Below are 57,671 nucleotides of genomic sequence, written 5' to 3'. Positions count from 1 at the left end.
AATAAACATTTAGATAAAGGTATAACTTCGATTGTATACAATTATTTAAATCTACCATCTAATATTACTACAGGTGGTGGAAAATTAAATAGCCAGACAAATTATATTTATCGGGCTGATGGAATGAAGTTAAAAAAATATATAATAACCAATAATCCAATGAGTGGATCACTTGCAGAAACAGATTATCTAGATGGTTTTCAGTATTACTATTATGGAGGTCCATTTACTCCACTGAACCCTTCGGGGCTCCAGTTTGTACCCACTTCAGAAGGATATTTTGATTTTGTAAAAAATAAGTATATTTACAATTACAGCGATCATTTAGGAAATACAAGGTTAAGTTACATGCATAATGGGAGCAGCATAGAAGTTCTTGAGGAAAACAACTATTATCCTTTTGGTTTGAAGCATGAAGGATATAATGGTTTAGTAGGAAATCCTTCTTATCAGTACAAGTACAACGGCAAAGAACTTCAGGAAACGGGAATGTATGATTACGGCGCAAGATTCTATATGCCGGATATTGGAAGGTGGGGTGTTGTGGATCCGTTGGCGGAGAAGATGACTCGTCATAGCCCATATAATTATGCGTTTAATAATCCGATAAGATTTATCGACCCGGATGGAAGACAAACTGAGGATATTGTTATAAGAGGTAAGGATAAAAAAGAATGGAGAATTGAAACAGCCGGAGAAGAGAAAGTTATAAATGTTCCTTTAAATCTTAAAGAAAATAAAACCATAGATATTGGAGCGAAAAATATTGATGTTAATCGCTTTGCTGTAGGTTATACCGTACAAGCAGATGTAGGAGCTAGCTTTGGAGCTGGAGCAAATGCAGGTTTAGAAGCTTCTGTTGTTCAATTTACAGATAAAACTTACGGCGGTTATAATTATGTTTATGCTGGAGGACATTTGGGTTCCTCTGGAGGAGAACAAGGAGGTCTTTCAGGTACTGTTGGAGCTAGTCTTTTTGTAGCTTATAATAACTCTACAAGGGCAATAGATCCAGCATCTTTTGAAGGAACCACTATATCAGCTGGAGGTTCTGCTGATGTGAAAGTAATTGCGGGAGGTGGTGTTAGTGCTAGTCGTTTTTCGGGAACGGGAAATTGGACAGATAAAGGATGGTATGGATATTCCATAGGCGGAAATATAGGGGTCGGCGGAGCAGTTAATCTAGGATCTGGTAATCTTTCAGTTTCGAAAACATATTTAATTAACAAAATGAAACCGACCGCACAAAGAAGTATTTTAGATAGGATTTCAAATGCTGGGAGTCCTATTGTTTCAGCCCTAATGAATCCCAACCCAAGAAATATATATCATGCTCCTCAATTTAATTAATAAATTTATATGAAATATTTAAGATTTATAATAATGTTTATTGTTTTTGTAGGAATGATAATATTCTTAAAAAAAACAGGAACAGAAGAATATGCTGAAAAAAATAAAGTTTTAAAAAATGGGGTTGTATTTGAAGGAACTGTTACAGATATAAAAATATCTCGTAATCATAGTTTTGGTATATTAAACTTAAATATAGTTAATTCAAATGTTCAAGATTTTTCAAAAAAATTAGAAAAAGGAATATATCCTTACCAGATTAAAGGGAAACAAGCTGAAATTTACTTACCTATATTTGCCGAAAGACAAATTGGTGATAGTGTAAAGGTAATTTCTGATAAGGAAATTATTTATTATAATGGTAAAAAATCTAAAGATGAAGGAGATGTTTATATTATCACAAATTCTGCAGATATAGCTTTTGTAAAAGAGAATACTATATTTAAATAATAATAAGTAAAGTTCCCCGCTCGCCCCTTCGCTCCCGCACGATTATATCGTGTGGCAGATAAATAAAACCCACTGCAATTTTGCAGTGGGTTTTGTGTTATAATAATGTTCTGTTTTTGTATTATGAAACAGAACTAAAGCACAGCAATATTTTTTGATTTTCAAAACCTGAATAATACCATCTACTACAGCAGAAAGCAGGTGCTTTTTATTTTCGAGATCAAATTTTTCGATATCGTTAAAAAAACAGTTGAGCATTGTAGGATCTTTAAAGGTGTTTACCTTTTTGTCCTTCCTAAAAGATAACCAACTGTATATTTCTATATTGAAATTGATTTAACCTTCACTTCTTTTTAATTTTTAATGGAGGCTTCTTTTGCTTCAAGACAAAAGAAAATCAAAAAATTCATACAAGCAATGTGATAAATGATACAATTCTAAGACCTTAGTTCTTACTAATTTTGTATCATAGAAATTGAATATGGAAAGGTCTAATAATATTTCGCGAAAAGATTTTTTGAAAAGCTCTGCTTTAGCAATGGCTGGAATTACTTTAACGCCTACAGTGATGAGTGCAAAAATGCTTTCTGAAGATAAAGTTTTAGGAGTAAATGGCAAATTAATTGTTAAAAATGTCCGTCTTGAAACCGGTTTTGAATACGAAGAAGGCGAAGTGGTTTCTACAAAGACAGATTTGTTTTTGGTGGAAACAGAAAATGGGAAAATTACAAAAATAGCTCCGAATAATCCTAAAGCAACAGCAGTGGATGCAAAAGGATTTTTGATGCTTCCGGCTTTTAAAGATATGCACATTCACCTTGATAAAACTTTTTATGGCGACAAATGGCAGGCTGTAAGAAAAAGAAAAGGCGGAGTAAAAGGAATGATTGCTTTGGAAGAACAAATCATGCCGGAAATTCTGAAAAATTCTACCTATAAAGCAGAAAAAATGATTGAATTGATTCAGTCTAAAGGAACTGCTTTTGCAAGAAGTCATGTGAATATTGAGCCTACTTCCAAACTCGATTCTTTGAAAAATTTACAGAAAGCTTTAGATAATAAAAAGAAAAGTTTCGGGGCTGAAATTGTTGCCTTTCCGCAGCACGGAGTTTTTTACAAAAATTCTGTTCCTTATTTGAAAGAAGCAGCTCAGATGAATATCGATTTCATCGGTGGAGTAGATCCTTACACGATTGACGGAGCGATTGAAAAAACAATTGATTTTACGGTACAACTTGCTTTAGATCATCAAAAAGGAATTGATATTCACTTGCATGAAACCGGAGAATCAGGTTTGAAAACGGTTGAATACCTTATCGATAAAGTGAATGAAAATCCTTCTCTAAAAGGAAAAACATTTTTTAGTCATTGTTTTATTTTAGGTAAATTAGATAAAATAAAACAGGAAGAGATTGCCGAAAAATTAGGCAATGCTCAAGTGGGAATTGCTTCAACGATTCCTATCGGAAATTTGATCATGCCGCTCCCGACTTTACAAAAACATAATGTAACCGTTTATACCGGAAACGACAGTATCATCGATCATTGGAATACGTACGGAACCGGAAGTGTTTTAGAGAAAGCCAATCTGTATGCTCAGCTTTACGGTCAGTCGACTGAATTTTTGCTTTCAAGAAGTTTAAAATTAGCAACGGCAAATCTAACTCCTTTGGATGATAAAGGTGTTCAGCAATGGCCGAAAATAGGTGCTGATGCCGATTTTGTTTTGCTGAATGCAAGCTGTTCTGCAGAAGCGATATCAAGAATTTCAAACGTAGAATCTCTTATTTATAGAGGGAACGTGGTATTTTAATTAAATAAAAATCAGGCGATGAAAGTTTTGTTTTTTCTGTTGTGTTTTATCAGTGTAAATGCTTGCGAAAAAAGCTTTTCTCAACCTGTAAAAGAAATTATGATTAATGGTGAAAATGTGATTGAGCTTGTAAAGAGCAATAATGCAGAAGGATTAAGAACGGCTTTGGAAAACGGAGCCGATGTGAATACGAAAGATTCGAGAGGAAGATCCTTGCTGCTTCTTGCAGCCGTAGGAAAAAAGATAAAAATTGCGAAACTTCTTGTCAAATATAAAGCGGATGTTAATCTGCAGGATCAACAATTGGACAGTCCGTTTTTGTTTGCGGGTGCAAACGGACAGACCGAATTGGTAAAATTATTTCTGAAAAACGGAGCTCGTTTTGATGTTTTTAACAGATACAATGGAACGGCTTTAATTCCTGCCTGTGAAAGAGGTCATGTAGAAACGGTAAAAGTTTTGGCGAATACGGAAGGTTTTCCGATTAATCATGTGAACAGATTGGGATGGACTGCTTTAATGGAAGCGGTGATTTTAGGTGACGGTAGTTTAAAATATCAGCAAATTGTTCAGATTCTTAAAGATAAAGGCGCAAAAGATATCGCCGATAACGAAGGAATTACCGCTTTGGAGCACGCAAAATCTTTAGGTTATAAAGAGATTGTAAAAATTTTAGAATCATAAATTGTCTCAACTTATATTCTGAAAATGATTTCCTGCATAAATTTCACTAATTTTAGGCAAAAATCATTCGGAGTGAGCCGTCGTTCAGATCATTTTCCGGTTTTAGGTATTCAGGATTTCAAGGATGATCATTCTTTGGAAACGCGTCTCTTGTTTAATGAGCTTTATGGAGAACGTTCTATCGATGATCCGCACAAGCATGATTTTTTTATCATTAATATTTTTGAAAAAGCAAAAGGGAATCACACCATCGATTTTGTAGATTATGAAGTGAAAAATCGTCAGATTCATCTTGTTTTCCCCGATCAGGTGCATCAATGGGAAATTGAAGCTGGAACGGTAGGATATCAGTTGATGATCAGCAGAACTTGGTTTGAAAGTTTAATTCCTGCTTTGAGGTTTTCACAACTATTTTACCAAAATCATCCCGTAATAGATCTTTCAGATACGAGTTTTGAATTTCTGGCTTATGAATTTAAGACCATCAAAAAACTGTTGAATGATGAACCAGTTTTTTGGGAAATGATTCAGAAGCGAAGCGAAATGATTGGATTACTCATCAGTGAAGCGGTAGAATTTATTTTTAAAAATGATGAGCAATACCATTCGAATCCTGTTTTTTCAAAATTTTTAAACCTTATTGATGAATATTTTAAAGAAGAACGGTCGGTTTCTTTTTATGCTAAAAAGCTCAATATTTCGCCCAATTATTTAAATATTATCTGTAAAAAAAGCATTAATTCTTCAGCTTCATCGCTTATTCAGGACAGGATTTTACTTGAAGCAAAGCGTCTTCTGAAAGTTTCAAAAAAATCGGTGAAAGATATTGTTTTTGATTTGGGATTTTATGATCAGGCAAGTTTTTCAAAATTCTTTAAATCTCAAACGGGAATGACGCCTTCTCAATTCAAAGAATGATCATTGGAAAAGGTTGAACTCCTACGGAGTTCTAATTGTGGTTATTACTATCCTACAAAGGTATTGCTCCTCCGGAGCTGCCCAGATTGTGAGACAAATTGGTATAAGGAAAATTATAAATGATATAAGTTATTGTTTAAACAAAAATTCCTCAGAAAACATTTCTAAGGAATTTTAATATTGATTTTGAATTTAATTATTGTAATCCGGACCAACCAACTGCCCAAGTTGGTGTTAAAATTCCGTTTCCGGCTCCGGTTGCATCAGGTTTTTCGGTATAGGTGTTGTCTAAAATTGTTACAGATGTACCTGCTGTTGAAGTAGCTGAAATCTTAGTCGTAACATTGGTTGCATTAAATAGAATGTCTTTTATTTTACTTTGACCGTTAAAATAAGTAACGGTTGCGTCACCTTGTAAATTAATACCTGTTTTCCAACTTGAAATCACGGCATTTTCAATCGTTGCTTGCGCTCCCGATGATAACAGTATACCATTAGCTTCGCCTGTGTCATTTCCTCCGATTACTGTCACGTTTTTGATAGTTGCGCTTGATTGAGGAGAAGCAGTAGGATTTGTAGTATTATTAATACCTTTAATTCCATTATTTCCTGTGCCGTCTGCTTTTCTTTTGGTATAAATATTTGTAGCACTACCAATCCATCCGTCTTTATAACTGAATGCATGATTGGTATTTCCGATTGAAACAATGTTTGAAACATTTACCGTTCCTCCATAAATTTCGATACCGTCGTCTGCATTATTTAAAAGTGCTACGCTTTCTACTCTGGTCTCGTTACCAATCCCGAAAAGAGAAAGTCCGTTAAATTTTTTACCGGCTGAAAAGTCCGCACCTGCGTATTCAATTCTTACATAATTCAGTGATCCTGAATTATCGGTAGTATCGGTACCTCCGTAAGTTAAATTTCCGATTTCTGATGAACTTGTATTTCCTGTATTGATCGGAGCTTTGCCACAAATAACTATTCCACCCCAATTTCCTGCTTCGGCTGTTGTTGATGTAAATAAAACTGGTGAACCGGGAGTTCCGTTTGCATAAAATTTTCCACCCTGTTCTACAAGAACATAAGATGAAGCTCCTGCTGTCGCAGTAATTCTAGTTCCGGCAGGAATAACGAGAGTTCCGCCATTTTTTACCGTAACAATACCGGTGAGTTTATAAAGCTTCATCGGATCAAGTGTTACAACTTGTCCGTTAGTAATATCACCTTTAAAATTATTAGGATCCTGAGCTATTCCAATAACTGGAATTGCAGAAGTTATATCTTCATCTTTACCGCACGAATGAATGGTAAATGACGAGCCAATAATAAAGGCAGCGATGATTATTTTTAAGTGATTTTTCTTCATAATTCTCAGATTACTCTTCTTCAACGAGATTTTTATCAATCTATTTTGAATGAGAAGACCAAATTACCATTTTTCTGTTTATTATCCCAATTCAAACGGTAATGAATTGATTTTAGATTAAATATTATGATTATCTATTATTAATTATATTATTTGATTTTAACGCAAAGCTCGCCAAGTTTTTTTAACCACTAACTGTTTTTAAGTTCGCAAAGGCGTTTGACTTACGTCGAATCTTCGATTTCACTTAGCAAAGAAAACAAAGAATTTTTAATTGAGACGGATTGATGACAATTAAGAAATATTTTAAAAATAAATTCAAATTGGTACAAAAAATAACCACGCCCGGAAAATAAATTCCGGGCGTGGTTTTGCATTTCATATGAAGAAAAAAAAAGTTTATTTTATTAAAACCTGACGTGATTTCTCATTAGTTCTTAAGATATATTTTCCTGAACCTAATTGAGATTTAATATTCATAAAATCTGTATCGTCTGAAGTGGTTTTTAATTTTTTAAGCAAATTACCGTTCATGTCATAAACATTAACTTCAATTTTATCACCGATATTTGCCATTTTACTATGATAACCTGCTCCTAATAATTTTATATTATCATTTTCATTGGTTTCTGCGATTGTATTATCTTTATCTAAATGAAAAGCTACTCCCATAAAACTATTCGAACCAAAATCTGCTATCGTTGCTTCAGTTGTGACCTCTGCACTGTTTTGAGCTTGCCCAAAACTTAAATATTGAGTTTTTACGGTTTTAGGAGGAACGGTCGGATAATTTCCCTGTAGTATATCAAATTGACATAAATCAAATCTCAAATTATTTATAGCAGCATTACCTGTTTTAGTTACTATAACTTTAAATTGATAACTAGCATTTTTTTGCAATTGAGGTCCTCCGTTGCTACTTGTATTAGAATCAAAGATTTTAACTCCACTTAAGCTACTATAAACCTGAACAGATGTTATTGTTAAGTTTGGAGTTTCGATTGGGCGAACATATTCTAACGTTTTTGTTAATTCTGGAATTAATATACTACCGTCATTATTATAAACAGGCCAAGTTTTAATTACCAAAATATATTTCAGAGCATTTTTTACTTTAGAAAAATCATCCCATATTAAGTTCCAAGTATCAATAGTCGTTGATGTAGGATAGTAAATTGGATCATAATTAGAATCATCAAAAACAGAATTAGTGAAAATCCGCGTATCGTTTGATACTACATTATAGTACATTGCTAAATTATAACCTCTGTATTTCCCCTGTACATCATAGTTATAATGTATATATTGATCAGAACCTACGTAGCTTACTTTGAAATTAGAAAAATCGGCTTGTGTACTAAAATCTTGAGAAAATACAAATTGACTGATTAAAATAAAAGCAAATGCTATTTTGCTAAATAATAAATTTAGTTTCATGATATTAATTTTAAATGATTTGGTGATTTTAAAATAGACCGTTCAAATTTTTTCAATAAAATTTGAACGGTCTTCTGTATAATTAATTTAGATATCTTACAATCCAGCCCAACCTGTAGCCCAAGTTGGAGTGTTTATTCCATTTCCTGCACCAGTTGCAGAAGCATTTTCTGAATAAGTGTTTGCTAAGATTGTTACGGCTGCACCTGCTGTATTTTTAGCAGAAGCTTTAGTAGCAACATTTGTATCAAATTTAACGTTAGTAATCTTGTTACCACCGTTGAAATAAGCTACAGAAGCATCATGCTCTACATTGATACCAGTAGTCCAGTTAGATAATACCAAGTTATCAAAAGTACCATAAGTACCAACTCTTAATTTTAATGCATCAGCTTCACCTGTTGTACCTCCGATAAAAGTAGCATTTTTAATAGTAGGGTTAGATCTTGGATTTGCGTTGTTATCCAAAGAGTTGTTATCAGCTTCGATACCTCTATTACCAACACCGTTTGCTCTTCTTTTTGTATAAATGTTTGTTGCAGTTCCATTCCAACCTTCAGTCCAGTCGAAAGCATCATCTTCATTTGCAACAGATACGATATTTGATACGTTTACTGTTCCTCCAAAAAACTCGATACCATCATCAGATCCGTTGATTAATGAAATGTTATCAATTGTAGTTCCGTTACCAACTCCGAAAAGAGAAAGACCGTTAAATTCTTTATCACCTGTAAAAATTGCACCTGCATATTCAATTCTTACGAATTTTAAGATTCCTGAATTATCAGAAACATTAGTTCCTCCATATGTTGCATTACCTACTTCAGCAGTTGCAGTAGTTCCTTTATTAATAGGAGCTTTACCACAGATTACTAAACCTCCCCAGCTTCCTGGTGTAGGGTTTGGTGAAGTCATTACGATTGGAGAAGAAGCTGTACCGTTTGCGAAGATTTTACCATCTTGCTCAACTGTAATATAAGCAGAAGTACCACCTGAAGCTTCAATTCTTGTTCCTGCAGGAATTACTAATGTACCACCAGCTTTTACGGCAACAGCACCTGTAAGTTTATAAACTTTTGTTGGATCTAAAGTTACTGTTTCACCAGACTTTACTTCTCCTTTAAAGTTGTTAGGATCAGAAGCAATACCCGAAGCGATGATTTCTTCGTCATCATTATTACTACAAGATTGGAATACTACAGCTGTTGTCGACATAATGAATGCAGCAGCTAATAATTTTAAAGTGTTCTTTTTCATTTTACAATATTTTATATTTATTTTTTATTTAGAATTCGTAAGAAATGCTTGCTCCTACAGCTGTTCCTCTTTTATATTTTTTTGATGCAAGTTCATTTCCTGTTATTAGATTGTCTTGAACTCTTGTGAAATAAGGATTAATTAGGTTTCTTCCAGTGAAAGAGAAGCCCATTCCATTTGATAATTTAAATTTCAAAGTGGCATCTAAAGTACTGAATGCCTTATCTACCATATTTCCTCTGTTTTGTGTACCTAAAGAGTAAATGTTATCTGAAATATAAGAGTATGAAACAACCAAATCCATCGAGTTTTTGGTACCCCATTTCTGTTCTAAACCAATATTGGCATTAGCTAAGAAATCTGAAGCACCCTGCATTTTATCTTTTGTAACATTGAAGTTAGTAGAGTAATTTGATTGTCCAGGTCCTGAATTCTCTTTAGCAACTTTGTCGTTGTCAAGTTCTTGTTCAGTATTTAAATAAGTACCGTTCAAGAATGCATATAATCTTGTATTACCAGTACTGTAAATGTCTTTTCTGATTTCTGCTTCCACTCCATATACTCTTCCTGTGTCTCCTACGTTCATTACAGAAGTAGAGTTGGAAGATGAATTAATGGTTACTCTTGCAAGAGGATTTTGGATATATTTTCCAAATGCAGATAACGACACTAATTCATTTTTACTTGGAAACCATTCCCATTTTAAATCTACATTATAGTTGTCTGCAAGGTAGTTTGATTGATTACCCAATGTACTTTCTTCAATATCTTCATATTCGAAAGGTGCAATTTCAAGTAACAATGGTGAGGTGTAGGTTTTAGATCCCGCTAATCTTAAATTATGTTTATCATTTAAGCTATATTTTAAGTTGAAAGCAGGTAAGATTTTATTGTAATCTCTGTCCTGTTTTCCTTCTTGAATTGCAGTATTGTATTTAAGTTTTTGCATTAGATTTTCGTATCTTACTCCAACCTGCGCTGTAAACTTATCGCTGAATTTGTAATCTACATTTACATAACCTGCATTATTAGTCATTTCAGAAGTAAATGTTTGCGGAATTAATGCTTGTTCCGGAGAATATTTCACATCACCTCTAAAAGTTACAACATCAAAGAAAACTCCCGACTGATAATTAGCAAGATTAAAGAATGTGTCATAATTTTTAGGATCAACAAAGTAGCTTCCCTGTACCGGCAAAATTCTAAAGTTATATTGTGTTGCTTTGAAATCACTGTCTTTATATCTTCCGCTATATCCTAAAGTAATTTTTGCGCTTTCTCCCAATTTGTAATCTGCATGAATATCACCTACAAAATCATTCTCCAAAAGCTGATCGTAATATCTGTTGTTTGCTCCAGGATTACTACTTGCGAAGAAGCTATAGTTTTGTTGTTTGTCTAAAACAGTTACATTCTGTTGCCTGTCTGGTCTTCTGCTGTCTAATCTGTTATAACCAATATTCCAAGATATTTTCAATGGTTCAGATAATGTATGCTCACCTCTTAATTGGTTTACTAATAAATCGTTAATACGAGTTGTGGCTCTTCTCAGCTGAGTTGTGTATCTTGTCTGGTTAACATCATTATCATAATAATCTCTGTTATATCCTGAGAAATTTCCTAATTTCTGCTCAGAAGTATGGATATAATTTGATGATAGATTAATATTATGATTAGGATTAATTTTGTAATTAATATTTACTAAACCAGTTGTATTGGTAGTATATTTAAATTCTTCTGCTTGAGTATATATTCTAAGAGCATCGTCCTGTGCGCTATATGTACCTCCTGTGATTCCGTTAAAATATTCGTAGCTGTTATCAAAACCTCCGTATCCGAAAATACTTAGTTTTCCTTGGCTTCCAACTTTGAAATTAGTTCCGAAATCAAAGCTCAAGTTAGAGTTGAAAGGATTGTTTACTTCCTGATCTTTCCAAGACGTATTAAAAACATATCCTCTATTTGCAACTGCATTTTTAGAAGGCTGTTCCAGTTTAGCAAAGCCAAAATAGCTTGGTCCGTCCTGAAGGAAATAATTGTTTTTTTGTACTGCATTAAAGTTTACAGAAGACCCTAAATTAATTTTAAAATAAGGCTTTCCGGTGTAAACTTTTGTTACAATGTCAACATTGGCTCCAGACATATCACCCCAAAGCCTTGGGTTGTACACTTTTTCCAGACCAATAAAATCGATCATATCAGTTTTGATGATACTTAAATCGATGTTTTTGTATAAAGGATCGTTTGAAGGAACCTGAAGTCCGTTAATCGTTGTAGAGTTGTTACGGTCACCAAGACCACGGATAAAAATTTGTCCGCTACCTTCTTGTTTCTGCGATCCTGTTGCTTTCGTTACGGCTACAGAAACGTCACCTACACCTTGTTTTTCCAGCTGTACAGAACCTACACGTTCAATTACTTCAACAGATTTTCTCTGTACAGTGATGATGTTAGATTCGCTGCCCTTCTTTGTTGTTCCCTGAATAATAACACCCTCAATCTTTTTTTCGTTCTTTACGGTGTCATTTTTTTCTTGAGCGTACATTAAAGTACCAGATGTGGTAAGGAATAATGCAGCGATACTCAGTTTTCTAAAATTCATTTCTTTTTTACTAATTACTTTCGGTGCAAAGGAAGAAAAGATTGTTCGTGTAAATGGTTTAGTAAAATTTAAATTTTTCTTAACTAAACATTACGAAAAGGAAATTATTGTTAACTTTATGTGAACGATAACCATTGTGTTAATCCATCATTCAAAATTGATTAACTTTGAAACGTAAAAATTGAAAATGAACCAAAAGAAAATTCTTCTAATAGACGATGAACTCGATATTCTAGAGATTCTGTCTTACAATCTGGAAAAAGAAGGCTACGACATTTATACCGCTACAAATGGTAACGAAGGTATAGATAAAGCTAAAGAAATTATTCCTGATTTAATATTATTAGATGTAATGATGCCCGAAAAAGACGGTATCGAGACTTGCCAGGAACTTAGAAAAGTAAAAGAGCTGCAAAAAACGCTTATAGTTTTTCTTTCTGCAAGAAGTGAAGAGTTTTCTCAGTTGGCTGGCTTTCAGGCAGGAGCAAACGATTATGTTGTAAAACTAATTAAACCGAAAATTCTTATTTCTAAAGTAAATGCATTGCTTCAGCTGACTTCTCAGGTTTCTGATAATGCCAAACTGATCGAAATAGGTGATTTAATCATTGATAAAGACAACTTCAGAGTTTCAAAAAGCGGGCAGCAGTTTTTATTGCCTAAAAAAGAATTCGATTTGCTTTATCTTTTAGCTTCAAACACAGAAAAAGTGTTTAAAAGAGAAGAAATTCTTGAAAAAGTTTGGGGGAATGACGTGATTGTTGGTGAAAGAACAATTGATGTACATATCCGTAGACTGAGAGAAAAATTAGGAATCAACACGATTCAGACTTTAAAAGGTATTGGGTATAAATTAATTGTTTAGCTCAAAAAATCCTAACTTTACATTTAACCTATAAAATTTTGTAAAATTGAAATTTTACAGACTTACCCTAGTTTCATCATGTCTGCTTACATTGGTGATGTTTGTTTTGGTGATTATTTTCGATTCACTGAAAGATATCTATTACCATACTTCTCAGTTTAAGATTGGTCTTTTTGTGTGCATCGTTTTGATGTTTATTATTAATTATGTGGTGTTAGAACTGCTTTTTAATTATTACGCAAAAAAACAGGTCAGAAAAATTTCGAAAATTCTTCCGGAAGAAATTGTTTACAGTGATCAGAATAATATTACGCTGAAAGAGCTGGGCGAAAGATTTTCAGATTTCAATCAACAACAGCTCACTGAGATGGATATGATGAAGGAAATGGAAAGCTACCGTAAAGAGTACATCGGAAATGTTTCGCATGAGCTGAAAACTCCACTTTTTTCGATTCAAGGTTATGTAGAAACTTTGGTTGACGGTGGAGTTGATAACTTAACGATTCGTGATAAATATTTAGAAAGAATTGGGATTTCTGTAGAAAGATTAATCGCTATCGTCAACGATCTCGATATGATCAATAGATTGGAAGCCGGAGAAATAAATCTTACTGTTTCAAAATTTGATGTTAATATTCTGATAAAAGAAATTTTTGATTTGCTTGATTTAGAAGCTGAAAAAAACAATACCGTTTTACAGCTTCAGACTTTACACAGCCAGATTTTTGTAGAAGCAGACAAACAAAAGATTTCTCAGGTTTTTATTAATTTAATTTCAAATGCTATTCATTACGCCAACAGACAGGAGGCTAGAGTAGTGGTGAAAACAAGTGTTCTTAAAAACAAAGTACTCATCGAAGTGATTGATAATGGGATGGGAATAAAAGCCGAACTTTTACCAAGAATTTTTGAAAGATTTTATAGAGTAGAGACCAGTCGAAGCCGAAGACAGGGCGGTTCCGGATTAGGACTTGCCATTGTAAAGCACATTCTGGAGGCTCATAACGAAAATATTACGGTAGAAAGCGTTTACCTTGAAGGCACAAAATTCAGTTTTATGCTCGAGAAAAGTAAATGATTTTGGCGAAATGTAAGAAAAAAAAAGTTTCTAAAAAATTATTAAATATTTTTTGTAAAATCTCATTTATTATATATTTGCATCAAGAATTTATCATAATAAATAAAGGCAAAAAGTAATTGAAATACTGATATGGTTTACAAAATCCGTGTAATATTAGATACGAAAGAAGACATTTTCCGAGATGTAGAAATCAAAGGAAAACAAACACTCTGGAACTTACATTTGGGAATTAAAAGTGCATTCAACCTTAGTGGAGATGAGCTGTCTACTTTTAATCTTCTCGAAGAAGATGGTACTGTTGTAAAAAGCGTTCCACTTGAAGATATGAGTGATGATGGTGATGGCGAGATTATGTCAGATGTGTACATCGATGAAGCATTTGAGTCAGCAGGAGACAAAGCACAGTTCCAGTATGGTTTGCTTGATCTTTGGGAATTTTTCTGCGAACTTGTAGAAGTAGTAGAAGAAACAAAAGGTGTGAATTATCCGCTTACTGCATACAGATTCGGAAATGCTCCTTTAAAAGCTCCAAGCAAAAATAAAAGCGCTGCAGGATCAAAAAATAAAAAATCGGCAATGCCTTTAATGGATGACGATTTTAATTTTGATGATGATTTCGGAGGTGGAAGCAATAACTTTGCAGATGAAGATGACGATAGTTTCGATGATGATGAAGAAGATGACTATAATGATGATGTTTTCGATGATGAAGACGATGACAACGAAAGATAGAAATTAAAATATAGCCCTGAAGTAAAATTCAGGGTTTTTTGTTTCAAATAAATTTTAAAACTCAATTTCTTATTTTTGCAAAGAAATCAGTTAAAAACTGATTGTATGAAACAGCACCTGTTTCCTTTATTTTTTAAAATGAAAACGAATATGGATTTACCTCAGGAATGGAAACACACCACCAATATATATGAAGTTAACGTAAGACAATATACTAAAGAAGGCACTTTCAGAGCGTTTGAAAAAGAAATGCCGCGCCTGAAAAATATGGGCGTTAAAACTTTATGGTTCATGCCGATTACTCCGATTGCTCAAAAAAATAAGAAGGGAAGTCTTGGAAGTCCTTATGCCGCGTCAGATTATACTTCGATCAATCCAGAGTTTGGAACGATGGATGATTTCAAACATTTGGTGAATGAAGCGCACCGTTTAGGTTTTAAAGTAATTATCGACTGGGTGGCTAATCACACAGGTTGGGATCATATTTGGACGAAAACAAATCCTGAATTTTACCTGAAAGAAAATGGCGATTTCAAAATGGCTTCAGGAATGGATGATATTATTGAGCTTGATTATCAGAATAAGGATATGCGAAAAGCCATGATCGATGCAATGAAATTCTGGATTGAAGAAACCGATATTGATGGATTCAGATGCGATTTGGCTTCTTGGGTAACTGTTGATTTTTGGAAAGAAGCAAGACCGGAAGTAGAAAAAATAAAACCTCTTTTCTGGATTGGTGAGTTTGATGAATTGGAAAGTCCGGAATACGGAAAAGTTTTTGATGCAAGTTATTCTTGGAAATGGATGCACAAATCTGCCGAATTTTATAAAGACAATCAACCGATTCATGAACTTATAGATTTGCTTAGGAAATATTCTCAAATCGGAGATTCTTCAATGAGAGCATGGTTTACAAGTAATCACGATGAAAATTCCTGGAACGGAACAGAATACGAAAAGTACGGCGATATTACCAAACCAATGGCAATATTTTCAGCAACCTGGAACGGAATTCCTTTATTGTATTCAGGTCAGGAACTTCCTAATCTGAAACGATTAGAATTTTTTGAAAAAGACCCAATTGAGTGGACGAACCATTGCGAAATGGCTGATTTTTATAAAACTTTGTTGAATCTGAAATCTTCAAACCCAGCTTTAAGAGGTGGTGATTCAAATGTTGTGACCTATCTTTTAAATACTTCTGCGAATAATAAAATTTTTGCTTACATCAGAAAAAATAAGTGGAATGAAGTTTTAGTGGTGCTCAATTTTTCAAAAGAGAACGTAGAATTTACCATTGAGGATGAAAATGTAACCGGAGCTTTTAAAAATATTTTTGATGGAACGAAAAGAGATTTCAACAACGGTAAAAACTTTAGTTTTAAGGTTTCTGATTACGCAGTTTTTGAAAAATAAATTGGCATAAAGTTATAAGCTAAGTTTTTCTTTTAAGATTAAATCAAAATACATAACTTTAAAAATATATTATAAATAGAGCGGGCTTTAGCCCGTTTTTTTAATGAATTAAAGAAAAGGCTTTAGCCAAAATTTAATATGAACAAATCTTCACTTATCAATATTGTTAAATTAAAACTCTCTGAAAAAATAAACAACTTCGAGAAACTGATCTCTGAAACTCGTGCATCAAGCAACGATACGAAAAGTTCAATGGGAGATAAATATGAAACAGGAAGAGAAATGCTTCAGCAGGAAATCAATAATCTTCAGGTTCAATTAAATGAGGTTTTGAAGCAACAGGATTTTCTGAAAACAATACTTCCAAAACAGTCGGAAAAAGCAGAAAAAGGCGCGGTTGTAAAAACTGAAAAAGGTTTGTTTTTTATTTCGGTTTCTTTGGGTGAAATTACTTTTGAAAATCAAAAAATTATCTGTATTTCTCCGGAATCTCCCTTAGCAAAAGCAATGAATGGAAAACAGGAAAACGATTCTTTTTCGCTCAATACGATGAATCAGAAAATTATTGAGCTTCAGTAGTTTTAAGTTTGAAAATATCATTGATTCAAAAAGAATCATTTGTGAATTTATTAACTTTTAAAAACCTCTGTTTGCATAATTTTTGTTGATTTAATATCATAATTAAATATCATTTATTATGAAAATTTTAAATAATAAAGTAGCATTGGTTACTGGTGCGGGTTCAGGAATTGGACTTGCTATCGCAAAATTATACGCTCAAGAAGGAGCAAAAGTTATCGTTTCAGACATTAATGAAGAGCATGGGAAATCTGCAGTTGAACAGATAAAATCGGAAGGCGGTGAAGCAAGTTTTGTAAAAGCCGATACTTCAAATCCGGAACAGGTTGAAGCTTTGGTAAAAGCTACCGTTGATACTTACGGAAGATTAGATATTGCTTGTAACAATGCCGGAATTGGCGGTGAAGCAAACCAAACGGGAGATTACAGTCTTGATGGATGGAAAAAAGTAATTGATATTAATCTCGATGGCGTTTTCTACGGTTGTAAATACGAATTGACGCAAATGGAAAAAAATGGAGGTGGTGTTATCGTAAACATCGCATCAATTCACGGAACAGTTGCGGCTCCATTATCATCAGCTTATACTTCTACTAAACACGCTGTTGTGGGTTTAACAAAAAATATCGGAGCAGAATATGGCCAGAAAAATATTCGTTGTAATGCGGTTGGACCTGGTTATATTGATACCCCTCTTTTAAATCAATTGGATGAAGAACATAAAAAAACATTGATTGCAAAACATCCGATGGGAAGATTAGGAAAGTCTGAAGAAGTTGCAGAATTGGTTCTTTTCTTAAGTTCTGATAAATCATCTTTTATGACGGGAGGTTATTATTTGGTTGATGGAGGTTACACAGCAGTTTAATTTCGTTAAAAATAAATTTATAGAAGCATTCATTTTTTGTGGATGCTTTTTTTGATAGAAAATTGAAATCGTATTGATATGGATAACTTTAGTTTTGAAATGAAGATTTTAAACTTAGTTTTTTCTAAATTTGAGGGATAATTTTTCGCAATGCAAAACTACCTCGATTTACTTCAGCATATTTTAGATAACGGAACCGATAAAACCGACAGAACAGGAACAGGAACAAGAAGTGTTTTTGGATATCAGTTACGTTACGATTTATCAAAAGGATTTCCTTTGGTTACGACCAAAAAGGTTCATTTGAAATCTATTATCTATGAATTGCTTTGGTTTATAAAAGGAGATACCAATATCAAATATCTTACCGATAACGGAGTTTCTATTTGGAACGAGTGGGCTGATGAAAATGGAGATTTGGGTCCAGTTTACGGCGCACAATGGAGAAGTTGGAGCGGCGCCGACGGAAAAGTGGTTGACCAATTTTCTGAAGTAATCGAACAAATCAAAAAAAATCCTGATTCCAGAAGATTAATTGTTTCTGCATGGAACGCTGCCGAAATTCCGAATATGGCTTTGGCACCTTGCCATGCTTTATTTCAGTTTTATGTAGCAGATGGAAAATTGTCGCTTCAATTGTACCAAAGAAGTGCAGATGTTTTCTTGGGTGTTCCTTTCAATATTGCAAGTTATGCGCTTTTATTGATGATGGTTGCGCAGGTTACAGGTCTTGAAGTTGGTGATTATGTACATACTTTTGGGGATGTACATATTTACAATAATCATTTTGAACAGGTTAACAAACAACTTTCCAGAGAGACACGAGCTTTGCCAACAATGAAACTCAATCCCGAAATTAAAGATATTTTTGATTTTAATTTTGAAGATTTTACTTTAGAAAATTACGATCCGCATCCGGGAATTAAAGCTCCTGTTGCGATATAATTTTTTAGTAATAAAATCATTAACTTTGATTAAAATCCTGAAATTATGGAAATTAAAATCAGTTTAGACGAATATGCAGATATTCCTTTCATTAAAAAACTTTTGTCTCAGATAAAAGGAATTAATCATATTGAGATTTCTGAAAACGATAAAACTTATTCGTGGGAAGAGCTTGAGAATTCAGAAGCCTTTGCAAAAGTAATTGAGCAAAGCAGAAATCAAATTAAAAATGGCGAATATGAAGAGTTTTCGGAAGAATTAATTGATTCGATTTTTAATAAGAAATGAAAATTGTTTTTTCGAAAGATGCTATTAAAAGTCTTCAAGAAATCACTGATTTTTTGAATCACCGATGGAGTGAAAGAGAATTAAAATTGTTTAAGAAAGATTTGGAGAAATTCAAACAATCATTAAATGACAAAATAATTTCTTATCCTACAGTAAACTCAGATAACAAACTACGATTTGCTTTATTAGGAAAGAAACAAGTAAAAGTATATTTTGATATTAAAATTGATTCTGTCGAAGTTTTATTATTTCTGCCATCGAAAGGTAATCCTGATAATTTAAAAAATCTCCTTAATAAAGGATAGAGTGAAGTACAAAACTTCACTTTTTTTGTAACTTTCACGCCAAAATTTCTACTTATCACTTATGAAATCACTAAAAATCACCATTGAAGAAAATACGGATGTTGAAAAATTAAAAGAACTTTTGCTTCAGGTGAAAGGAATTAATGATATTGAAATTATCGACGATGAAAATCCGGAAAGTGAACTGAAAAAAGCGTTTGCAAAACTAAAGAGCAGTTGAAAAAAGGTGATTACGAAACATTGGTCAACGATATTTTTGATATTCTGATTAAAAAATAATTCAAAAAAAAATAATAATATAGAAAAGGATGAGAAAAGCCATTTTATCTATCGCAATACTGGGAGTTTTATTCTCCGCAAATGTATCTGCACAAACAGAAACTTCGGGAAGAGAAAAAGTCTACAGAGCAACGCATACAAAAGTTACAGAGCTTAAACACACTAAACTTAAAGTCAATTTTGATTATCAAAAAGAGCAGATGAATGGTGAAGAATGGTTAACAGCTTCTCCGTACTTTTATCCTTCTAATGAATTGACGCTTGATGCAAAAGGAATGTTGATTCATGAAGTGGCTTTAGATAATAACGGTAAAAAATCTCCTTTAAAATATGATTATAAAAATGATGTTTTAAAGATAAATTTAGATAAAGCGTATACAAGAAATCAGGATTATACGGTTTACATCAAATACACTTCCCGTCCGAATGAAGTGAAACAAGAGGGAAGTGCGGCAATCAACGATGCAAAAGGTCTTTATTTCATCAATGCTCAAGGTAAAGAAGCTGATAAACCAACGCAAATCTGGACTCAGGGTGAAACTGAATCTTCTTCAGCTTGGTTTCCAACAATCGATAAACCGAATCAGAAGACCACTCAGGAAATCTTCATGACGGTTCCTGATAAATATGTTACTCTTTCTAATGGGATTTTAAAAGAATCTAAAAAAGAATCCAACGATTTAAGAACCGACCATTGGGTGATGGATAAGAGGCATTCTACCTACCTTTTCTTTATGGGAGTTGGTGATTATGCTGTTGTAAAAGACAAATGGAAAAATATTCCTGTAGATTATTATATCGAAAAAGCATACGAACCATATGCAAAACAGATTTACGGAAACACACCGGAAATGATCGATTTTTTCTCTAAAAAATTAGGCTACGATTATCCTTGGGCAAAATATGCTCAAATTTCTGGTAGAGATTACGTTTCTGGAGCGATGGAAAATACCACTGCAACGCTTCACGGAAGTGATATTCTTCAAAAACCGGGACAATTAATTGATGAAAACAAATGGGAAGATACCATCGCTCATGAATTGTTCCACCACTGGTTTGGAGATTTAGTTACTGCAGAAAGCTGGAGTAATCTTACAGTGAATGAATCTTTCGCTAACTATTCAGAATACCTTTGGAACGAATACAAATACGGAAAAGACCAAGCAGATTATCATCAGATGGAAGATGTGAATCATTACATTCATAATCCTTCAGATTTCAAAAAAGATTTAGTAAGATTTGATTACGGTTCTCGTGAAGATGTTTTCGATTTGGTAACCTATCAAAAAGGAGGCGGAATTCTTCATATGTTGAGAAACTATCTTGGTGATGATGCATTCTTCGCAGGAGTTACAGATTATCTGAAAACCAATGAATACAAAAATGCCGAAGCACATCAGTTGAGATTATCTTTTGAAAAAGTTTCAGGTAAAGATTTAAACTGGTTCTTCAATCAGTGGTATTTCGGAAGCGGAAATCCTAAACTAAATTACACTTATACTTTTGAGCCTGTAAAAAAACAGGTTACGGTTACTTTGAATCAATCTCAGGATCTACCTTTTGAATTTCCTTTAGCTATTGATGTTTATGATAACGGTAAGCCAAAAAGATATAATGTTTGGGCGAATGCGACTGCAAAAAATACATTTACATTCGATTCGTCTAAAAATCCGGATTTAATTAACATCAATGCAGACGGAGTCTTGGTAGCTGATGTTACTGAATCTAAAACTCCGGAACAGAATTTCCTGCAGTTTACCAATTCTAAAGAATTTAAAAGCAGATACAATGCTTTAAATGCGATAAAGGATCAGGTAGGAAAAAATCCTGCGGCTACAAAATTATTGGCAGCAGCTATAAAAGATCCTTTCTTCAGAATCAGAATGAAGGCTTTGGAGTTGATGGATCTAAGTAATTCTGAGCAAATGAAAGCTTTGGGAAGCGATGTCGAAAAACTGGCTTCAAATGATCCTAAAACTTTGGTTCAGGGTGTTGCAATTGCGGCTTTGGCGAAAACGAAAGACAAGAAATATGTCCCGATTTTTGAAAAAGGTGTAAATGCGGTTTCCAATTCTGTAAAAGTAAACTCTCTGGCGGCAATTATTGCTGTTGACCCTTCAAAAGTAAATGGTTTAGCTGATAAAATTGAATTGGATGGTGCTTCTGAAGAAATGCTTACTCAGTTATTGCCTGTCGTGGTTAAAAATAAAGTGACTTCTCAGATGGCAAATATTGCTTCGATTGCAGCATTTTATCCTTTTGTGAAATTCCAGAATCCTGAATTGGGAAAAGTGGCTGAAGAAGGCTATAACTGGATTATGTCTTCGGATAATTTAAAAGCTACAGAAAGTATTACAAAAATTTTAGATCAGGCTAAAGGACAAATGGGAGATAATCCGCAAGTAAAAATGATGATTACTCAAATGCTGAAAGACGGTCTGAATAAGAAAATGGAACTTCTTAAGCAGAATCCGCAAAAAGCATCAAGCATCAATCCGCAAATTGACGCAATCAATAGAGCGATTGAAAATTTTAAATAGATAAATATCTATATCATAACTAAAGCATCTCTCATGAGGTGCTTTTTTATTGATGAAATTTTGTGTAATCGGTAAAAAAATAGACGATTCTCCAGTGTTTTTTATTACATCTTTCATAAATTAGTTTAAAATTTGACGATTATGAGTTTTGGAATTGAGGCAGCAACTTATTATGTGCCTTCTTTGTATTTGGAAATTAAAGATTTAGCAGAAAAAAGAGGAATTGAACCTGCAAAACTGGAAAAAGGATTAGGCTTACATAAAATGGGTTTCCCCGATCTACATGAAGATGCTGCTACATTCGCTGCAGAAGCTTTATTAAAATTAATAAAAGACTATAAAATCAATCCAAAAGAAATCTCCCGTATTTATTTAGGAACAGAGAGCGCAATCGATGCCGCTAAGCCAACAGCTTCTTATGCAATGCAGATGGTAGAAAAAGTTTTGGAAGCAGAGTTTGGAGAAAGATGTTTCAAAAACTGTGATGTGGTAGATATGACTTTCGCTTGCATTGGCGCGGTTGATGCACTTCACAATTCTTTAGATTTTGTAAGAGTAAATCCTGATAAAAAAGCAGTGGTTATTGCAAGTGATTATGCTAAATATGAGCTGGCTTCTTCCGGTGAATATACTCAAGGTGGAGGTGCAGTTGCTTTATTGGTTTCTGCAAAATCTAATTTAATTGAGATTGAAAATAATTGGGGGGTTGCTACAGAATCTGTTTTTGATTTTTTTAAACCTAGAAGACATTTCAAAAAAGAAGATTTGGCAAACGCTCCTGAATCTTTTCCTGACAAAATAGAAATTTTCACGGATGAACCTGTTTTTGACGGGCAATATTCCAACCAATGTTATCAGGATAGGATTAGGGAAGCTTATCAGCATTATGAGGAAGTTTCAGGCAAAACAAAACCTTCTGAGAATTGGAAATATCTTATTTTCCACCTTCCGTATGCATTTCATGGGAAAAGAGTTTTTACAGAAATTTACAGCTTAGAAAACGGACTTCCTTATTCAAATGCTGACGAACAAAAAGCAGTTGCAAAGTCTGAAAATTATATCGAATTCATCAACAGTAAAATTGAAAAAACACAACGTGCATCTTCGGAGATAGGAAATATGTACACTGCTTCGATTTTTATGGCTTTACTTTCAGGTTTACAGACTTCTTTTAATGAAAACGAAGAATTGGCTGATGAAGAAATAGGATTTGTTGGTTACGGAAGCGGTTCAAAATCAAAAGTTTTTGCTGGAAAAGTTTCTGAAAATTGGAAAAATGTGGTTGCAAAATGGGATTTATTTGAAAATCTTAAAAACCGTTTAGCCATTGATTTTGATACTTACGAAAAGCTTCACAGAAAACAATTGGAATATTCTGTAAATCCAGATTACAACGGATTTGGTTTAGAATCTGTAGAATTGGAAAATCCTGTGTTGAAAGGAGCGAGGTATTATGGTTATAAAGGATAAATAGAAAAGCATCTCTTTTGAGGTGCTTTGTTTTTTAATATTTATAATAATTATCTAAATACCAATAAATATATTTGTCTAATAAAGAATCTGCGGTCAAGTTTTTTCTTAAAAGTGATTTTTCTGGAAGTATTTTATTTAAAGCGGTGTTGACATCTAAATTAACAGATAATTTTTTTCCATCTATTGGTTGTCCCAAAGGATTTAAAAAATTAAGTATATATTTTTCGTTTTGATAACTAATTATGGCTGAATTCAATCCATGTGAATAAACTGTTATAATTGAGTCAGATGGCTTAATGAATTCAAGATATTTATCAAATAGTTTGAACTCTTTAATATCTTTTATTTTCTGTTTTCCAGATTTATTAATTTCCTTTGTTTGTTCATCTCCAATTTTGTAGAAAATATCATTTACTTTAATTAGTTTAATGATATCTTGTTTTGATATTGATGACTTTATTTGTTTTCTGATTAGCTCGTAATCGAAATTATTTTTATTTTGACCTAATTCGGAGATTAAATTATCAACGAGAGAACTTTTTAAATTCCTTTTTGTAGTATGAATTTCATTGATTGATAATCTGGTATCTTTTTTAGTGGAATCGTTGTAAATGTAGAATTTCTTTAGTTGTGTAAATTCTAACTTATAATTATTCTTTTCGGGATAAATTTTGATAATTTCTTGATTGTCATAAATTCCACTTCCATCACTTTGATAGCCTGAATTCCGATATTCAATTTTTATATTTTGAGCTAAAAAATTTTGTGTAAGTAAGAAAACTATAAAAAGAGCGAAAAACCTCATAAAAAGTCTAAATAATAATTTTATTCTGATAACTTTTTGGCGTTACTCCAACCAATTGTTTAAAAACCCGTGTGAAATAATTGGTATCAGAAAAACCGGTTTGAAAAGCGGTTTCCTTGATGCTGTTATTTAAAGCTAAAAGTTCTTTTGCCCTGTTAATGCGTTCCTGAAGAATAAAATCATTGGGCGAAGTTCCCAGTTCATCTTTAAACATTTTAAAGAAATTAGATTTGCTTACGTAAGCCAATTTCGCAATGCTGTCAATAGAAAGTTTTTGGTGAATATTTTTCTTGATATAATCTACCACAAACCCGATTCTTGATTTATTTTTAGCAATATTTTTTTCTACCATAGTTCTTGCCTGAGTTTGCATCAGCCTGATTAATAATTCTTTTAAAGCAAAATCTGCCATAATATCTTTCTGCGAATTATCATCCATCGCAATTCTCATAATATTGTTTGTGGCAGAAACTAAAGACTGATTATTAAACAGAAAATATTCATCCAGTTGCATATTCCATGTTGAGGTTTCGTCTACTTTTGGAAGATTGTAGTTGAGATGATTCAGAGAATTTTCAATAAATTCCGGGTTTAAGCTTAAAGAAATACATTGAGAAGGAGTTTCGTCTGCATCAGGAAAATCGATGACCATGGTTTCTCCGGGAGCGACCAAAACACTTTCTCCGGGATGATAATCAAAATAATTGGTCTTATTTTCCAGCTTCATATGCTTTTTACCGCGAAGCATTGCTGTGAATGCAATATTGTCAAAGTGCAGTTTTACGCCGTAAGCAGACTTGTGGGTTTCGTAAATACTGAATTCACAATTATTTAGATTGAATAATGTCTGGTTTTCAACCAAGTTCAGAAGCTGGCTTTCCTTCTTTAATTCAGGAGTATTTAATAAAAACTTGTTATCATTCATTTCTAAACATTTTTCAAGACCTGTATATTCAAATATAGAAATTAATTGAGGAATTCTTTGTTAATGAAATGATAAAATTAGAATGATGTAGGATTTTAGTATTCTTTTGTAGGATTCTGCTATTCAATTCTCTTATCTGTGTGTAATTTGGCTTTAGATAAAATTAAACTTACTAATATGAGCACAACAACAGAACAACAATCATCTACCACTTTACAGTGGCCGGAGTTTAAAGATCAATACAATAATTATATTGACGGAAAGTTTACAGCACCGGTTAACGGGCAGTATTTTGATGTAGTTTCGCCGGTTGACGGAAAAGTTTTCACTCAGGCAGCTCACTCATCAAAAGAAGATTTAGAATTAGCAGTAAATGCAGCAGAAAAAGCATTCCAAACCTGGAAAGACACGTCATCTACAGAAAGAAGCATCATTCTGAATAAAATTGCCGATAAGATTGAGCAGAATTTAGAATATATCGCAACCGTTGAGACAATTGATAACGGTAAAGCAGTAAGAGAAACTTTAGCGGCAGATATTCCTTTGGCTGTTGACCATTTCAGGTATTTTGCATCGGTCATCCGAGCAGAAGAAGGTTCTCATAACGAATTAGATAAAGACACAGTTTCATTAATCGTTCATGAACCATTGGGCGTCATTGCACAAATTATTCCTTGGAATTTCCCAATTCTTATGGCGGTTTGGAAATTAGCTCCGGCTTTGGCAGCAGGAAATTGCGTAGTTTTAAAGCCTGCAGAAAGTACACCTGTCTCTATTTTGGTTTTAATGGAACTCATTGGCGATTTACTTCCGGCGGGAGTTGTGAATATCGTTAATGGTTTCGGAGCAGAATTAGGAAGAGCTTTAGTAACCAATCCAAAAGTAAACAAAGCAGCGTTTACAGGTTCTACAGCAACAGGTCGTTTGGTAATGCAGTATGCAACAGAAAATATCATTCCGGTGACTTTAGAATTGGGAGGTAAATCTCCAAACGTATTCTTCAGTTCGGTAATGGATGCAGACGATGCATTTTTAGACAAAGCAATTGAAGGAGCAGTGCTTTTCGCTTTAAATCAGGGTGAGATTTGTACTTGTCCGTCAAGATTATTGGTACAGGAAGATATTGCAGACGCTTTCATTGCAAAAGTTATCGAAAGAGTAAAAGCCATTAAAGTAGGAAATCCTTTAGATAAAACGGTAATGATGGGAGCTCAGGCTTCAAAAATTCAGAAAGATAAGATTCTATCTTATATCAAATTGGGTAAAGAAGAAGGCGCTGAAGTTTTAGTGGGTGGCGATGTAAATCATGTTGGAGAAGGTTTAGATGAAGGATATTACATTCAGCCGACTATTTTCAAAGGAAACAACAGAATGAGAATCTTCCAGGAAGAAATTTTCGGACCTGTTCTGGCGTTCACAACCTTCAAAGACGAAGAAGAAGGAATCAAAATCGCCAACGATACCATTTACGGATTGGGAGCAGGAGTTTGGACGAGAGATGCACACCAGTTGTACAATGTGCCGCGTCAGATTCAGGCGGGTAGAGTTTGGGTCAATCAATATCACTCATATCCTGCAGGAGCTCCGTTTGGAGGGTACAAACAGTCGGGTATCGGTAGAGAAAACCACAAAATGATGTTAGACCATTACCGTCAAACCAAAAACATGTTGATTTCATACAACAAAAACAAATTAGGATTCTTTTAATTTTTAAATACTAGGGGCGTGCCCGTTTGCCTTGGCTTTGGTCAGGGCAAAACGGTCGGGCTATTCAGGGCTGCACTTCGTTTCGGTACTCCGCTTCGCTCCGCACTCTCGCTTTCAGCGAGACCCTTCCTATCCCTCACGCAAAAGCAGACTTATTTCTCACTTATCTTACCCAAATTAGATGAGCAGGAATTCTTATGAATTTTATTCTCATGAGCCTTGTCAAGGTTCTGAACCATGACAAGGCTTTTTAATAAAGATAATTGAATAACAAGAATAAAAGTCAGCCTAATAAAAAGTAGATAGAAAGAATCTCAAGCAAGCAAAAGCTTCATCAGAATCAATTCATTGATTTCATCCTTTGCTCCTTTAAAATATGCAGCTTCAAAATAAATCTTTGCGTTAAAAAAGAACAACGATTAACAAATTAAAATAAATCTAATAAAAAGTAAAAACTATGATTCCAAAAACAATGAAAGCCGCCGTAGTTCAAGGCTACGGACAGCCGTTAAAAATTATGGAAGTTCCGGTAAGAGAACCCGGAAGATATGAAGTATTGGTAAAAGTAATCGCCTGTGGTGTTTGTCATACCGATTTGCATGCAGTAGACGGAGATTGGCCTGCAAAACCAAAAATGCCATTAATTCCCGGTCATGAAGGAGTAGGAATTGTAGTGGCTTGCGGACCGGAAGCTCACGTAAAAGAAGGAGATGCAGTAGGAGTTCCTTGGTTGTATTCAGCTTGTGGATGTTGTGATTACTGCATTACAGGATGGGAGACATTGTGTGAAGCTCAGAAAAATGGTGGGTATAGTGTAGATGGAGGTTTTGCAGAATATGTGATTGCCGATTCAAGATATGTAGGACATTTAAAATCAAATGTCAACTTCTTGGAAATTGCACCGATTCTTTGCGCTGGAGTGACTGTTTATAAAGGCTTAAAAGAAACAGAAACAAAACCCGGAGAATGGGTTGCAATCTCAGGAATAGGCGGATTAGGACATGTTGCAGTTCAGTATGCAAAAGCAATGGGAATGCACGTTGCAGCAATTGATGTAGCGGATGATAAATTAGAATTAGCAAAAAAATTAGGAGCAGATTTAGTGGTCAATGCAAAAAACACAGATCCTGGAGAGTATTTACATAAGGAAGTCGGCGGAATGCACGGCGCATTGATCACGGCTGTTTCGCCTATAGCTTTTAAACAGGGGATCGACGTTCTCAGAAGAAAAGGAACCATTGCTTTGAATGGTCTTCCTCCAGGTTCGTTTGAACTTCCGATATTTGAGACCGTTCTTAAAAGAATTACCGTAAGAGGTTCTATTGTTGGAACGAGAAAAGATATGCAGGAAGCATTAGATTTTGCCAATGAAGGTTTGGTAAAAGCAACTGTCACAGCAGCAAAATTAGAAGACATCAATGAAGTATTTGATAAAATGAAGGCCGGACAAATTGATGGCAGAATAGTCTTAGATATTGCTGGCTCAGCAAATTAGAGTATATTGAAGTTTAGTGGGACCTGACAATTTTATGTTGTCAGGTTTTTTAACTTTATAAATTGTCATTGCGAGGAGCGAAGCGACGAAGCAATCTCAAAAAATAATGGATTGAAACAATTACTTAAAAATTAAAAAAAATTATTTCTAACAATTTTTAATTTAATTAAGTGTAGATTCCTACGGAATGACAAAAACTATGTTATACTTGATTGAAAAAACCAATCAATAAAAAGAAAATAAAATGGAAACAAATAAAATATCAAGACTTTCAGTAACAGAAAAAGCTTTAGAGCTGATTTGGGAATTAGAAAAAAAACATGGTGATTTGATGTTTTATCAAGCAGGAGGCTGTTGCGAGGGAACACAGCCACAATGTTTTGAAAAAGGCGGCTACTTCCCAAGAATGAATGACGCTATGATAGGAACCATCAATGGACATGAATTTTGGATCGACCGTGATCTTTTCGAATATTGGAAATATTCTCATTTTACATTAGATATTTTAGAAGGTTTCGGACCGGGCGGATTTTCCCTTGAAACTCCTTTAGGCAAAACGTTTAAAGTTCATTACAGATTGTTCACGCTTGAAGAACTTGGAAATCTTGAGGATGTAAGACGAAGTGAATAAAATCTGCTGATTCAGCATAATTTGCGAGATAGAAATTAAAAAATCTCACGCAGATTTGGCAAATTACGCAGCTTATTAAGCTATAAAATCATTAGTGAAAATTCGTGCAAAAAAATTCGTGTAATTAGTGTTTTAAAAAAATCAGACCTTCACAAACCGATTCACAAACATCGCCGCTACAATATCTCCAACAGCATTTAAAACTGTTGCCAATGGATCTACCAAAGTCCCGATAATAATAACTGCAGGAATGGCTTCCTGTGGTAAACTGTATACAGAAATCATCAGCATTTCGCCAATATAACCGCCATTCGGAATTCCTCCGGCAACGATACTTACAAAAACAGTGATCCCTAAAGCCAATAAAAGATTGGAAGGTTCAAAAAAATCTCTCCCGATAATCTGAAAAGCCACATATATTTTAATAATCGAAGACATCGACGAACCGTTTTTATGCAATGTCGTTCCAATCGGTATCACCAAATTGGCAATCGAACTTGGAATTCCGATTTTTGATGCAGCTACTAAATTCGTGGGCATTGTTGCAAAACTGCTGCATGTACTTAAAGCGGTTAAGGTAGGAAGAATGGCGTTTTTCCAGAAACTTTTAATTCCGTTTTGTCCGTTTGCCATAAATGCATAAAGTGTGAAAAATACAAAGAAGTAAATAATTCCTGCAACGTAATATAAGCCAAGTGGTTTAGCATAAAAACCAAAAAGCTGAGGTCCTAATGTGGCAACTTGGTAAGCAAAGTAGGCTCCCAAACCGATGGGTGCAATTTTCATGATCATGATAAGAAGTTCTTTCATTACTTCATAGCCTGAAGCAATAAAAACTCTGAAAGGTTTTCCGCTTTCACCTGATTTTCTGGCTGCAAAACCGGTGAGGAAGGCAAAAATAAGAAGAGCCAACATATTTTTTCGTGAAAACAATTCTGTAAACTCACCTACGGTAAAAAAGCTTACAATTCTATCACCCCAGTTTTCTTCTTTGGTGGCTTCTGCAATCAATTCTGTACTTCCTGATATCGATGAAACGGGAAAAAGGTACACCGTACCAATGGTGAAAAGGGCAGCAGTCAGTATGAAGAATAAGAATGTAAAAGACATTATTAAAAGAATTTTACCAAACTTAGATTCCTGCTCAAGAGAAGCAATAGAATTGGAAACGGCAAAAAATACAAGTGGAACAACACTTACAAAAAGAAGATTAAGAAAAATATCACCAAGCGGTTTTATAAATTCCACGATTTGTGGTGCCACAATACCGATAATGCTTCCTACGGTAATTCCAATAAGTAAAAGCAAAATTCCGGAATAGTTTTTTAAAACTTCTTTCATAGGTGGATATTTATTGTTTTTAAGCAATATGTAATCGTCTAATTTAATTGGTATTTGAGATTCAAATAAGTAATTGCGATTTTATGCCTGATTTTTATCAAAGATAGATTTATTTTTAACAATTTCTAAGAGGTATGTTCGCCTTAATTTTTCTAAATTTGAGTAAACATTCGTTTCTATGGCTTATATAGATTATTATAAAATTTTAGGCGTAGACAAAAGCGCAACGCAGGACGATATTAAAAAAGCGTACCGAAAGCAGGCAAGAAAACTGCATCCAGACCTTAATCCGAACGACAAAGAAGCAGAAAAACAGTTTAAAGAGCTGAATGAAGCTAATGAAGTACTCAGTAATCCTGAGAATCGTGCCAAATACGATAAATACGGTGAAAACTGGAAGCATGGTGAAGAATACGAAAAAGCACAGCAACAGCAAAGACAGCAATATCAAGGCGGAAATTACGGCGGCGGATTTTCTGGTGCTGATTTCGGGGAAGGTGAAGATTTTTCAGATTTTTTCCAAAGTATGTTTGGCGGAGCAGGAGGAGGTTTCGGAAGAAGTTCGCGCGGAAGTGCTTCCGGAAAGTTTAAAGGTCAGGATGTTCAGGCTGAATTAAATTTAAACCTAAAAGATGCCGCAACAACTCATCAGCAAACTTTTGATATCAATGGTAAAAAAGTAAGAATTACGATTCCTGCAGGAGTTTATGACGGACAGCAAATAAAATTAAAAGGTCATGGAAATCCGGGTGTTAATGGCGGACCAAGTGGAGATTTGTACATTACTTTTAATATTAATCCGGATCCTAATTTTGAAAGAGTGGGAGATGATTTGAAAACTAAAGTGACGATAGATCTTTACACCGCAGTTTTAGGTGGCGAAGTTACTGTAAATACTTTGGACGGAAGTGTTAATCTGAAAGTAAAACCCGGAATCCAAAACGGAACAACGGTAAGATTAAAAGGAAAAGGCTTTCCGGTCTATAAAAAAGAAGAACAGTTCGGTGATCTGTTTGCAACCTATGATGTAAAATTACCGACTGATCTTACAGACAAGCAGAAAGAACTTTTTGAACAACTTAAAAATTCCTAAGCTATGAGTGAAAGAATATCACGCGAAGAGCTCGTACAGATTTATAATATTGAAATTACTTTTTTTGATGAATTGGTAGATTCCGGCTTGCTTAATATAGAAACGGATAATGAAATTCGGTATCTGATGTACGAAGATCTTCCTACATTTGAGAGATTTGCCAATTGGCATTATGACTTAGAAATTAATCTTCCCGGTTTGGAAGTTATCAACAATATGCTTCAGAAAATGAAAAATTTAAATCAGGTCAACCGTGAATTAATGCAAAAACTTTCGGCAATAAATGAGAAATATGAAGATATTTAATTTAGTTTTGTAAACTATAAAACTCATTCTATGGCCAGACTCAATGACGATAAAATCATTAATTTACAGATCAACAAAAAAGATTTTGAAGAGATTTACCTTCATGGAGATCAGGGAAGTCTTTTTTTCTCACCTACCGTGAAAGGAAAACTGATCACTACAATCGTAGTTGCTGTTATTTTGTTGGTTTTATTTTACTTTAAAGATGATTTAAGTAAAGAAAAATTCGGGATTTTATACTTTGTGAGTTTTCTTTTCCTGCTTTGTGCGGTCTATTTATCTTTAGCAATCAACAAGGTGTCAAAATGGAAAAAAGAAGTGGTTAAATACCTTAAAACTCTTGAAAATACAGAAATTTATCAAATTCAGTTTAATACTAAAGTTTTTAAAGTAAACCTTAACGACAATAAAGAAACCAGTCTTTGGACAGAATTTACAGCAGCCGAGATTAGCGATAAATTTATCGGCTTAGAAGGAAAATTCAATTACATGTTTCCCAAAAAATCAATGCAGGAGGCCGATTTCGAATTGCTGAAACAGGCGGTACAGACTAATGTTTTGAAATAGAGAACTAAATGTCCTTAAGACGATAATCAACATCTTATTGACAATAGATTTAGAAATAAATAAAAAACTCAGAGCAAATACTCTGAGTTTTGTTTTATAATGAAAAGCCGATTAGTCTAACCAGCCCATTTCTTTCATCCATTCATCGTTGTAGATCTTCCCAACGTATCTTGAACCGTGATCGTGAAGAAGTACCACAACGATATCATCTTTTGTGAACTGATCTTTCATCTGAACCAAAGCTGCCATTGCACTTCCTGCAGAATATCCACAGAAAATACCTTCTTCTTTAGCCAGTTTTCTTGCGTAGATAGCACCGTCTTTATCGGTCACTTTTTCGAAATGATCGATCACAGACATATCGTAGTTTTCAGGAAGAATATCTTCACCAATACCTTCTGTAATGTAGCTGTAAGCGTTTCCTAGATTGATCTCTCCCGTTTCGTGGATCTCTTTTAAGATAGAACCATACGTATCGATACCAATTACTTTGATGTCAGAATTTTTCTCCTTAAAGAAGGTTCCACAACCTGTAATAGTACCGCCCGTTCCGGCTCCAACTACGAAATGAGTCAGTTTTCCTTCCGTTTGTTCCCAGATCTCCGGAGCGGTAGACTCGTAATGAGCAGCTCTGTTTGATAAATTATCATATTGGTTAACGTACCATCCGTTCTCCGTTTCTTTTGCCAATCTTTTTGAAACTGAATAATAAGAACGTGGGTCTGTAGGTTTTACGTCTGTAGGACAAACGATCACTTCAGCTCCAACGGCACGAAGAATATCACATTTTTCTTTTGACTGTTTAGCGTTGGTCACAAAAATACATTTGTAGCCTTTGATGATGGCTGCCAAAGCCAATCCCATCCCTGTGTTTCCTGAAGTCCCTTCAATAATGGTTCCTCCAGGTTTTAGTCTTCCGTCTTTTTCGGCGTCTTCAATCATTTTCAGAGCCATTCTGTCTTTTACCGAATTTCCGGGGTTGAAAGTTTCTACTTTTGCCAAAACCAATGCCGGGAAATCTTCACCCAAAACTTTATTAAGCTTTACAAGAGGGGTATTTCCAATGGTTTCGAGTATATTTTCTGCGTATTTCATATGTAGCTTTTATTGTCTTTTTAAAGGTCATATGTTATCGCTTATTTTCGTGAGCTTCTGTGATTTAAGAGCCTACACAGCGATTTCATAAATGTTTTTTCTGCGTGGCAAAGATACAGTTTTCAGATAATTAATAATTAAAAATGAAGAATTAATAATATTTCGACGAAACTCTCCAACGCTATTACACACGAATTTAATTAGGAGCTTTTTCCCGCTTTCCGTTGCAATCTTTTTTTTCAAAAAAGGATTTCCACTGCAATCGGGGCTACGATATTTGTATCCATCAGAATTATTTGTCATTGCGAGGAGCGTAGTGACGAAGCAATCTCAAAAGTATTTAATATCAAATATTCGCTTACTTTGTCATTCTGCAAGAATCTCAACAGTTGAATAGCAAAATATTAGCTTAGATTTCTACGAAATGACAAACTTTACACAAAGCAAGATTTGTAATTAATAATTCACAATTCACTAGCGAAGCTAAATTGACAATTCACTAATTATACTTAATCGCTTTTACAGGAGAAATTTTACTGATCAGATAACTTGGGATCACCAAAGCCATTCCGGAAATAATTAAGATCCCTACCGAAATAGAAATAATGATCCACGGATTAAGGTCTACAGGAACAACGCTTACGTAATAATTGGCAGGATTTAATTTAATAATTCCTGTGTATTTTTGGGTAATTAAAAGTCCAAGACCGATGAGGTTTCCATACAAAAGTCCGGGAACCATAATAATCAAAGTATAATTGATAAAAGTCGCACGAATCTGTCCGTTGGTTGCGCCTAAAGTTTTTAGCAAACCAATCGAGTTGGTTCTTTCAATAATTAAAATCAGCAATACCATAATGATGTTGATGATTACTACCAAAAGCATAATCGAAATAATAATCCCGATATTGGTGTCGAAAAGCCCGATCCAGTCATTGATTTGCGGATATTTATCAGTTGCTTTTTCTGCGTAATTTTTATAGCCGATAAATTTTTCAACCTGCGGAAAATCTTCATCGATATTATTAATGTTTTTAAAGAATACATCCAGTCCCCCGATTTCATCAGGCTTCATATCCATAATTCTTCTTACGTGATTGATGTCACCTACTACAAACTGATCATCAATCATCTTGATGTCGGTTTTGTAAATTCCCACGACTTCAAAATTTCTGTAAATTGGTTTTTGATCAGCTTTTGAAAAAACAGTAACGATGCTGTCATTCACTTTCAGATGAAGGTCATTGGCAATTTTTTCTGAAATAACAACGCCGTTATTATAACCTTCGCCATTTAAGAAGGGGGTTTTTCCGGCAGTCAGGAATTTTTTAAATCGTAAACTGTCAAAATCTTTACCGACACCTTTGAAAATAATTCCGGCAAAACTATGTTCGTTACGCATAATTCCGGTTACCATTGCATATCCCTGAACTGTAGCAACATCGGGAAATGCCTTAATACTTTTAATATCTAATCCCTGATTATCTAGAACTGAAGTATTGTAAGATGAATTTGATTTGGTAGATCGTACCGTAATATGACCGCTGAAATCTCCCAGTCTTTCTTTAATCGCTTTTTTTGAACCCAATCCTGTAGAAACAGTGATGAGCGAAACGATAATTCCCAAAGCCACAGACAGTCTGCCGATGAAGATGATAACCCGAGAAAGGTTATTTTTGTTATCTTTGGAAAACGCTATTTTTCGGGAGAAATATAATGGAAATTTCAAGCTTATGAATTTAAATTTCAAAATTAAAACATTAGTTCTTATTTGCCTAATTTTTTTAGGAGTATTCAGTCAATATTATTCTCAGACATCAAATAAAGAGGGTTTTAAAACCGGTGCAGACCAACCGGAAAAATATCTTGGACTTCTAAAAAATAAAAAAGTTGCGGTAGTAACCAACCAGACTGGGCTTGTAACAAGAGTGAAATATTATAATGCAGCAAAAGATCCTTCGACAGGTTGTGCAAAAGCAATGAAGATAGATACTTTAAGTATTGTTGATTTTTTAGTTGAAAATAAAATCGATGTCAAATCTATTTTTGCACCTGAACATGGTTTCAGAGGAGATGCAGATGCAGGCGAAAAAGTGAAAAACGGAGTAGACGTGAAGACAGGAATTCCTATAGTTTCTCTTTACGGAAATAATAAAAAACCAAAACCGGAACAATTAAAAGGTATTGATGTTGTTGTTTTCGACATTCAGGATGTTGGAGTAAGATTTTATACGTACATCTCAACTTTAACATATTTGATGGAAGCTGCAGCCGAAAATAATGTAGAAATTATGGTTCTGGACCGACCAAATCCTCACGACGGATATATTGACGGACCAGTTTTAAAGAAAAAATGGGAAAGCTTTGTCGGGATGCATGAAGTTCCTGTTGTGTACGGTTTAACCATCGGTGAATACGGAAAAATGGTAAACGGTGAAAAATGGTTAAAAAACGGAGTTCAGGCAAAATATACTTTGATTGAAATGAAGAATTATCACAAGAAAAAGCGCTATGCAATTTTAGATAAGCCTTCGCCCAATTTACCGAATGATAAATCAATTAACTTATACCCAAGCTTATGTTTTTTTGAAGGAACGCAAGTTTCTGTAGGACGAGGAACTGATCTTCCGTTTCAGGTGTATGGTTCACCATGGACAAAAGATCTGCCTTACCAGTTTACTCCAAAACCAAATTTTGGAGCAAAAGACCCTTTTCTGAATGGGAAGTTATGCTATGGAGAAAATCTTTCAGATCATTCTAAAAACTTGCAAGAAATCAATCTGGAATGGTTGATCAAGGCGTATAAAAATTACAAAAACCCTCAACAAGATTTCTTCCTTAAAAATCTTTTCTTTGATACTTTAGCAGGAAGCGATGAGCTGAGAAAACAAATTGTCTCGGGCAAATCTGAAAGAGAAATTAAATCTTCCTGGAAATCAGATTTAGAGAAATTTGAAAAAATAAGAAAGAAATATATTGTTTATCAAGATTAAAAAAGTCAACTGTAAATTTTACAGTTGACTTTTTTATGCTATTTATTTGTTAATGAATTATGTAGATTTGCTAGTCAATCTTAAAATACATTTTAAAATTCACAAGATTAGCGCGGATTGACCTTTGACCATTCACTATTTTTCAATCAAAATTCTGTGGCGGATTTTTATCATCCTTTCCTTTATTCAGAATAAAAAGTCCGATTGATAAACCGATAACGCCTGCAAAAGCGGTCATTAACGCACGTTCTAATTTATCGGCTTCATGATTTCCCAAGTAATTCATCAGGAATAATATTGCAAATGTAATAACCGATATAATGATATGGTTTCTTCCTAGTAGTTTCATTTTATTTTAATCTGTAAGAAATCATTACTCCTCCTCTGTAAGGAATTATTTCGCCGCTTCTGTTGTAACCATAAGGTTTTTCATCATATCTTTTTCCTGATACTCTGTCATATCCTTTGTAAAAGTCCTGTGAAGTTCCTATAGTACCATATAAATCCATTCTCCAGTTATCTGACAGTCTAAACTGGTAACCTGCAGTGATTCCCGCTAAAAAAGAATATCCTTTTTGATAAAGATTTGAGTTTGTATAGATTACATTTTCTTCATTTTTACTTGGGTATGGATCATCGTTCCAGTAATTCCATTTCTGTAAAACAAAAGAAGATACGCCAATGTTTGCACCTAAATACCATCCCTCAAATGCTTCTCTGAAATAATATCTTCCTTCTATCGATGCAGAATAATATTGTAGCTCATGACCAGAAAATGACTTCCAGGGAGAAATAAAAACATCTCCTTGTACTGTTATTTTTTGATTTATTTGATGCTCTAAACCTAAGTTAATAATTCCGATAGGAACAAATAAAGCATTTCCTTTTAGGTATACTTTTTTATCAGTTTCAGATTTTATTTCTTCTGCCTGATTTTCCTGTGCATTAATATTTATTACTGAAAATAAACTTAATGCAACTATAAAAATTTTATACTTCAAAATGTATATTTTATTTAATTTGATTTAATAATGCTTGTGCTAAACTTGCGTCTTTACCAGATTGACTGGCAATATTTTTAGATTGCTCAGCAAAATTTTTAGCTAAATCTTTACTTCCTAAACTAAAGTAAATTTTAGCTAAAATATAAGTGTTCTCCGATGTTTCACCACGCATAACCGATTTTTCAGCCCATTCTGCAGCTTTTTTCAAAGAAGAGGGTGTCTTTACATGATCTGAAAATATCCATGCTGCTTTTAAAAGCTCATTCGGTTCAAATGTATCGGAGTTTTTATAATAATCTAAAGCCACTTTTTCATACTCAGGGAAATTGGAATTTTGCTCGTAGTAAGCCAGTTTAGTTTGATTAAGTTTTGTTAAAGCAGCTTCTTTTCCAACCAAAGGTTCTGCCGTTTTCAGAAAATAGGCATCGTTGATTTTTTTACTTTTCTCGTCAATAGATTCTTCAACAACTTTTCCTAATACAAGTTGGTTGTTAAATTCATTATAATTTTCTTCAGGTAGAAACTTTAGAATTTCAGTTTTTCTAGTAACAAAGGTTTTATAATTTGGATCTTCAGAAGATTTAAGGAAATAGAATAAAAATCCTGCGTCATCTTTTGTAAACTCTTCATTTTTTGGCTTGTTTTCAAAATATCTTTCAGAAGCTTTTCTGGCAAACTCATAATCTGAATTTGAATGAAGCTTCATAATATTAATTAGAAATTCCGGGCTCTTTTCACCTTTAGCAAATCTTTCTTTAGATGAACCTTCTTTAGAATTTACGGCATTTACATCTTGTGCCATAGAAAGAAAAAGGCTTGGTTCCATGTAGCCGTAATTTTGAGAGACCAAGTCTCCGTCTCCATTTAAAAAAAGAAAAGTAGGATAGGAGCGCACCGAAAATTTTTGGGCAATTTCTCTTCCTTCGCCTTTTTCCATGTCGATTCTTGAGCTCACAAAGTTTTTATTGAAATAATCTCCTACCGATTTTTGTGTGAAAACATTTTTGTCCATCATTTTGCACGGACCACACCAAACTGCGTAAGCATCTATAAATACAAGTTTTTTTTCTTTTTTTGCTTTAGCAAGAAGGTCTTTAAAATTACTCTGGTCAAATTTAATTCCTTCTTCCTGAGCCAAAATAAAAATATTGATAAAAATAAATAATCCGGAGATAATATTTTTCATTCTAATTATAAATTTAAAGAAGCGAAGATACTTAATTTTGATTTTATATGAATAACGAAACTTTCCCAAAATAGAGTAAACAAAAAAACCGCCCTAAAAAAGGCGGTTTAAGTGGTTTCTCCAGGAATCGAACCAGGGACACATGGATTTTCAATCCATTGCTCTACCAACTGAGCTAAGAAACCATTTGGTTTTATACTTCATTTTTGAAGTGGTGCAAATGTAATAATAAATATTATAATCTGCAAATTTACTTTAAACAGTTTTGAAAAGAAAACCGCCTAATGAAAGGCGGTTTAAGTGGTTTCTCCAGGAATCGAACCAGGGACACATGGATTTTCAATCCATTGCTCTACCAACTGAGCTAAGAAACCAATTACTTCGTTGTTTTAAAGTGATGCAAAAGTAGGAAGTTTTGGCATATGAAGCAAATATTAATTAAACTTTTTTGCCAATAAATTAAAACCTACTGATTTTCAGTCTGATTATTTTCCTGTTCTTTTCTTATTTGCTCACTCATTTCCTCTAAAACAGGCTTAATCGTGCTTTCAGGAAGATCACTTATTCTAATATACATCAATCCGTCAATCGCATCATTAAAGTTTGGATCAACATTAAAGGCAATTACTTTTGCATTTTGCTTGATGTATTTTTTTATCAAAACCGGCATTCTCAATTCAGGCTCAAGATCATCAATGATTTTATCTAATTTATTTAAATCAGATTCCATTTCATCTAAAAAAAGATGTTTATCACGATCTCTAAGCTTTACTTTAAAATCATTTCTTGGGGTAATGTATTGAGCTACAGCAGAGTCATAATAGTTCGAACGCATAAACTCAATCATCAAAGATTTAGAAAATTCTGAAAATTTATTAGAAATACTTACACCTCCCATCAGGAATTTATGATCAGGATTTCTTAAGCAAACATGTACAATTCCACGCCACAAAAGGAATAGAGGAAGTGGTTTTTGCTGATATTCTTCACAGATATAAGCACGTCCCATTTCAATTACTTTCTTGAAAAACGGATGAATGTCTTGTTCAAACTCAAAAAGAGAACTCGTGTAAAAACCTTTGATTCCAAACTTTTTCATCACATCTCTTCCTAAAGCCATTCTATAGGCTCCTGCAAGTTTTTCTGCGGCATTATCCCACAAAAATAAATGATGATAATGTTTGTCGTATTCATCAAGATCAAACGGAAGGTTACTTCCTTCACCCACTGCACGGAAGGTAAGCTCTCTCTGTCTTCCGATTTCCCTCATTACAGAAGGAATCTGCTCGTAAGGGGTAAAATATATTTCATAATTACCATTGCTGAAAAGCATTTTGTCGGTACCTCTCAGTTTATTGATGTCTTTTATAATATCCTCTTTCGGAGTTTCATCAATGATATTCTGTACAATGTTTTCTTCTCTTAATAAAGGGAATTTTACATATAAATTCTTGAGATTAATAGCCTGCGCGAGAGATTTTCGTTTTTCATAATAAGATTTCATCATGTAAACCTTACGTTTCAGAAACTCTCCCAATTCCTCAATATTTTCCATCTCATCCATTACCTTTACCGTGATAGGTTTTCCTATTCTGATACGGATTGGTTTTTCGCGGTCATTCATCATTTCCGCAGGCAGCATAATGGTCTGTAAATTCGGGTGAATCTTGGCTACCTGATAAAAAAGAGTACTGTTTTTAGCATGAAAATACATAGGAACAACCGGTACTTTTGCCATTTTTATTAGCTTTAAAGCCGGTTTTTCCCACTCTCTGTCGAGAATTTCTCCGTAAGGATTATTTTTATTTGAAACTTCTCCTGCAGGAAAAATTCCTACACAGCCGCCATTTTCAAGATGCTTCAGTGTTTCCCGCATCCCGGTTGCACTGTTTCTGATTTCCTTTCTTCCTTCAAAAGGATTTACAGCAATCACAAACGGTTCCATGGGTTTTATTTTTTCTAAAAGAAAATTTCCCATTACTTTAAAATCCGGACGAACTTCTGAAAGAATTTTACACATTAAAATTCCGTCAATCGCACCAAGAGGATGATTAGAAACCAATATAAAAGGACCCGTTTTCGGTATTTTTGCTAAGTCTTCTTCAAAAGCTACATAGCTCAAATTTCTTTCTCTTACGAAAGAATCGAAAAAATCTTTACCCTCTTTGTCTTTCAGCTTATCATAAAGTCTGTTGACTTCATTTATTTTTGCAATGCTCATAACAGCAGATGCCACAGGGTTTTTTAGGAACCCTATTTTATGCAAGCCGGAAGCCTTGATTAAATCATTTTTCGATATTAAGCTCATGTGTGTTTAGTCCGAGTTAGTTTTTATAGTGTTACCATTTGAAGCGTATTCTTAGAAATCTGTTCCAATAATACACTTTTTTCTTGGTAAAATTTATCAATGTTCTCCATTTTTGCATTTCTTACAGTAAATAAAGATACATTTTTTATAACATCTGTTTTGAAAATTTTCTGAAGTTCATTATTCAGTTCCTCAATTTTAAGGAATTTATCTTCAAGACATAATGCCAATGAAATTGCAGAATTCTGCATCAAAGAAACTTTGATTTTGTATTTAGCTAAATTGTTGAAAATTAAGCTCATGTGGTCTTCTGCGATGAAAGAGAAGTCTCTCGTAGAAATTTTAAGCAACGTCTGATTGTCTTTTAAAATATAAGATTCTTCGCTTTGGTTTTTTTCAGAAACACCCACTTTCGTTCCTTCTTTTGTAGGGTCTACAAAAGATTTCACATAAAAAGGAATGTTTTTTTGCTGAAGCGGTTGCAATGTTTTTGGGTGGATTACACTCGCTCCAAAATAAGCCATTTCTATCGCCTCTTCGTATGAGATATTAGATAAAAGCGTAACGTCTTTAAAGATTCTCGGGTCACCTGTCATTACTCCCGGAACGTCTTTCCAGATAGTCATTGCGGTTGCATTAAGACAATATGCAAAAATTGCTCCTGAGTAATCTGAACCTTCTCTTCCTAAAGTTACAGTAAAATTATTATCATCAGAACCGATGAAACCCTGTGTTACATAGCAGATATCAGGATTTAAATTTGAGATAAATTCCTCAGTTTTTTGCCAGTTGACATTCCCGTCTCTGTAAGAATCATCTGTTTTTATGTAATCTCTTGCATCAAGCCACTGATTGGTAAATTGTATATCATTCAGATATTCGCTTACAATTTTAGTGGAAATCATTTCTCCACAGCTTACAACCTGATCGTAAACAAAATTATAATTGGGAGATTTATTTCTTCTTAAAAAAGAAACAATATCATCAAAAAACAAATTGATTTCTGCAAAAACTGCATGATCGTCCGAGAAAAGCCCCTTAGCTATTTCAATGTGTTTCTGTTTTATATTCTCTATTTCAGTTTGATAGTTGTCTTTTTTGAAATACAATTCTACTACTTTTTCCAGCTCATTGGTAGTTTTCCCCATTGCTGAAATTACAAGTAGACATTTTTCAAAACCTTGGCTGCTAAGAACCATAGATACATTTTTTACACTTTCGGCATCTTTCACTGATGCGCCTCCAAACTTGAAAATTTTCATTAAATTGTTAAGAATAAAATTGTTAGATATAAAACATTGAATTTTTTTTCGGATGTCAAAATTATGGAATTACGATGAGATATGAAATAGCGATGAGCCAGGATTGAATTAAGATTTAATTAAAATTGATGTAAAGTATAAGAAATATTTGCTCTTTAAGGGTATGATTTGGGGATAGTTATCTTCATCAACTGAGTATGGATGTTAAAATATTTGGTTGGTATAATGTTGATTAATAGGATGTAAGGTCTTTTGTGCGAAAATGTTTTTTAATGTGATAAAATTTACGAAATTTGGGACTAAAGTAAAAAAACATAAAAATGTCAGATCAACCATTACAGACCCTAGGAGAATTTTTAATTGATAAACAGGAAGATTTTCAGTATTCCACTGGTGAATTTTCACGTCTTCTAAGTGCTATAAGACTGGCGTCCAAAGTAGTAAATAGAGAAGTAAATAAAGCAGGGATTGTAGATATTGCAGGAGCTGCTGGAAATCAGAATATTCAGGGTGAAGAACAGCAAAAACTTGATGTAATTGCCAACGATATTTTCATCACTGCACTTTCTCAAAGAGAAGTTGTTTGCGGAATTGCTTCTGAAGAAAATGATGATTTTATCGATATTAAATGTGGAGAAAACGGTCATTTAAGTAAATATGTAGTTTTAATTGATCCTTTAGATGGTTCTTCAAACATTGATGTGAATGTTTCTGTAGGAACTATCTTTTCAATTTACAGAAGAGTTACAGAGCCTGGAACTCCTGTACAGTTAGAAGACTTTTTACAGAAAGGAATCAATCAGATTGCAGCAGGATATGTTATTTACGGCTCTTCTACAATGATTGTTTACACTACAGGTAACGGCGTGAACGGATTTACTTTAGATCCTTCCTTAGGAACTTATTATCTTTCTCATCCAAATATGACATTTCCAAGAACGGGTAAAATTTATTCAATCAACGAAGGAAATTATATAAAATTCCCTCAGGGAGTTAAAAATTATCTTAAATATTGCCAGATGGAGGAAGGTGATCGTCCTTATACTTCAAGGTATATTGGTTCATTAGTTGCTGATTTTCATAGAAATATGTTGAAAGGCGGAATTTACATCTATCCATCATACGGTCAATCACCAAACGGAAAGTTGAGATTATTATACGAATGTAATCCAATGGCATTTTTGGCAGAACAAGCTGGTGGAAAGGCAACAGACGGCTTTAGAAGAATCATGGAAGTTGAGCCGACTGAGCTTCACCAAAGAATACCTTTTTTTGCAGGAAGCATCGATATGGTAGAAAAAGCAGAAGAGTTTATGCGAATCGACAGCGTAAAATAAATGACAGCAAAATATTACAAATATTTATTAGAATTCAAACGCCCGAGTGGAACATCTCGCGGCGTTTTGCTTGAAAAAGAGACTTATATTCTTGAAATTTTTGAAAAAGAAAATAAAGGAATAGGAGAGTGTGCCATATTCAGAGGACTGAGTTACGATGACAAACCGGATTATGAAGAAAAAATAAAATGGCTTTGTGAAAATATTAATCAGGATTTTGAATTTTTAAAAGAAGAGTTGAAAGAATTTTCATCGATCTGGTTTGGATACGAACAAGCTTTACTAAATTTAAAGTACGGAGGTAAACTTTATTTTCCGAGTGAATTTACAAAAGGGCAAAACTCAATGATGATTAATGGTTTAATCTGGATGGGCGATGTAGATTTTATGGAAGAACAGATTCGGGAAAAACTTGAACAGGGCTTTCATTGTATTAAATTAAAAATAGGTGTCAACTGGAAATCAGAACATGAAATTCTTCAAAAATTAAGACAGAAATTCTCAAAAGAAAACTTAGAGTTGCGAGTTGATGCCAATGGAGGATTTTCTAAAGATGAAGCTAAAATTGTATTGCAACAACTTTCAGATTTACATATTCATTCTATCGAGCAACCCATAAAAGCTGGAAATTGGGATGATATGGCAGATTTGTGTGCCGAAACTCCAACTCCGATTGCGCTTGATGAAGAGCTAATTGGAATAATAGATTTCAATGAAAAGAAAAAACTTTTAGAAAAAATAAAACCTCAATACATCATCTTGAAACCAGCTTTGGTAGGCGGATTTTCAGGATCTGATGAGTGGGTATCTCTAGCTGTGCGTCAAAATATCGGATGGTGGATTACTTCTGCTTTAGAAAGTAATATCGGTTTGAATGCAATTGCACAATATACTTTTACAAAAGGAAACGAAATGCCTCAAGGTTTAGGAACAGGAAGTTTGTTTACGAATAACTTTGAAACTAACTTAAAACTAAACGGAGAAAGGTTATTCTTTAATGGGTAAATGAATTAATTAAATTACCCCGTTTACGAAAATTGCTTTCTTGATATATTCAATAATATCAAGAAAATGCTTTCTTATTTTTTTCATAATGATATTATGTTAAGATTTAGGACTGTAAATATCCGAAAAAAAATCAATTTAAAGTGAATTTATTTTAAAAATTTATCATTTTCATAAACCCTTAAATTTTCCTAAATTTGCAAATTGTCGGATAATACGACATCTTAAAGCGAATTTTAATGGAAGAAGAAAAAAAATCACTCAATTTTATTGAGCAAATTATCGAAGATGATTTGGCAAACGGTTTGAAACAAGATCAGATCCGTTTCCGTTTTCCGCCTGAACCAAACGGTTATCTGCATGTAGGTCATACAAAAGCGATCTGCATCAACTTCGGTTTGGGTGAGAAATACAATGCTCCCGTAAACCTTCGTTTCGACGATACGAACCCTGAAAAAGAAGAGCAGGAATTCGTAGATTCTATTATGAAAGACGTTGAATGGCTAGGTTTCAAGTGGGATAAAGTGTTGTATGCATCCGATTACTTCCAGCAGCTTTACGATTGGGCAGTTCAGTTAATCAAAGAAGGAAAAGCTTACGTTGACGAGCAACCGTCTGAAGTTATTACTGAGCAAAGAAAAAATCCTGCAGAGCCGGGAATAGAATCTCCGTTCAGAAATCGTCCTGTTGAAGAGTCTTTAGATTTATTCGAAAAGATGAAAAACGGAGAGTTCGAAAGTGGTTCAATGTCTCTTCGTGCAAAAATCGACATGGTTTCACCAAATATGAATATGCGTGACCCTGTGATGTACAGAATTTTGAATAAACCTCACCACAGAACAGGTACAGACTGGAAGATTTATCCAATGTATGACTGGGCACATGGTGAATCTGATTATATTGAACAAATCTCGCACTCGCTTTGCTCTTTAGAGTTTGAAAACCACAGACCGCTTTACAACTGGTATTTAGACCAAGTTTATGAAGATGGAAAGGTTAAAAACAAGCAAAGAGAGTTTGCAAGGATGAACGTTTCTTACATGATTACTTCCAAAAGAAAACTACAAAGGCTGATTGCTGAAAATGTAGTAAATGGTTGGGATGATCCAAGAATGCCTACGATTTCAGGAATGAGAAGGAAAGGTTTCACAGCTACTGCAATAAGGAATTTTATTGATAAAGTTGGGGTTGCCAAAAGGGAGAATTTAATTGAAATTCAGCTCTTAGACTTCTGTGTACGTGAAGATCTAAATAAAGTAGCCAAACGAGTGATGGCGGTTGTTGACCCTATTAAATTAGTGATCGAAAACTATCCTGAAGGTCAGGAAGAATGGTTGACTACTGAAAATAATAACGAGCAGGAAGATGCGGGAACAAGAGAAATTCCGTTCTCAAGAGAATTATATATTGAGCGTGAAGATTTCAAGGAAGAAGCGGGCAATAAGTTCTTTAGATTAAGATTAGGTGGAGAAGTCCGTTTAAAATCTGCTTATATCATTAAAGGTGAAAGAGTAGAGAAGGACGAAAATGGAGAAATCACTACAATTTATGCGACTTATGACGAGAAATCTAAGTCGGGAAGCGGAACTGAGGAAAGTTTAAGAAAAGTAAAAGGTACTATTCACTGGGTTTCTGCACAGCATGCAATTCCGGTAGAAGTCAGAAACTACGAGAAATTATTCACTGTGGAACAGCCTGATGCTGAGAAAGATGTAGATTTCTTAAATTTCATTAACCCTGAATCGGTCAATACAATTCAAGGATTTGCTGAGCCTAGTTTGAAGGAAGTTGCAGTGGGCGAACCACTTCAGTTCCAAAGGATTGGCTATTTCACGAAGGATCAAGATTCTACAGATACAAATTTTGTATTCAATAGAACGGTGACTTTAAAAGACTCTTATAAGCCAGAGTAAAAATTTATTTATATCATTATAAATGAAACAGGGCTTATTTTTTAAGCCCTGTTTTTTTGTTTTTAAACATTTATTGAATAGCAAAATGCCACGAATACACGAATATTTTTTGTGTTATTAGTGAGAAATATGAATGCTATTTTGTGTTTAAAAGTCCTGAAGGGACGATTTAATAAAGAATAGGATGAAAATCCTATCAAAAATTATTAACGAATTAAAATAAAAAATTGTGAAAATTATAAAATTATACACCAACTCATTCAAAGGGCTTTCTCAGGAAAGCTGGATGTTGGCGCTCGTAATGCTCATCAACCGAGCCGGTTCGATGGTGCTCCCTTTTTTGGGAGTTTATATGACTGCTCATTTAAAATTCAGTATAGAACATACAGGAATTGTGCTTAGCTTTTTCGGAATCGGTTCTGTAATCGGTTCTTGGTTAGGCGGATTTATTACCGATAAAATTGGCGAGTACAAAGTTCAGTATCTCAGTTTGTTACTGAGTGTTCCGCTGTTTTGTTTAATCCCGCTTTTTAAAACGGAAGTGGGAGTTGCTGCAATTATTTTGATTCAAAGTATTGTAAGTGACTCATTTCGTCCGGCAAACTCAGTGGCAATTACCAAATATGCGAAACCGGAAAATATTACAAGAGCATTTTCATTAAACAGAATGGCGGTCAATTTAGGATTCTCTATCGGTCCTGCTTTAGGTGGAATTTTGTCGGCTATTTCTTATGAGTTTTTGTTTTTTTCTAATGCTTTAGCCGCTTTACTAGCCGGAATTTTATATATTGTTTTCTTTCGAAAACGTAATAAACTCGCAAAACTGAGAGCAAGAAAAGTAAAAGAAGCAATTGAAATTAAAAAAGAAAATTCGCCTTATCGAGACGGTAAGTTTTTGATCTACTGTTTTTTCTGTATGCTTTTTTCAATCTGTTTCTTCCAGTTATTCAGTACGTTAACGATTTTTTACAAAGACACGGCACACTTAAGTCAGCAAAATATTGGTTACTTATTAGGTTACAGCGGATTTATAGTTGTGTTGCTGGAAATGGGATTGGTTCAGGTTGCCGAAAAATACCTGAGCCTTGCTCGTACCATGTTTTTAGGAACCTTTATTTGTGGACTTTCTTATGCAATGTTGGGCTTCGATTATAGCATTATAACTTTAGTGATTTCAATGACTTTATTATCTGTCGGTGAAATTTGGGCACTGCCTTTTATGTCAACGATCACTGCTTTGAGATCGGGGCAAAACAACAAAGGCGCTTATATGGGTTTGAATGGAATTTCCTTTTCAATTGCATTTATTGTAACTCCCTATTTAGGAACGTTAATTGCCGAAAAATTAGGATTTACCGTTTTGTGGATCGGTACCGGAGTTTTAGCAACCATCATAGCTATTGCGTTTTATTTTATCGTTCCGTGGATGATTGAAGATAAAAAAGAAATTGTAGATTAAATTTAATTTAAAATAGTAAGTCAGCCTTGTCAAAGTTCAAAACCTTGACAAGGCTTTTTTTACTCTAATTTTTATGATTGTCCGCTTTTGTCATATTAGAAAAATCTTTGTGTGCTTAGTTAATTGAAATCGAAGATTAGACGAAGTCAAACGCCTTTGCGAGCTTAAAAACAGTGAATTGTTTAAATAAATCTTTGCGCTCTTTGCGTTAAAATTTTTTATTATGATTGAAAACGGATATATATACTAATTTTTAAGTTTAGACTTAAACTGTACAATTTTTGCTTTGCCTTGTTTAATGACAAAACTATATTTTCTTCTTTCCGCCTTATCCGTAACTTTTTTATTTTCTCAGAAAAAAGATTCTGTCAATCTAATTTCAGAAGTAAAAATTGATGCTTATAAAAAGCCGACGACCTTTATTGTTTCCACAAAATCAGTTTCGGTAGTTTCAGAAAATTTACTTAATCAAAATACACCGGAAAGAATGCTGGAATCAATCAACCAAATTGCAGGAGCAAGAATGGAAGAACGTTCTCCCGGAAGTTACAGAATTTCGCTTCGTGGAAGTACTTTACGTTCACCTTTTGGAGTTCGGAATGTGAAGATTTATTTAGATGATTTCATTTTGTCAGATGCTTCTGGAAATACTTATTTTAATGTGATTTCTCCAGAATTGATTGATCGAATGGAAATTTATAAAGGTCCGGAAAGTGGTGATTATGGAGCAGTAACTGGTGGAACATTGCTTTTAAAAACAAGATCTTCAGAAAATTTATCCGCAAATTTGTCAACCGGAAGTTATGGAACTTTCAACCAGAGTTTTGATTTTTCTAAACAAATAGGGAAACATTTTTTTGAAGTTTTTCAAAGTTATTATCAAACCGATTCTTATCGTGAACAGTCGAAGGTAAAGAGAAAACAAATTTTTATAAAAGACAATTTTCAATATTCAGAAAAGGGAATCTTAAAAGGAATGTTGATGTATTCGGATCTTGATTATCAAACTCCGGGCGGATTGACTTTGGAACAGGTGAATATCAATAGAAAGCAAGCCAGACCAAAGACCGCAACGCTTCCAGGAGCTGAAGAACAAAATGCGGGAATTCGAAATAAAATGATTTTGGCCGGACTTTCAAATGAATATCAATTCACCCCGAATTTTTCACATTTTCTTTTAATTCAGGGTTCTTATGTAGATTTTGAAAACCCTTTTATTACGAATTTTGAAAACCGTTTTGAAAAGAATTTTGCCTTGAGAACACACTTTAATTATGAGAAAATTTGGGATAAAGTTTCTTTAGCGTATCGATTTGGTTTCGAAGGTGGAATGAATAATATTCTGATTAAAAATTATGATAACAGCAAAAGTTTTGAAGGTGATCCCCAGAATTTTGACCAGATTAAAAATACTTCAGGGTTTTATTTTCTTTCACAGAAATTAAATTTTAATGAAAAACTTTTTACTGATATTTCAATCAGTTTAAATTCAAATTCTTACGATTGGAAAAGACTTTATCCACGAACGGAAAATGGGAAAATAGATTTTAAAAATCAATGGCTTCCGAATTTTGGTTTGACTTATCTTTTTGCACCGGGTTTTTCAGCAAGAGGCAAAATAGGAAAGGGAAATTCAGCACCCACCAATGAAGAAATTCGTTCTTCAAACCAGCAATTTAATGTAAATATAAGTCCGGAATTTGGTTGGAACAAAGAAATTGGAATCCGAAAACAATTTGGGAATTTCTTTTTTGTAGAAGCAAATTATTTTGATTTCCGACTCGAAGATGCAATCGTAAGAAGACAGAATGAAGTGGGGCAGGAATATTTTATCAACTCAGGAAAAACCGTTCAGAAAGGTTTTGAAGTTTTGTTGGAGTCTAAAAATTTTGATCTTAAAAATGATTTTTTCAGTCAGTTGAAATTTAGGTTTTCAGGAAGTTTTTATGATTTTAAATTTAAAAATTATCAACAGAATCAAAATGATTTTTCGGGAAATGATTTAACCGGAGTTCCAAGAACAACGATAAACAGTTTGCTGAATTTTACTTTTTTCAAAAAACTTTCTGTTGATTATTCTCACTTTTATACTTCAAAAATACCTTTGAATGATGCAAATTCTGTTTGGTCAGAATCAAGCTTGGTTGGAAATATTAAATTTAGATTTCCTGTAGATTTTGAAAAAACAAGAGTGAATTTATATCTGCAAATTCAGAATTTATACGATGAAGATTATGTTTCAGGTTTTGATATCAATGCATTTGGAAACAGATATTACAATCCTGCAGCAAAAAGAAATTTTGTTTTGGGCATGAAGGTTGATTTTTAATACGTTTTTAATCACATTGAAAAAGATAGCGCTCCTACGGAGCGCCCTTTGAAATCAATAATTTTTCTACACAGATATTGCTCCTACGGAGCAAACCAAAATACTATTTCATTAAATAATTCCAATGCGAAAAGAAATTTTGTTTTAAAGATCAAAAGTTAATTTCTATTTATCATCAATATACTTAAACGCTTCTTTAAGATAGTTTTCGTTTGTTTTTGCTTTGTCTGTTGATTTTTCAATGATGATATTTGGAGGAATTCCTTCGCCAATTTTAGCATATTCTTTTCCTGTTCTGTCAACAATATTGCCCGTGGTAAGAACAAGGAAAGATCCGTCTGATAGTTTATATTCTTGGTTTCCGGAAGTTAAACCCTGCGTATTTGTGCCAATAATTTTTACATTTTTTTGACCGACAAATGCAGCGGTAATAAATTCTCCCGAACTTCCCGTCACCTTATCGACTAATAATGCTATAGGTTTTTTCACCGATTTTGGCTCTTTTTGTGTTAATTGGAACATCTGTGTAGCTGTTGAGCCTTCATAGAACTTAGCGTCTTTGTAATTGTAATATTCAATTTGTCCTTCTGCATCTTTTGTGCCGACTACATTTTTATCGTCTAAAAAAGGGGCAACTGCAGCATACATCGGATAGAGCATTCCTCCGAAATTTCCTCTTAAATCAATGATCCAGCCTTTAGGTTTACGTTTTTGCAAGTCATTTACTTTTGCATAAAAAGTATTGATGTATAAGTTCCAGTCATCTTTATTGAACGAACCAATATCTGGTAAACTGATGTAAGCATAGCTGTTTTCCAGCATTTCACTTTTAATTACAGGAAACTCCTGACCCGTTGCTTTATATCCTAATGTGTAGGCTTTTACAACATCTTTAGGATAAAAATTAGAATGAGAATCGTTTAATGAGCTTAAAGCATTTTTAATAATAGGATAAGTTTCTTTTATCGTTTTAGATTTTGACGCTTCAGTAAGAGTTTTATCGAATATTTCATCCCAATTAAGCTTTGATTTATTCACCGATTTATTTTTCATAATTTTCAGCGCTTTGGTAACATACACTCGAATGCTATCCGACTGAGCTGAAATTGTAATTGAAAAAAATGTGGTAAGTAAGGCGAAAATGATGTTTCTTTTCATATTGAAATTGAATATTTCAAAAGTAAGAATATATTGTTATATTTCTTATAATAAAATAATTACGTTGAAAGAATGTTTCGAATAATCATTTCCGCATGAATTCTTGAATTTTCAATAAACCAAAGGTGAGTGTCTTTTCCACCGCAAACAACGCCCGCCAAATATAAATTTTTAATATTGGTTTCCATTGTTTCAGGATTGTAGACAGGATTTAAACATTCTCCCTGCAAATCAATTCCGGAATTTTTAAGAAAATTAAAATCGGGAAGATACCCCGTCATCGCTAATACAAAATCATTTTCAATTTCCTGAATTTTGCTTTTTTCGTCTTTAAATACAACAGAATTTTCTTTAATTTCAATCAATTCAGCATTAAAATGAGCTTTAATACTTCCTTCTGAAATTCTGTTTTCAATATCTGGTTTTACCCAATATTTTACATTTTCAGAAATCTCAGAATTTCTAATAATCATCGTTACTTCAGCTCCTTTTCTGTAGGTTTCCAAAGCGGCATCAACCGAAGAATTACTCGAACCAATCACTACGATTTTTTGTTTTGCGTAAGGATAAGGTTCGGTATAATAATGCTTTACTTTCTCAAGATTTTCTCCGGGAATATTCATCAGATTCGGAATGTCGTAAAACCCGGTTGAAATGATGACGTTTTTGGCTACATATTTTGATTTGGAGGTTTCAACCTCAAAAATATTTCCGTTTTTAGAAACTTTTAATACTTTTTCGTAAAGGTTAATATTGATGTTTTTCTGCCTTGCAATTCCTTGATAATATTCCAATGCTTCCTGTCTTCCAGGTTTTGGAGCAGCCGATATAAAAGGAATTTCTGCAATTTCAAGCTTTTCCGCCGTCGAAAAAAAACGCATATATAAAGGGTAATTGTAAAGTGAATTTACAATCGTTCCTTTTTCAATAATTAAATAACTCAGGTTGTTTTTCTTTGCTTCGAGTGAGCAGTTTAGACCAATCGGCCCAGCTCCGATAATCAGAATATCTAAAATTTCCATCTAACAAAAATACAAAAAAGCTTGACTCAATAGTCTCTAAACATTAAGCCAAAAACTATTGCTCCGATTTTTAAACTCTATTTAATTTAACATAACATTGAAAGACTTCAACTCAAAACTGGCACTGCTTTTGAACTTTTCACGAAAATTTTATAATGAAAAAGACTTTTTTAGCATTCATACTTTTAGCAGCATTGTCCTGTGAGAAAAAGCAAGATAAAAGTCCTGCAGTTTCTACAGATAATCTGAAAAGGTCAAATGAAAGAACCGATACAAAGCCGGAAGCATTCTCTAAAGAAGTTGCGCTGAAAAAGACCAATGATGAACTTTTACAGGCACTGAAAGTAGGTTATTATGATGTTTTTGCCAATTATATTCATCCTGAAAAAGGCGTAAGGTTTTCGATGTATGCTTTTGTTAACCGAAATGAAGACAAGCATTTCTCAAAAACAGATTTTGAAAAATATTTGCCAACAAAAACTATTTTCACTTGGGGTTCCCGAGATGGTTCAGGTGAAATTTATAAAGCAACCATTAATCAATACCTGAAAAACTGGGTTTTCCGTAAAGATTTTACAAAATCAGAGTATGCATTTGATAGGTTTCTAGGTAATGGAAATTCTCTTAATAATTTAAAAGAAATATATCCAAATACTAATTTTACAGAAAATTACATTTCTGGTTCAGAAAAATATGGCGGAATGGATTGGAAGGCACTTCGATTTGTTTTCGAAGAATTCGAAGGGAAATATTATATAATTGCCGTCATCAATGATGAATGGACTATTTAAATAAAATTCCCCTTCTTTTTTAGATGGGGAATAATTTTATAATATTTCAGAAAGTTGTTTCGTTAGATTTCTTCTTGAAAACTGTTCAATGTTTTGAGTGTTTTCTAAAAGGTTTCCATTTTTCCACAGTTCAAATTTTTCTAAAATAAAATCCTCAATTTCTTTAGAATCATTGTATCCAAAATGTTTTCCTGCTTTTGTTTCATCTAAAATTTTTGCAACATCAGCTTCGTTTGGACCAAAAGAAATAATTTGTTTTCCTGTTGCCAAGTATTCAAATATTTTTCCAGGGATAATACCTTTTGAAGACTCATTTGGAAAATTAGTGATCAATAAAAGGGAAGACTTCGCCATTTCATCAACCGCTTTATTGTGCGAAACGTAACCAAGATTCTGAATATGATCTTTTAAGCTTGATTTCTCAATAACTTCTAAAATTTTATCATCAATTCTCCCAACAAATTTTAGGTTAAAGTTTTCCGCAAAATCCGAATTGGTTTTCACTAAATTATCAAGTGCTTTCCAAAGATTTTCAGGATTTCTTAACTGTTCTAAAACACCGATGTAACTTAGTGTAAATTGGGTTGGAGAGTTTGAGGGTTGAAGGGTTTGAGGGTTTGAGTCTGTTTCATCAAATCCATTAGTGATACAAAATGCATTCGCTCCATTTTTACGGAAATTTTCTGCATCGGTATAGCTTGTAGCCAAAGTGATATCTGCATTTTTAAAAACTTCAGATTCTAATTGGCGGTGCTTTTTATCTGATCTGTTGGTCAGTTTTAAATGTTTATAATATGAAATTTCAGTCCACGGATCTCTGAAATCAGCAATCCATTTTAAATCGGGAAATTTCTTTTTTAAATTTAAACCTATCAAATGCATCGAGTGGGGTGGTCCTGAAGTAACGATCGTCTCAATATTGTTGATCTTCAAATATTGCTCAAGAAATTTTACAGAAGGTTGCACCCAAAAAACTCTCGCATCGGGAATGAAAAAATTACCTCTTACCCAAATCGAAAGCTTAGATTTCCAGCTTTGATTGTTACCGACATCAAATTGCCCCGCTTTGAATTTTTTATTGCTTTTATTAAGCTTTTCCGCCAATTGATAAGGTTCCCAGATCTTTGTTCTTACGATTTCCAGATCTTCCGGAACATCTTTCATTAAGCTTTCATCCAATAAAGGGTAGCTTGGGTTTTCAGGTGTATAAATGATCGGTTTCCAACCAAATTCTGGAAGATATTTTGCGAATTTCAGCCATCGCTGAACTCCTGGTCCTCCTGCAGGTGGCCAATAATAGGTGATAATAAGGATTTTTTTATCCGTGGACATTATTTTTTTTATTTTAACCGCAAAAGAGACAAAAGATAAAAATGTTTTTGAGAAATTCAAAAGCTTACAAAACGTAAACATTATAATAATTCGGAATTTTCAAGTAACCGATCCTATTTTGCTTTCTTTTGAATAATTGAAAAGTTAATAAATCTTTTGTTTCTTTTGCGGTTTAAAAATTAGAAAATTATTATTTAATCGTATTTATCAAAATATTTATTAATAAATGTTTCCTGACCAAAATGATATAGGTTTTTCACATTAAAATTTACCAAAATCCCTTTAGGAACTTTTAATAAATTCATGTAGTTAATAACTTGGAATTTATGTAAATCTAAAATTGAAGTAACTGATTTAATTTCTAAAACAATTAAATCTTCAATCAAAAAATCACATTTAAAATCACAATCCAAATACTCATCTTTATAAATAACAGGAATTTTAAATTCAGACTTGAACTCAATATTTCTTAACCTGAATTCTTTTTCTAAAGCTTTATGGTAAACTATTTCAGCTAAACCTGAACCCAAAATCTTATGAACCTCAATACAAGCTCCATTTATTTTGTAGGTAAGATCTGTTATGTAATTTTGAGTAATCATAAGCTTTTTAAACTTTTAATTACTTAATGATTTCAACTTGTTTTTTATCTCTTTTTTGGTAAATAAAATAAATTCCAAACGCACTTAATATAACAAATAATCCGAAGCAAAGAAGAGAAATCCATTTTCCAGTTTCGATGACTTGTGGCTCAAAAATCATTTTGATATGATGATTTCCTGCAGGAACATGTACTGCACGCAATAAATAATCGGCTTTGATGTATGGAACTTCTTTTTCATCAACAAAAACTTTCCAGCCATGAGGATAATAAATTTCAGAGAAAACGGCTAATTGCGGCGTTTTAGACTGAGATTTAAACTCTAGTTCATTGGCTTCATATTTGGTCAGATTGATCGTTGCTGTAGAATCTGCCTGAACCGGTTTGTTATTGAAATATGATTTGTCGGAAGCATTAATAACAGCGGTTTTCTTACTGTCGATTTCCCCGATATATTTAATTTCTTCGTTTGGAGTATTTACAAATTTTAAATCACTTACAAACCATGCATTTCCATTGGCTTTAGGATTCTGAACAACTTGTGGCTCTCCCGGATTACCAAAGATCATGTACTTGGTGTTGAGTAAATTCAGAATTTTTGGAGTTTTTACGCTGTCGGGTTGTACGATATATTTATTTAATAAATCGTCATATCTTCTCAGTTTCACCGCATGATAACCTCCAATAGAAGCTTTGAAATAAGAAGTATTGGTTTCGCTGGTTGTTCCTAAAACCTGATTGTAAATTCGGTAATGTTTTTTATCATTTTCAGCAATTGTTTCCAATGTTTTATTCACAGGAATACTTGCTAAAATCGATTGTAAGTTGGCATTATCGCCTACTTTTTCAGCTAAATAATCTGATCCTTCAGTTTGGAAAGGATTTTCAGCAAAGATTTTATCTACATAATTATCGTCATTTAAATAACGCTTATTAACCGTCCAAAGATCAAATAAACTCACCAATCCAATGATAACCAAAGCGATATTTTGATTTAATTTTTGTTTTAAAGCAAAGAATAAAACAGTTACTGTAATTCCAACATACAATAATGCTTTGATAGCGTCTGTTCTGAACATGCTGAAACGTTCATCGACCAAATAATCGAGTAGGAAAGGAGGCAGGTAGAGTTTTTCGTTGTCGGTATAAAAGCCTAAAATTGATTTTCCGAAAACAATCAGAAGTAAAGTTAAACCTAAAGTTCCACCTCCAACATACGTAAGGATTTTCTTTTTGTAGTCCTCTTCTAAAGTTTCACTATTGAAAAATCTATATAATCCGATAATCGCAATTAAAGGAAATAACAATTCCACAACAACCAAAATTGAAGAAGGTGCTCTGAATTTACTGTAAAACGGAACGTATTCTATAAAGAAGTCTGAAAGTGGCATGAAGTTGCTTCCCCAAGCCAATAATATGGTGAGAATTGTAGCTCCTAAAATCCAGTAACGGTATTTTTTTGAGGCAAAAAAGAATCCTAAAAGCGCCAAGAAACAAACAATGGCACCTTGATAAGCAGGTCCGGAAGTTCCCGGTTGGTCTCCCCAATACGTTAAACTTCCAAATCCTTTAGAAATTCGGTCGTACTCGGCTTGAGAAGTTACATTATCCTGAACAAGCTGCTGTACTTTTTCCATCATTTCTTTTCCTTCAGGTTCCTGGCTTCCGCCTCCCATCAATCTTGGAATAAATAGGTTTAAAGTTTCCAGCTGACCGTAGCTCCACATCAAAATACTTTCTTTGTCCATTCCGGTATTTCCGGCAGTATGGGTTTCGGTATTCAGAATCTGTTTTCCTCTTACCGTTTCTTTAATATATTCGGAGTTTGCCATGATTCTTTGAGAATTCATTCCAACTCCAATTGCTAAAGCAGAAGCTATAATTCCTGATGAAATCAAAAAATGTTTCATCGGGACTTTCTTTTTTATCGCTCTTACTAATTCAGAAATAAATAAAAATCCTAAACCTAAGAACAGATAATAGGTCATTTGCGGGTGGTTTGCCGCAATCTGTAAACCAAAGAAAAGGGTAGTAACAATAAATCCGAGGACGTATTTTTTTCTGATATAAACCAATAAAATTCCGGCTAAAAGCGGTGCGAAATATTCTATGGTGTTTACTTTTCCGTTGTGTCCAGCTGCAATAATGATGTAAAAATAAGTGGAGAGCCCGAAAAATGTAGCTCCCAAAAGGGCGTATTTCCAGTTTCGAACGGCAACCATTCCTAAAAGGAAAAACCCTGAGAACAATAAAAACAAATAATTAACTGGTCTTGGCAAAATATTCAGGTAGCTATCAACTTTTTTGATAATGTCTCCTTCAAAACGGCTTCCCATCTGATAAGTTGGCATTCCGCCAAACATAGAGTCGCTCCAGTAGGTTTCTTTGTCGAAATTGCTTCGATAATCAATCAACTCTTTCGCGCCACCACGATACTGTACAATATCGTGTTGGAAAAGCTGCTTTCCTGTAAAAACAGGAGTAGAATATAAAAATGCTAAAACTAAAAATGCAATTAAAGAAACTGCAATGTATATTAAGTTTTTGTTTTTTGCCATCTTGGTTATTAAGTAGATTTTATTTTAGATGTTGTAAAGATTCAAAATAATATTTAAATAAAATTATCTTTTCTCTTTCACCTCTTCATAGTCCACAGTTTCTGCGTCCCACTTTACTTTTTTCTCAATATTTGTTTTTGAGTTTTTCGTTTCCTGCTGTTGATTGTTATTGGGTTTGAATCCCATGAAATTAT

Annotated in this window: 51 protein-coding genes and 2 tRNA genes (2 of these 53 cut by a window edge); 30 read left to right on the top strand and 23 right to left on the bottom strand. The window is 33.7% G+C overall.

Annotation, left to right across the window (positions count from 1 at the left end; all coding sequences use genetic code 11):
• A protein-coding gene (locus BUR17_RS08580) for a DUF6443 domain-containing protein (protein WP_084550477.1) crosses the window boundary here: on the top strand, positions 1–1,350 show its final stretch. The gene continues 2,133 nt to the left of window position 1, outside the view; the window shows 1,350 of its 3,483 coding nt (coding positions 2,134–3,483); its start codon lies off the left edge, out of view; the stop codon is at positions 1,348–1,350.
• 9 nt (positions 1,351–1,359) lie between these two features.
• Positions 1,360–1,800, top strand: a complete 441-nt coding sequence (locus BUR17_RS08575; protein ID WP_143747546.1) for a hypothetical protein — start codon at positions 1,360–1,362, stop codon at positions 1,798–1,800.
• A 42-nt stretch (positions 1,801–1,842) separates the two neighbouring features.
• Here BUR17_RS08575 and BUR17_RS08570 read toward each other — a convergent pair whose 3' ends face one another.
• Positions 1,843–2,058 (bottom strand): hypothetical protein, encoded by a 216-nt coding sequence (locus BUR17_RS08570; protein WP_074229879.1) that lies wholly within the window; start codon positions 2,056–2,058, stop codon positions 1,843–1,845.
• Between the two features lie 223 nt (positions 2,059–2,281).
• On the opposite strand from BUR17_RS08570, the gene BUR17_RS08565 reads away from it, so the two are divergent.
• From BUR17_RS08565 to BUR17_RS08555, 3 genes are read left to right on the top strand one after another with little or no spacing between them, the layout of a single operon-like run.
• Positions 2,282–3,613: an amidohydrolase gene (locus tag BUR17_RS08565; RefSeq protein WP_074229878.1), complete on the top strand. Its 1,332-nt coding sequence runs from the start codon at positions 2,282–2,284 to the stop codon at positions 3,611–3,613.
• A gap of 18 nt (positions 3,614–3,631) precedes the next feature.
• Positions 3,632–4,297, top strand: a complete 666-nt coding sequence (locus tag BUR17_RS08560; RefSeq protein ID WP_074229877.1) for an ankyrin repeat domain-containing protein — start codon at positions 3,632–3,634, stop codon at positions 4,295–4,297.
• A gap of 24 nt (positions 4,298–4,321) precedes the next feature.
• Positions 4,322–5,215: a helix-turn-helix domain-containing protein gene (locus tag BUR17_RS08555; protein WP_084550474.1), complete on the top strand. Its 894-nt coding sequence runs from the start codon at positions 4,322–4,324 to the stop codon at positions 5,213–5,215.
• Between the two features lie 196 nt (positions 5,216–5,411).
• Here the strand turns inward: BUR17_RS08555 and BUR17_RS08550 are convergent, their stop codons facing one another.
• From BUR17_RS08550 to BUR17_RS08535, 4 genes are all read right to left on the bottom strand, one after another.
• Entirely contained in the window at positions 5,412–6,584 is a 1,173-nt protein-coding gene (locus BUR17_RS08550; protein ID WP_074229875.1) for a hypothetical protein, read from the bottom strand.
• 399 nt (positions 6,585–6,983) lie between these two features.
• Positions 6,984–8,021 (bottom strand): hypothetical protein, encoded by a 1,038-nt coding sequence (locus BUR17_RS08545; protein WP_074229874.1) that lies wholly within the window; start codon positions 8,019–8,021, stop codon positions 6,984–6,986.
• A 96-nt stretch (positions 8,022–8,117) separates the two neighbouring features.
• Positions 8,118–9,278, bottom strand: coding sequence for a hypothetical protein (locus BUR17_RS08540; protein ID WP_074229873.1), 1,161 nt, complete (start codon positions 9,276–9,278; stop codon positions 8,118–8,120).
• 28 nt (positions 9,279–9,306) lie between these two features.
• The gene (locus BUR17_RS08535; RefSeq protein ID WP_074229872.1) at positions 9,307–11,880 is read right to left on the bottom strand and encodes a TonB-dependent receptor domain-containing protein; all 2,574 of its coding nucleotides are present in this window, start codon (positions 11,878–11,880) and stop codon (positions 9,307–9,309) included.
• Between the two features lie 187 nt (positions 11,881–12,067).
• On the opposite strand from BUR17_RS08535, the gene BUR17_RS08530 reads away from it, so the two are divergent.
• The 12 genes from BUR17_RS08530 (at position 12,068) to BUR17_RS08475 (ending at position 23,251) form a co-directional block, all read left to right on the top strand.
• Complete coding sequence (locus tag BUR17_RS08530) at positions 12,068–12,745, top strand: response regulator (RefSeq protein ID WP_074229871.1); 678 nt, start codon at positions 12,068–12,070, stop codon at positions 12,743–12,745.
• Positions 12,746–12,791: 46 nt separating this feature from the next.
• Entirely contained in the window at positions 12,792–13,823 is a 1,032-nt protein-coding gene (locus BUR17_RS08525) for a sensor histidine kinase (protein WP_074229870.1), read from the top strand.
• Positions 13,824–13,955: 132 nt separating this feature from the next.
• Positions 13,956–14,558, top strand: a complete 603-nt coding sequence (locus BUR17_RS08520) for an IS1096 element passenger TnpR family protein (protein WP_074229869.1) — start codon at positions 13,956–13,958, stop codon at positions 14,556–14,558.
• 138 nt (positions 14,559–14,696) lie between these two features.
• Complete coding sequence (locus BUR17_RS08515) at positions 14,697–15,977, top strand: alpha-amylase family glycosyl hydrolase (protein ID WP_228418641.1); 1,281 nt, start codon at positions 14,697–14,699, stop codon at positions 15,975–15,977.
• 138 nt (positions 15,978–16,115) lie between these two features.
• A complete protein-coding gene (locus tag BUR17_RS08510) occupies positions 16,116–16,556 on the top strand; it encodes a GreA/GreB family elongation factor (RefSeq protein WP_074229867.1) in 441 nt (146 codons plus the stop codon).
• Positions 16,557–16,674: 118 nt separating this feature from the next.
• Positions 16,675–17,424 (top strand): SDR family NAD(P)-dependent oxidoreductase, encoded by a 750-nt coding sequence (locus BUR17_RS08505; RefSeq protein WP_074229866.1) that lies wholly within the window; start codon positions 16,675–16,677, stop codon positions 17,422–17,424.
• Positions 17,425–17,574: 150 nt separating this feature from the next.
• Positions 17,575–18,369: a thymidylate synthase gene (locus BUR17_RS08500; RefSeq protein WP_074229865.1), complete on the top strand. Its 795-nt coding sequence runs from the start codon at positions 17,575–17,577 to the stop codon at positions 18,367–18,369.
• Between the two features lie 45 nt (positions 18,370–18,414).
• Positions 18,415–18,657, top strand: a complete 243-nt coding sequence (locus tag BUR17_RS08495) for a hypothetical protein (RefSeq protein ID WP_074229864.1) — start codon at positions 18,415–18,417, stop codon at positions 18,655–18,657.
• Positions 18,654–18,962 (top strand): hypothetical protein, encoded by a 309-nt coding sequence (locus tag BUR17_RS08490; protein ID WP_074229863.1) that lies wholly within the window; start codon positions 18,654–18,656, stop codon positions 18,960–18,962. Before BUR17_RS08495 ends, BUR17_RS08490 begins: the two co-directional genes overlap by 4 nt.
• Positions 18,963–19,023: 61 nt before the next feature.
• Positions 19,024–19,182: a hypothetical protein gene (locus tag BUR17_RS08485; protein ID WP_228418639.1), complete on the top strand. Its 159-nt coding sequence runs from the start codon at positions 19,024–19,026 to the stop codon at positions 19,180–19,182.
• A gap of 88 nt (positions 19,183–19,270) precedes the next feature.
• Positions 19,271–21,781: a M1 family metallopeptidase gene (locus BUR17_RS08480; protein WP_074229862.1), complete on the top strand. Its 2,511-nt coding sequence runs from the start codon at positions 19,271–19,273 to the stop codon at positions 21,779–21,781.
• A 141-nt stretch (positions 21,782–21,922) separates the two neighbouring features.
• On the top strand, positions 21,923–23,251 hold the full coding sequence (locus BUR17_RS08475; protein WP_074229861.1) for a hydroxymethylglutaryl-CoA synthase family protein: 1,329 nt from the start codon (positions 21,923–21,925) through the stop codon (positions 23,249–23,251).
• 34 nt (positions 23,252–23,285) lie between these two features.
• Here BUR17_RS08475 and BUR17_RS08470 read toward each other — a convergent pair whose 3' ends face one another.
• Both BUR17_RS08470 and BUR17_RS08465 read right to left on the bottom strand, forming a co-directional pair.
• A complete protein-coding gene (locus BUR17_RS08470) occupies positions 23,286–24,059 on the bottom strand; it encodes a hypothetical protein (RefSeq protein ID WP_074229860.1) in 774 nt (257 codons plus the stop codon).
• A 7-nt stretch (positions 24,060–24,066) separates the two neighbouring features.
• On the bottom strand, positions 24,067–24,984 hold the full coding sequence (locus BUR17_RS08465) for a helix-turn-helix domain-containing protein (RefSeq protein ID WP_074229859.1): 918 nt from the start codon (positions 24,982–24,984) through the stop codon (positions 24,067–24,069).
• A 177-nt stretch (positions 24,985–25,161) separates the two neighbouring features.
• On the opposite strand from BUR17_RS08465, the gene BUR17_RS08460 reads away from it, so the two are divergent.
• From BUR17_RS08460 to BUR17_RS08450, 3 genes are all read left to right on the top strand, one after another.
• Positions 25,162–26,691: an aldehyde dehydrogenase family protein gene (locus tag BUR17_RS08460; RefSeq protein ID WP_074230267.1), complete on the top strand. Its 1,530-nt coding sequence runs from the start codon at positions 25,162–25,164 to the stop codon at positions 26,689–26,691.
• Positions 26,692–27,148: 457 nt separating this feature from the next.
• Complete coding sequence (adhP, locus tag BUR17_RS08455; protein ID WP_074229858.1) at positions 27,149–28,186, top strand: alcohol dehydrogenase AdhP; 1,038 nt, start codon at positions 27,149–27,151, stop codon at positions 28,184–28,186.
• Between the two features lie 244 nt (positions 28,187–28,430).
• Entirely contained in the window at positions 28,431–28,817 is a 387-nt protein-coding gene (locus tag BUR17_RS08450; RefSeq protein ID WP_074229857.1) for a DUF779 domain-containing protein, read from the top strand.
• A 141-nt stretch (positions 28,818–28,958) separates the two neighbouring features.
• On the opposite strand, the gene BUR17_RS08445 is transcribed toward BUR17_RS08450, so the two are convergent.
• Positions 28,959–30,158 (bottom strand): dicarboxylate/amino acid:cation symporter, encoded by a 1,200-nt coding sequence (locus tag BUR17_RS08445; RefSeq protein WP_074230266.1) that lies wholly within the window; start codon positions 30,156–30,158, stop codon positions 28,959–28,961.
• Positions 30,159–30,336: 178 nt separating this feature from the next.
• Between BUR17_RS08445 and BUR17_RS08440 the strand changes: the two genes are divergently transcribed.
• Genes BUR17_RS08440 through BUR17_RS08430 form a run of 3 tightly spaced genes read left to right on the top strand, consistent with a single transcriptional unit; the run spans position 30,337 to position 32,124 of the window.
• Positions 30,337–31,251 (top strand): DnaJ C-terminal domain-containing protein, encoded by a 915-nt coding sequence (locus BUR17_RS08440; RefSeq protein ID WP_074229856.1) that lies wholly within the window; start codon positions 30,337–30,339, stop codon positions 31,249–31,251.
• 3 nt (positions 31,252–31,254) lie between these two features.
• A complete protein-coding gene (locus BUR17_RS08435) occupies positions 31,255–31,557 on the top strand; it encodes a chaperone modulator CbpM (RefSeq protein WP_074229855.1) in 303 nt (100 codons plus the stop codon).
• A 30-nt stretch (positions 31,558–31,587) separates the two neighbouring features.
• A complete protein-coding gene (locus BUR17_RS08430; protein ID WP_074229854.1) occupies positions 31,588–32,124 on the top strand; it encodes a hypothetical protein in 537 nt (178 codons plus the stop codon).
• A 111-nt stretch (positions 32,125–32,235) separates the two neighbouring features.
• On the opposite strand, the gene BUR17_RS08425 is transcribed toward BUR17_RS08430, so the two are convergent.
• Together BUR17_RS08425 and BUR17_RS08415 are read right to left on the bottom strand one after the other, a co-directional pair.
• On the bottom strand, positions 32,236–33,219 hold the full coding sequence (locus BUR17_RS08425) for a PLP-dependent cysteine synthase family protein (RefSeq protein WP_074229853.1): 984 nt from the start codon (positions 33,217–33,219) through the stop codon (positions 32,236–32,238).
• Positions 33,220–33,718: 499 nt separating this feature from the next.
• Positions 33,719–34,948 (bottom strand): ABC transporter permease, encoded by a 1,230-nt coding sequence (locus tag BUR17_RS08415; protein ID WP_074230265.1) that lies wholly within the window; start codon positions 34,946–34,948, stop codon positions 33,719–33,721.
• A gap of 4 nt (positions 34,949–34,952) precedes the next feature.
• On the opposite strand from BUR17_RS08415, the gene BUR17_RS08410 reads away from it, so the two are divergent.
• Positions 34,953–36,212 carry an exo-beta-N-acetylmuramidase NamZ family protein gene (locus BUR17_RS08410; RefSeq protein ID WP_074229851.1) on the top strand — a complete coding sequence of 420 codons (1,260 nt, stop codon included), beginning with the start codon at positions 34,953–34,955 and terminating at the stop codon, positions 36,210–36,212.
• A 142-nt stretch (positions 36,213–36,354) separates the two neighbouring features.
• Here the strand turns inward: BUR17_RS08410 and BUR17_RS08405 are convergent, their stop codons facing one another.
• The 7 genes from BUR17_RS08405 to BUR17_RS08375 all read right to left on the bottom strand — a co-directional run bounded on the left by BUR17_RS08405 (position 36,355) and on the right by BUR17_RS08375 (position 41,972).
• Positions 36,355–36,561, bottom strand: a complete 207-nt coding sequence (locus BUR17_RS08405) for a hypothetical protein (RefSeq protein WP_074229850.1) — start codon at positions 36,559–36,561, stop codon at positions 36,355–36,357.
• A 1-nt stretch (position 36,562) separates the two neighbouring features.
• Positions 36,563–37,213 (bottom strand): DUF3575 domain-containing protein, encoded by a 651-nt coding sequence (locus BUR17_RS08400; protein ID WP_084550471.1) that lies wholly within the window; start codon positions 37,211–37,213, stop codon positions 36,563–36,565.
• A 10-nt stretch (positions 37,214–37,223) separates the two neighbouring features.
• Positions 37,224–38,402 carry a thioredoxin family protein gene (locus BUR17_RS08395; RefSeq protein WP_074229849.1) on the bottom strand — a complete coding sequence of 393 codons (1,179 nt, stop codon included), beginning with the start codon at positions 38,400–38,402 and terminating at the stop codon, positions 37,224–37,226.
• Positions 38,403–38,514: 112 nt separating this feature from the next.
• Positions 38,515–38,587: transfer RNA gene (locus BUR17_RS08390), tRNA-Phe, on the bottom strand.
• A gap of 116 nt (positions 38,588–38,703) precedes the next feature.
• A tRNA-Phe gene (locus tag BUR17_RS08385) sits at positions 38,704–38,776 on the bottom strand.
• A 92-nt stretch (positions 38,777–38,868) separates the two neighbouring features.
• Entirely contained in the window at positions 38,869–40,710 is a 1,842-nt protein-coding gene (locus tag BUR17_RS08380; protein ID WP_074229848.1) for a lysophospholipid acyltransferase family protein, read from the bottom strand.
• Between the two features lie 23 nt (positions 40,711–40,733).
• On the bottom strand, positions 40,734–41,972 hold the full coding sequence (locus tag BUR17_RS08375; RefSeq protein ID WP_074229847.1) for an aspartate kinase: 1,239 nt from the start codon (positions 41,970–41,972) through the stop codon (positions 40,734–40,736).
• 320 nt (positions 41,973–42,292) lie between these two features.
• Between BUR17_RS08375 and fbp the strand changes: the two genes are divergently transcribed.
• The 5 genes from fbp to BUR17_RS08350 all read left to right on the top strand — a co-directional run bounded on the left by fbp (position 42,293) and on the right by BUR17_RS08350 (position 50,015).
• Entirely contained in the window at positions 42,293–43,309 is a 1,017-nt protein-coding gene (gene fbp / locus BUR17_RS08370; RefSeq protein WP_074229846.1) for a class 1 fructose-bisphosphatase, read from the top strand.
• Positions 43,310–44,314, top strand: coding sequence for an o-succinylbenzoate synthase (locus BUR17_RS08365; protein ID WP_074229845.1), 1,005 nt, complete (start codon positions 43,310–43,312; stop codon positions 44,312–44,314).
• Positions 44,315–44,553: 239 nt separating this feature from the next.
• Positions 44,554–46,227 carry a glutamine--tRNA ligase/YqeY domain fusion protein gene (locus tag BUR17_RS08360; RefSeq protein WP_074229844.1) on the top strand — a complete coding sequence of 558 codons (1,674 nt, stop codon included), beginning with the start codon at positions 44,554–44,556 and terminating at the stop codon, positions 46,225–46,227.
• Between the two features lie 286 nt (positions 46,228–46,513).
• The gene (locus BUR17_RS08355; protein WP_084550523.1) at positions 46,514–47,686 is read left to right on the top strand and encodes an MFS transporter; all 1,173 of its coding nucleotides are present in this window, start codon (positions 46,514–46,516) and stop codon (positions 47,684–47,686) included.
• Between the two features lie 298 nt (positions 47,687–47,984).
• The gene (locus BUR17_RS08350) at positions 47,985–50,015 is read left to right on the top strand and encodes a TonB-dependent receptor (protein ID WP_074229842.1); all 2,031 of its coding nucleotides are present in this window, start codon (positions 47,985–47,987) and stop codon (positions 50,013–50,015) included.
• Between the two features lie 165 nt (positions 50,016–50,180).
• Here BUR17_RS08350 and BUR17_RS08345 read toward each other — a convergent pair whose 3' ends face one another.
• On the bottom strand, positions 50,181–51,173 hold the full coding sequence (locus tag BUR17_RS08345) for a S41 family peptidase (protein ID WP_074229841.1): 993 nt from the start codon (positions 51,171–51,173) through the stop codon (positions 50,181–50,183).
• A gap of 59 nt (positions 51,174–51,232) precedes the next feature.
• Positions 51,233–52,195, bottom strand: a complete 963-nt coding sequence (locus BUR17_RS08340) for a YpdA family putative bacillithiol disulfide reductase (RefSeq protein ID WP_074229840.1) — start codon at positions 52,193–52,195, stop codon at positions 51,233–51,235.
• 155 nt (positions 52,196–52,350) lie between these two features.
• Here BUR17_RS08340 and BUR17_RS08335 point away from each other — a divergent pair, with 155 nt between their 5' ends.
• Complete coding sequence (locus tag BUR17_RS08335; RefSeq protein WP_074229839.1) at positions 52,351–52,986, top strand: hypothetical protein; 636 nt, start codon at positions 52,351–52,353, stop codon at positions 52,984–52,986.
• A 36-nt stretch (positions 52,987–53,022) separates the two neighbouring features.
• Here BUR17_RS08335 and BUR17_RS08330 read toward each other — a convergent pair whose 3' ends face one another.
• From BUR17_RS08330 to BUR17_RS08315, 4 genes are all read right to left on the bottom strand, one after another.
• Entirely contained in the window at positions 53,023–54,318 is a 1,296-nt protein-coding gene (locus BUR17_RS08330; protein ID WP_074229838.1) for a glycosyltransferase family protein, read from the bottom strand.
• A gap of 194 nt (positions 54,319–54,512) precedes the next feature.
• Complete coding sequence (locus BUR17_RS08325; RefSeq protein WP_074229837.1) at positions 54,513–54,920, bottom strand: GxxExxY protein; 408 nt, start codon at positions 54,918–54,920, stop codon at positions 54,513–54,515.
• A gap of 19 nt (positions 54,921–54,939) precedes the next feature.
• Positions 54,940–57,477 carry a YfhO family protein gene (locus BUR17_RS08320; protein ID WP_074229836.1) on the bottom strand — a complete coding sequence of 846 codons (2,538 nt, stop codon included), beginning with the start codon at positions 57,475–57,477 and terminating at the stop codon, positions 54,940–54,942.
• Positions 57,478–57,540: 63 nt separating this feature from the next.
• On the bottom strand, positions 57,541–57,671 hold the 3' portion of the coding sequence (locus BUR17_RS08315; RefSeq protein WP_074229835.1) for a hypothetical protein. It continues 97 nt past the right edge of the window; 131 of the gene's 228 nt are visible here — the last part of the coding sequence; the start codon falls outside the window, past its right edge; it ends in the stop codon at positions 57,541–57,543.

Origin of the sequence: Chryseobacterium scophthalmum, from assembly GCF_900143185.1 — a bacterium.
GTDB lineage: Bacteria > Bacteroidota > Bacteroidia > Flavobacteriales > Weeksellaceae > Chryseobacterium > Chryseobacterium scophthalmum.
Note: the sequence above shows the minus strand (reverse complement) of the source record. Positions and strands in the feature narration are given on the sequence as shown.

Bases quoted from the DNA above. Each gene is read 5' to 3' on its own strand.
- fbp (WP_074229846.1), top strand. From the start codon at position 42,293: ATGTCAGATCAACCATTACAGACCCTAGGAGAATTTTTAATTGATAAA.
- BUR17_RS08520 (WP_074229869.1), top strand. From the start codon at position 13,956: ATGGTTTACAAAATCCGTGTAATATTAGATACGAAAGAAGACATTTTC.
- BUR17_RS08565 (WP_074229878.1), top strand. From the start codon at position 2,282: ATGGAAAGGTCTAATAATATTTCGCGAAAAGATTTTTTGAAAAGCTCT.
- BUR17_RS08555 (WP_084550474.1), top strand. From the start codon at position 4,322: ATGATTTCCTGCATAAATTTCACTAATTTTAGGCAAAAATCATTCGGA.
- BUR17_RS08530 (WP_074229871.1), top strand. From the start codon at position 12,068: ATGAACCAAAAGAAAATTCTTCTAATAGACGATGAACTCGATATTCTA.
- adhP (WP_074229858.1), top strand. From the start codon at position 27,149: ATGATTCCAAAAACAATGAAAGCCGCCGTAGTTCAAGGCTACGGACAG.
- BUR17_RS08350 (WP_074229842.1), top strand. From the start codon at position 47,985: ATGACAAAACTATATTTTCTTCTTTCCGCCTTATCCGTAACTTTTTTA.
- BUR17_RS08330 (WP_074229838.1), bottom strand. From the start codon at position 54,318: ATGTCCACGGATAAAAAAATCCTTATTATCACCTATTATTGGCCACCT.
- BUR17_RS08410 (WP_074229851.1), top strand. From the start codon at position 34,953: ATGAATTTAAATTTCAAAATTAAAACATTAGTTCTTATTTGCCTAATT.
- BUR17_RS08575 (WP_143747546.1), top strand. From the start codon at position 1,360: ATGAAATATTTAAGATTTATAATAATGTTTATTGTTTTTGTAGGAATG.
- BUR17_RS08430 (WP_074229854.1), top strand. From the start codon at position 31,588: ATGGCCAGACTCAATGACGATAAAATCATTAATTTACAGATCAACAAA.
- BUR17_RS08425 (WP_074229853.1), bottom strand. From the start codon at position 33,219: ATGAAATACGCAGAAAATATACTCGAAACCATTGGAAATACCCCTCTT.
- BUR17_RS08560 (WP_074229877.1), top strand. From the start codon at position 3,632: ATGAAAGTTTTGTTTTTTCTGTTGTGTTTTATCAGTGTAAATGCTTGC.
- BUR17_RS08395 (WP_074229849.1), bottom strand. From the start codon at position 38,402: ATGAAAAATATTATCTCCGGATTATTTATTTTTATCAATATTTTTATT.
- BUR17_RS08380 (WP_074229848.1), bottom strand. From the start codon at position 40,710: ATGAGCTTAATATCGAAAAATGATTTAATCAAGGCTTCCGGCTTGCAT.
- BUR17_RS08335 (WP_074229839.1), top strand. From the start codon at position 52,351: ATGAAAAAGACTTTTTTAGCATTCATACTTTTAGCAGCATTGTCCTGT.
- BUR17_RS08470 (WP_074229860.1), bottom strand. From the start codon at position 24,059: ATGAGGTTTTTCGCTCTTTTTATAGTTTTCTTACTTACACAAAATTTT.
- BUR17_RS08515 (WP_228418641.1), top strand. From the start codon at position 14,697: ATGAAAACGAATATGGATTTACCTCAGGAATGGAAACACACCACCAAT.
- BUR17_RS08375 (WP_074229847.1), bottom strand. From the start codon at position 41,972: ATGAAAATTTTCAAGTTTGGAGGCGCATCAGTGAAAGATGCCGAAAGT.
- BUR17_RS08360 (WP_074229844.1), top strand. From the start codon at position 44,554: ATGGAAGAAGAAAAAAAATCACTCAATTTTATTGAGCAAATTATCGAA.
- BUR17_RS08550 (WP_074229875.1), bottom strand. From the start codon at position 6,584: ATGAAGAAAAATCACTTAAAAATAATCATCGCTGCCTTTATTATTGGC.
- BUR17_RS08340 (WP_074229840.1), bottom strand. From the start codon at position 52,195: ATGGAAATTTTAGATATTCTGATTATCGGAGCTGGGCCGATTGGTCTA.
- BUR17_RS08320 (WP_074229836.1), bottom strand. From the start codon at position 57,477: ATGGCAAAAAACAAAAACTTAATATACATTGCAGTTTCTTTAATTGCA.
- BUR17_RS08505 (WP_074229866.1), top strand. From the start codon at position 16,675: ATGAAAATTTTAAATAATAAAGTAGCATTGGTTACTGGTGCGGGTTCA.
- BUR17_RS08570 (WP_074229879.1), bottom strand. From the start codon at position 2,058: ATGCTCAACTGTTTTTTTAACGATATCGAAAAATTTGATCTCGAAAAT.
- BUR17_RS08460 (WP_074230267.1), top strand. From the start codon at position 25,162: ATGAGCACAACAACAGAACAACAATCATCTACCACTTTACAGTGGCCG.
- BUR17_RS08450 (WP_074229857.1), top strand. From the start codon at position 28,431: ATGGAAACAAATAAAATATCAAGACTTTCAGTAACAGAAAAAGCTTTA.
- BUR17_RS08405 (WP_074229850.1), bottom strand. From the start codon at position 36,561: ATGAAACTACTAGGAAGAAACCATATCATTATATCGGTTATTACATTT.
- BUR17_RS08325 (WP_074229837.1), bottom strand. From the start codon at position 54,920: ATGATTACTCAAAATTACATAACAGATCTTACCTACAAAATAAATGGA.
- BUR17_RS08480 (WP_074229862.1), top strand. From the start codon at position 19,271: ATGAGAAAAGCCATTTTATCTATCGCAATACTGGGAGTTTTATTCTCC.
- BUR17_RS08475 (WP_074229861.1), top strand. From the start codon at position 21,923: ATGAGTTTTGGAATTGAGGCAGCAACTTATTATGTGCCTTCTTTGTAT.
- BUR17_RS08355 (WP_084550523.1), top strand. From the start codon at position 46,514: ATGTTGGCGCTCGTAATGCTCATCAACCGAGCCGGTTCGATGGTGCTC.
- BUR17_RS08440 (WP_074229856.1), top strand. From the start codon at position 30,337: ATGGCTTATATAGATTATTATAAAATTTTAGGCGTAGACAAAAGCGCA.
- BUR17_RS08545 (WP_074229874.1), bottom strand. From the start codon at position 8,021: ATGAAACTAAATTTATTATTTAGCAAAATAGCATTTGCTTTTATTTTA.
- BUR17_RS08435 (WP_074229855.1), top strand. From the start codon at position 31,255: ATGAGTGAAAGAATATCACGCGAAGAGCTCGTACAGATTTATAATATT.
- BUR17_RS08345 (WP_074229841.1), bottom strand. From the start codon at position 51,173: ATGAAAAGAAACATCATTTTCGCCTTACTTACCACATTTTTTTCAATT.
- BUR17_RS08485 (WP_228418639.1), top strand. From the start codon at position 19,024: ATGAAATCACTAAAAATCACCATTGAAGAAAATACGGATGTTGAAAAA.
- BUR17_RS08540 (WP_074229873.1), bottom strand. From the start codon at position 9,278: ATGAAAAAGAACACTTTAAAATTATTAGCTGCTGCATTCATTATGTCG.
- BUR17_RS08535 (WP_074229872.1), bottom strand. From the start codon at position 11,880: ATGAATTTTAGAAAACTGAGTATCGCTGCATTATTCCTTACCACATCT.
- BUR17_RS08500 (WP_074229865.1), top strand. From the start codon at position 17,575: ATGCAAAACTACCTCGATTTACTTCAGCATATTTTAGATAACGGAACC.
- BUR17_RS08465 (WP_074229859.1), bottom strand. From the start codon at position 24,984: ATGAATGATAACAAGTTTTTATTAAATACTCCTGAATTAAAGAAGGAA.
- BUR17_RS08490 (WP_074229863.1), top strand. From the start codon at position 18,654: ATGAAAATTGTTTTTTCGAAAGATGCTATTAAAAGTCTTCAAGAAATC.
- BUR17_RS08510 (WP_074229867.1), top strand. From the start codon at position 16,116: ATGAACAAATCTTCACTTATCAATATTGTTAAATTAAAACTCTCTGAA.
- BUR17_RS08365 (WP_074229845.1), top strand. From the start codon at position 43,310: ATGACAGCAAAATATTACAAATATTTATTAGAATTCAAACGCCCGAGT.
- BUR17_RS08495 (WP_074229864.1), top strand. From the start codon at position 18,415: ATGGAAATTAAAATCAGTTTAGACGAATATGCAGATATTCCTTTCATT.
- BUR17_RS08445 (WP_074230266.1), bottom strand. From the start codon at position 30,158: ATGAAAGAAGTTTTAAAAAACTATTCCGGAATTTTGCTTTTACTTATT.